This is a genomic window from Williamsia herbipolensis (genome assembly GCF_000964005.1).
Lineage (GTDB): Bacteria > Actinomycetota > Actinomycetes > Mycobacteriales > Mycobacteriaceae > Williamsia_A > Williamsia_A herbipolensis.
Map to the genome: position 1 here is coordinate 1 of NZ_JXYP01000022.1, position 55,807 is coordinate 55,807.

At 69.0% G+C, this 55,807-nt stretch carries 57 protein-coding genes (1 of these 57 cut by a window edge); 25 read left to right on the top strand and 32 right to left on the bottom strand.

All coding sequences use genetic code 11. The annotated features are described in order from the left end of the window. Window positions 1-232 precede the first annotated feature (232 nt). Window positions 233-1,735 (bottom strand): Asp-tRNA(Asn)/Glu-tRNA(Gln) amidotransferase subunit GatB, encoded by a 1,503-nt coding sequence (gene gatB, locus TU34_RS13240; RefSeq protein ID WP_045823377.1) that lies wholly within the window; start codon window positions 1,733-1,735, stop codon window positions 233-235. A gap of 148 nt (window positions 1,736-1,883) precedes the next feature. Here gatB and TU34_RS13245 point away from each other — a divergent pair, with 148 nt between their 5' ends. From TU34_RS13245 to TU34_RS13260, 4 genes are all read left to right on the top strand, one after another. Then, the gene (locus tag TU34_RS13245; RefSeq protein ID WP_150116524.1) at window positions 1,884-2,564 is read left to right on the top strand and encodes a protease pro-enzyme activation domain-containing protein; all 681 of its coding nucleotides are present in this window, start codon (window positions 1,884-1,886) and stop codon (window positions 2,562-2,564) included. Beyond that, entirely contained in the window at window positions 2,561-3,166 is a 606-nt protein-coding gene (locus TU34_RS13250) for a S8/S53 family peptidase (RefSeq protein ID WP_045823379.1), read from the top strand. The genes TU34_RS13245 and TU34_RS13250 overlap by 4 nt, the downstream gene beginning before the upstream one ends. Window positions 3,167-3,175: 9 nt before the next feature. Continuing rightward, window positions 3,176-4,078 carry a S8 family serine peptidase gene (locus TU34_RS13255; protein ID WP_045823380.1) on the top strand — a complete coding sequence of 301 codons (903 nt, stop codon included), beginning with the start codon at window positions 3,176-3,178 and terminating at the stop codon, window positions 4,076-4,078. Window positions 4,079-4,205: 127 nt separating this feature from the next. Continuing rightward, entirely contained in the window at window positions 4,206-4,415 is a 210-nt protein-coding gene (locus TU34_RS13260) for a PspC domain-containing protein (protein WP_045823381.1), read from the top strand. Here the strand turns inward: TU34_RS13260 and TU34_RS13265 are convergent. Both TU34_RS13265 and TU34_RS13270 read right to left on the bottom strand, forming a co-directional pair. After that, window positions 4,399-5,031, bottom strand: coding sequence for a maleylpyruvate isomerase family mycothiol-dependent enzyme (locus tag TU34_RS13265; protein WP_045823382.1), 633 nt, complete (start codon window positions 5,029-5,031; stop codon window positions 4,399-4,401). The genes TU34_RS13260 and TU34_RS13265 overlap by 17 nt on opposite strands. A 45-nt stretch (window positions 5,032-5,076) precedes the next feature. Continuing rightward, window positions 5,077-6,105, bottom strand: a complete 1,029-nt coding sequence (locus TU34_RS13270) for a 6-phosphofructokinase (RefSeq protein WP_045823383.1) — start codon at window positions 6,103-6,105, stop codon at window positions 5,077-5,079. A gap of 179 nt (window positions 6,106-6,284) precedes the next feature. Here TU34_RS13270 and TU34_RS22375 point away from each other — a divergent pair, with 179 nt between their 5' ends. Beyond that, on the top strand, window positions 6,285-7,160 hold the full coding sequence (locus TU34_RS22375; RefSeq protein WP_052688919.1) for a hypothetical protein: 876 nt from the start codon (window positions 6,285-6,287) through the stop codon (window positions 7,158-7,160). On the opposite strand, the gene TU34_RS13280 is transcribed toward TU34_RS22375, so the two are convergent. Then, on the bottom strand, window positions 7,121-7,783 hold the full coding sequence (locus TU34_RS13280; protein WP_045823384.1) for a response regulator: 663 nt from the start codon (window positions 7,781-7,783) through the stop codon (window positions 7,121-7,123). The two genes, TU34_RS22375 and TU34_RS13280, sit on opposite strands and share 40 nt — an antisense overlap. A 4-nt stretch (window positions 7,784-7,787) precedes the next feature. After that, window positions 7,788-9,008, bottom strand: coding sequence for a sensor histidine kinase (locus tag TU34_RS13285; protein ID WP_045823385.1), 1,221 nt, complete (start codon window positions 9,006-9,008; stop codon window positions 7,788-7,790). 181 nt (window positions 9,009-9,189) lie between these two features. Between TU34_RS13285 and TU34_RS13290 the strand changes: the two genes are divergently transcribed. The 5 genes from TU34_RS13290 (at window position 9,190) to TU34_RS13305 (ending at window position 12,957) form a co-directional block, all read left to right on the top strand. Continuing rightward, entirely contained in the window at window positions 9,190-9,786 is a 597-nt protein-coding gene (locus tag TU34_RS13290; protein WP_052688921.1) for a hypothetical protein, read from the top strand. Further along, window positions 9,783-9,962, top strand: coding sequence for a hypothetical protein (locus tag TU34_RS22380; protein ID WP_052688922.1), 180 nt, complete (start codon window positions 9,783-9,785; stop codon window positions 9,960-9,962). Before TU34_RS13290 ends, TU34_RS22380 begins: the two co-directional genes overlap by 4 nt. A gap of 23 nt (window positions 9,963-9,985) precedes the next feature. After that, window positions 9,986-11,014 carry an alpha/beta-hydrolase family protein gene (locus TU34_RS13295; RefSeq protein WP_052688923.1) on the top strand — a complete coding sequence of 343 codons (1,029 nt, stop codon included), beginning with the start codon at window positions 9,986-9,988 and terminating at the stop codon, window positions 11,012-11,014. A gap of 68 nt (window positions 11,015-11,082) precedes the next feature. Continuing rightward, a complete protein-coding gene (locus TU34_RS13300) occupies window positions 11,083-12,210 on the top strand; it encodes an NAD(P)H-dependent amine dehydrogenase family protein (protein ID WP_045823438.1) in 1,128 nt (375 codons plus the stop codon). Between the two features lie 12 nt (window positions 12,211-12,222). Then, entirely contained in the window at window positions 12,223-12,957 is a 735-nt protein-coding gene (locus TU34_RS13305) for a glucose 1-dehydrogenase (protein ID WP_045823386.1), read from the top strand. 24 nt (window positions 12,958-12,981) lie between these two features. On the opposite strand, the gene gatA is transcribed toward TU34_RS13305, so the two are convergent. The 3 genes from gatA to TU34_RS13320 form a co-directional block, all read right to left on the bottom strand. After that, the gene (gatA, locus tag TU34_RS13310; RefSeq protein ID WP_045823387.1) at window positions 12,982-14,472 is read right to left on the bottom strand and encodes an Asp-tRNA(Asn)/Glu-tRNA(Gln) amidotransferase subunit GatA; all 1,491 of its coding nucleotides are present in this window, start codon (window positions 14,470-14,472) and stop codon (window positions 12,982-12,984) included. Beyond that, the gene (gene gatC, locus TU34_RS13315) at window positions 14,469-14,768 is read right to left on the bottom strand and encodes an Asp-tRNA(Asn)/Glu-tRNA(Gln) amidotransferase subunit GatC (RefSeq protein ID WP_045823388.1); all 300 of its coding nucleotides are present in this window, start codon (window positions 14,766-14,768) and stop codon (window positions 14,469-14,471) included. Before gatC ends, gatA begins: the two co-directional genes overlap by 4 nt. A 70-nt stretch (window positions 14,769-14,838) precedes the next feature. Then, entirely contained in the window at window positions 14,839-15,435 is a 597-nt protein-coding gene (locus TU34_RS13320) for an antibiotic biosynthesis monooxygenase (protein WP_045823389.1), read from the bottom strand. A 38-nt stretch (window positions 15,436-15,473) separates the two neighbouring features. Between TU34_RS13320 and TU34_RS13325 the strand changes: the two genes are divergently transcribed. Continuing rightward, window positions 15,474-15,827: a YbjQ family protein gene (locus tag TU34_RS13325; RefSeq protein ID WP_045823390.1), complete on the top strand. Its 354-nt coding sequence runs from the start codon at window positions 15,474-15,476 to the stop codon at window positions 15,825-15,827. Window positions 15,828-15,869: 42 nt separating this feature from the next. After that, a complete protein-coding gene (locus TU34_RS13330) occupies window positions 15,870-16,553 on the top strand; it encodes an ACT domain-containing protein (protein WP_045823391.1) in 684 nt (227 codons plus the stop codon). Here TU34_RS13330 and ligA read toward each other — a convergent pair. After that, the gene (gene ligA / locus TU34_RS13335) at window positions 16,550-18,631 is read right to left on the bottom strand and encodes an NAD-dependent DNA ligase LigA (RefSeq protein WP_420835184.1); all 2,082 of its coding nucleotides are present in this window, start codon (window positions 18,629-18,631) and stop codon (window positions 16,550-16,552) included. The genes TU34_RS13330 and ligA overlap by 4 nt on opposite strands. A 146-nt stretch (window positions 18,632-18,777) precedes the next feature. Between ligA and TU34_RS13340 the strand changes: the two genes are divergently transcribed. Further along, window positions 18,778-19,182, top strand: a complete 405-nt coding sequence (locus tag TU34_RS13340; protein ID WP_045823392.1) for an MmcQ/YjbR family DNA-binding protein — start codon at window positions 18,778-18,780, stop codon at window positions 19,180-19,182. Between the two features lie 36 nt (window positions 19,183-19,218). Continuing rightward, window positions 19,219-19,830, top strand: coding sequence for a L,D-transpeptidase (locus TU34_RS13345; RefSeq protein ID WP_045823393.1), 612 nt, complete (start codon window positions 19,219-19,221; stop codon window positions 19,828-19,830). Window positions 19,831-19,845: 15 nt separating this feature from the next. Here the strand turns inward: TU34_RS13345 and TU34_RS13350 are convergent, their stop codons facing one another. The 7 genes from TU34_RS13350 to TU34_RS13380 all read right to left on the bottom strand — a co-directional run bounded on the left by TU34_RS13350 (window position 19,846) and on the right by TU34_RS13380 (window position 26,969). After that, on the bottom strand, window positions 19,846-20,877 hold the full coding sequence (locus TU34_RS13350; RefSeq protein WP_238981300.1) for a uroporphyrinogen decarboxylase/cobalamine-independent methonine synthase family protein: 1,032 nt from the start codon (window positions 20,875-20,877) through the stop codon (window positions 19,846-19,848). Then, window positions 20,874-21,956, bottom strand: a complete 1,083-nt coding sequence (mnmA, locus tag TU34_RS13355; protein WP_045823394.1) for a tRNA 2-thiouridine(34) synthase MnmA — start codon at window positions 21,954-21,956, stop codon at window positions 20,874-20,876. The genes TU34_RS13350 and mnmA overlap by 4 nt, the downstream gene beginning before the upstream one ends. Beyond that, window positions 21,956-23,161: a cysteine desulfurase family protein gene (locus TU34_RS13360; protein WP_045823395.1), complete on the bottom strand. Its 1,206-nt coding sequence runs from the start codon at window positions 23,159-23,161 to the stop codon at window positions 21,956-21,958. Before TU34_RS13360 ends, mnmA begins: the two co-directional genes overlap by 1 nt. Before the next feature lie 102 nt (window positions 23,162-23,263). Next, a complete protein-coding gene (locus TU34_RS13365) occupies window positions 23,264-24,181 on the bottom strand; it encodes a lysophospholipid acyltransferase family protein (RefSeq protein ID WP_065973599.1) in 918 nt (305 codons plus the stop codon). A 14-nt stretch (window positions 24,182-24,195) separates the two neighbouring features. Next, a complete protein-coding gene (locus TU34_RS13370; RefSeq protein WP_052688930.1) occupies window positions 24,196-25,026 on the bottom strand; it encodes a GNAT family N-acetyltransferase in 831 nt (276 codons plus the stop codon). A gap of 164 nt (window positions 25,027-25,190) precedes the next feature. Further along, on the bottom strand, window positions 25,191-26,147 hold the full coding sequence (locus TU34_RS13375; RefSeq protein ID WP_045823396.1) for an electron transfer flavoprotein subunit alpha/FixB family protein: 957 nt from the start codon (window positions 26,145-26,147) through the stop codon (window positions 25,191-25,193). A 36-nt stretch (window positions 26,148-26,183) separates the two neighbouring features. Continuing rightward, window positions 26,184-26,969, bottom strand: a complete 786-nt coding sequence (locus tag TU34_RS13380) for an electron transfer flavoprotein subunit beta/FixA family protein (protein ID WP_045823397.1) — start codon at window positions 26,967-26,969, stop codon at window positions 26,184-26,186. A gap of 228 nt (window positions 26,970-27,197) precedes the next feature. On the opposite strand from TU34_RS13380, the gene TU34_RS13385 reads away from it, so the two are divergent. Genes TU34_RS13385 through TU34_RS13400 form a run of 4 tightly spaced genes read left to right on the top strand, consistent with a single transcriptional unit; the run spans window position 27,198 to window position 31,920 of the window. Further along, window positions 27,198-28,016, top strand: coding sequence for a class I SAM-dependent methyltransferase (locus tag TU34_RS13385; RefSeq protein WP_045823398.1), 819 nt, complete (start codon window positions 27,198-27,200; stop codon window positions 28,014-28,016). After that, window positions 28,013-29,539, top strand: coding sequence for a 1,4-alpha-glucan branching protein domain-containing protein (locus TU34_RS13390; RefSeq protein ID WP_045823399.1), 1,527 nt, complete (start codon window positions 28,013-28,015; stop codon window positions 29,537-29,539). Before TU34_RS13385 ends, TU34_RS13390 begins: the two co-directional genes overlap by 4 nt. A gap of 28 nt (window positions 29,540-29,567) precedes the next feature. Beyond that, the gene (locus TU34_RS13395; RefSeq protein ID WP_045823400.1) at window positions 29,568-30,824 is read left to right on the top strand and encodes a glycosyltransferase family 4 protein; all 1,257 of its coding nucleotides are present in this window, start codon (window positions 29,568-29,570) and stop codon (window positions 30,822-30,824) included. 34 nt (window positions 30,825-30,858) lie between these two features. Beyond that, window positions 30,859-31,920: an NAD-dependent epimerase/dehydratase family protein gene (locus TU34_RS13400; RefSeq protein WP_045823401.1), complete on the top strand. Its 1,062-nt coding sequence runs from the start codon at window positions 30,859-30,861 to the stop codon at window positions 31,918-31,920. Window positions 31,921-31,948: 28 nt separating this feature from the next. On the opposite strand, the gene TU34_RS13405 is transcribed toward TU34_RS13400, so the two are convergent. After that, a complete protein-coding gene (locus tag TU34_RS13405) occupies window positions 31,949-32,695 on the bottom strand; it encodes an acyltransferase (protein WP_045823402.1) in 747 nt (248 codons plus the stop codon). Between the two features lie 94 nt (window positions 32,696-32,789). Here TU34_RS13405 and TU34_RS13410 point away from each other — a divergent pair, with 94 nt between their 5' ends. Beyond that, window positions 32,790-34,115: an outer membrane protein assembly factor BamB family protein gene (locus tag TU34_RS13410; protein WP_045823403.1), complete on the top strand. Its 1,326-nt coding sequence runs from the start codon at window positions 32,790-32,792 to the stop codon at window positions 34,113-34,115. A gap of 6 nt (window positions 34,116-34,121) precedes the next feature. On the opposite strand, the gene TU34_RS13415 is transcribed toward TU34_RS13410, so the two are convergent. The 3 genes from TU34_RS13415 to TU34_RS13425 form a co-directional block, all read right to left on the bottom strand. After that, entirely contained in the window at window positions 34,122-35,636 is a 1,515-nt protein-coding gene (locus TU34_RS13415) for an HNH endonuclease signature motif containing protein (RefSeq protein ID WP_160298530.1), read from the bottom strand. A gap of 347 nt (window positions 35,637-35,983) precedes the next feature. Next, window positions 35,984-36,949, bottom strand: a complete 966-nt coding sequence (locus TU34_RS13420) for a class I SAM-dependent methyltransferase (RefSeq protein ID WP_045823404.1) — start codon at window positions 36,947-36,949, stop codon at window positions 35,984-35,986. 7 nt (window positions 36,950-36,956) lie between these two features. Beyond that, window positions 36,957-37,745, bottom strand: coding sequence for an enoyl-CoA hydratase/isomerase family protein (locus TU34_RS13425; protein ID WP_045823405.1), 789 nt, complete (start codon window positions 37,743-37,745; stop codon window positions 36,957-36,959). A 119-nt stretch (window positions 37,746-37,864) separates the two neighbouring features. On the opposite strand from TU34_RS13425, the gene TU34_RS13430 reads away from it, so the two are divergent. The 3 genes from TU34_RS13430 (at window position 37,865) to TU34_RS13440 (ending at window position 41,933) form a co-directional block, all read left to right on the top strand. Then, window positions 37,865-38,767: an alpha/beta hydrolase gene (locus TU34_RS13430; protein ID WP_045823444.1), complete on the top strand. Its 903-nt coding sequence runs from the start codon at window positions 37,865-37,867 to the stop codon at window positions 38,765-38,767. 65 nt (window positions 38,768-38,832) lie between these two features. Continuing rightward, window positions 38,833-39,858, top strand: a complete 1,026-nt coding sequence (gene ligD / locus TU34_RS13435) for a non-homologous end-joining DNA ligase (RefSeq protein ID WP_082080272.1) — start codon at window positions 38,833-38,835, stop codon at window positions 39,856-39,858. Beyond that, window positions 39,858-41,933: a M13 family metallopeptidase gene (locus tag TU34_RS13440; protein WP_052688931.1), complete on the top strand. Its 2,076-nt coding sequence runs from the start codon at window positions 39,858-39,860 to the stop codon at window positions 41,931-41,933. The genes ligD and TU34_RS13440 overlap by 1 nt, the downstream gene beginning before the upstream one ends. Before the next feature lie 13 nt (window positions 41,934-41,946). Here the strand turns inward: TU34_RS13440 and TU34_RS13445 are convergent, their stop codons facing one another. The 6 genes from TU34_RS13445 to ctaD form a co-directional block, all read right to left on the bottom strand. Continuing rightward, window positions 41,947-42,774, bottom strand: a complete 828-nt coding sequence (locus TU34_RS13445) for an NUDIX hydrolase (RefSeq protein WP_045823406.1) — start codon at window positions 42,772-42,774, stop codon at window positions 41,947-41,949. Continuing rightward, window positions 42,771-43,640 (bottom strand): ABC transporter ATP-binding protein, encoded by an 870-nt coding sequence (locus tag TU34_RS13450; protein ID WP_045823407.1) that lies wholly within the window; start codon window positions 43,638-43,640, stop codon window positions 42,771-42,773. Before TU34_RS13450 ends, TU34_RS13445 begins: the two co-directional genes overlap by 4 nt. 75 nt (window positions 43,641-43,715) lie before the next feature. Further along, on the bottom strand, window positions 43,716-44,171 hold the full coding sequence (locus TU34_RS13455) for a cupin domain-containing protein (RefSeq protein WP_045823408.1): 456 nt from the start codon (window positions 44,169-44,171) through the stop codon (window positions 43,716-43,718). Window positions 44,172-44,184: 13 nt separating this feature from the next. Further along, on the bottom strand, window positions 44,185-45,000 hold the full coding sequence (locus TU34_RS13460) for an aminoacyl-tRNA hydrolase (protein ID WP_045823409.1): 816 nt from the start codon (window positions 44,998-45,000) through the stop codon (window positions 44,185-44,187). Between the two features lie 18 nt (window positions 45,001-45,018). Continuing rightward, entirely contained in the window at window positions 45,019-46,242 is a 1,224-nt protein-coding gene (gene serB, locus TU34_RS13465) for a phosphoserine phosphatase SerB (protein WP_150116526.1), read from the bottom strand. A gap of 43 nt (window positions 46,243-46,285) precedes the next feature. Then, window positions 46,286-48,052: an aa3-type cytochrome oxidase subunit I gene (gene ctaD, locus TU34_RS13470; protein WP_045823411.1), complete on the bottom strand. Its 1,767-nt coding sequence runs from the start codon at window positions 48,050-48,052 to the stop codon at window positions 46,286-46,288. Window positions 48,053-48,270: 218 nt separating this feature from the next. Between ctaD and TU34_RS13475 the strand changes: the two genes are divergently transcribed. Together TU34_RS13475 and TU34_RS13480 are read left to right on the top strand one after the other, a co-directional pair. Beyond that, window positions 48,271-49,251 carry an ABC transporter substrate-binding protein gene (locus TU34_RS13475; RefSeq protein ID WP_238981301.1) on the top strand — a complete coding sequence of 327 codons (981 nt, stop codon included), beginning with the start codon at window positions 48,271-48,273 and terminating at the stop codon, window positions 49,249-49,251. A gap of 63 nt (window positions 49,252-49,314) precedes the next feature. Beyond that, window positions 49,315-49,806: a beta-class carbonic anhydrase gene (locus TU34_RS13480; RefSeq protein WP_045823447.1), complete on the top strand. Its 492-nt coding sequence runs from the start codon at window positions 49,315-49,317 to the stop codon at window positions 49,804-49,806. Window positions 49,807-49,896: 90 nt separating this feature from the next. On the opposite strand, the gene TU34_RS13485 is transcribed toward TU34_RS13480, so the two are convergent. Then, window positions 49,897-50,337: a MarR family winged helix-turn-helix transcriptional regulator gene (locus tag TU34_RS13485; protein ID WP_045823413.1), complete on the bottom strand. Its 441-nt coding sequence runs from the start codon at window positions 50,335-50,337 to the stop codon at window positions 49,897-49,899. Between the two features lie 60 nt (window positions 50,338-50,397). Here TU34_RS13485 and TU34_RS13490 point away from each other — a divergent pair, with 60 nt between their 5' ends. Then, the gene (locus tag TU34_RS13490; protein WP_045823448.1) at window positions 50,398-51,138 is read left to right on the top strand and encodes an SDR family oxidoreductase; all 741 of its coding nucleotides are present in this window, start codon (window positions 50,398-50,400) and stop codon (window positions 51,136-51,138) included. A gap of 87 nt (window positions 51,139-51,225) precedes the next feature. Here the strand turns inward: TU34_RS13490 and nrdF are convergent, their stop codons facing one another. From nrdF to TU34_RS13515, 5 genes are all read right to left on the bottom strand, one after another. Continuing rightward, window positions 51,226-52,230: a class 1b ribonucleoside-diphosphate reductase subunit beta gene (nrdF, locus tag TU34_RS13495; RefSeq protein ID WP_045823414.1), complete on the bottom strand. Its 1,005-nt coding sequence runs from the start codon at window positions 52,228-52,230 to the stop codon at window positions 51,226-51,228. 52 nt (window positions 52,231-52,282) lie between these two features. Beyond that, on the bottom strand, window positions 52,283-54,484 hold the full coding sequence (nrdE, locus tag TU34_RS13500) for a class 1b ribonucleoside-diphosphate reductase subunit alpha (RefSeq protein ID WP_045823415.1): 2,202 nt from the start codon (window positions 54,482-54,484) through the stop codon (window positions 52,283-52,285). Between the two features lie 123 nt (window positions 54,485-54,607). After that, window positions 54,608-55,111, bottom strand: a complete 504-nt coding sequence (gene nrdI / locus TU34_RS13505; protein WP_238981302.1) for a class Ib ribonucleoside-diphosphate reductase assembly flavoprotein NrdI — start codon at window positions 55,109-55,111, stop codon at window positions 54,608-54,610. A gap of 44 nt (window positions 55,112-55,155) precedes the next feature. Further along, a complete protein-coding gene (locus TU34_RS13510; protein ID WP_045823416.1) occupies window positions 55,156-55,389 on the bottom strand; it encodes a redoxin NrdH in 234 nt (77 codons plus the stop codon). 370 nt (window positions 55,390-55,759) lie between these two features. Next, window positions 55,760-55,807, bottom strand: partial view of an NAD(P)H-dependent oxidoreductase gene (locus TU34_RS13515; RefSeq protein WP_045823450.1) — the final stretch only. 510 nt of this gene lie beyond the right edge of the window; only the last 48 of its 558 coding nucleotides appear in the window; the start codon falls outside the window, past its right edge; its stop codon occupies window positions 55,760-55,762.

Genomic DNA, 55,807 nt, shown 5'->3' on the forward strand with positions numbered 1-55,807 from the left:
TCAGGCCCATTCGATCAGCGATCGATCGGATCAGCACGGTTCCCGCATGCCCAATCACGCCACGCCCACCAGATGTGACCGACAAGCCCGATGACCACGATGTACTCTTCACCTACGGAGTGCCTTCCAGTTCGGAAAAATGTTGACTTCAGCAATCACCATTATCCCTGCTGGACAGGCACTTCCGTCATTTCACACGCCGAACGACCTCAACTCTCGTGAACAATCCGGGCTAGGAGCAGGCGGCGATGACCAGTTCCTTCACCCGGGCCGGGTCGGCCTGTCCCCGTGTCGCTTTCATGACGTCGCCGACGATCTTGCCGGCCGCCTGGACCTTCCCGGAGCGGATCTTGTCGGCGATGTCGGGGTTGGCGGCGAGTGCGGCGTCGACGGCGGACTGCAGGGCGGTGTCGTCACGGACGACCTCGAGCCCGCGGTCGGCGACGATCTGCTCGGGCTCGCCCTCGCCGTCGAGCACGGCGACCGCCACCTGCTGACCGAGTTTGGTGGTCAGCGTGCCCGCCTCGACGAGGCCGATGATGGTGGCGACCTGCGCGGGCGTGATCGCGAGATCGGCCAACTCCGCCCCGCGCGAGTTCGCCTGTTGTGCGAGGAAACTGACCCACCAGCTGCGTGCGGTCTCGGCCGGTGCACCCGCGTCGGCGGTGGCGATGATGAGGTCGATGGCACCGACGTTGACGAGGTCGCGCATCACCTCGTCGGACACCCCCCACTCGGTCTGGATGCGCGCGCGGCGCAGCCACGGCAACTCGGGCAGCGTGGTCGACAGGTGCTCGACCCAGGAACGGTCGGGCGCGACCGGCGCGAGATCGGGTTCGGGGAAGTATCGGTAGTCGTCGGCGGTCTCCTTGCGGCGACCGCCTGACGTGGTTCCGTCGACCTCCTGGAAATGCCTTGTCTCCTGGATGATCTCGCCGCCGTCGTTGAGGATCGCGGCCTGTCGGCGCATCTCGTAGCGGACGGCGACCTCGACGCTCTTGAGCGAGTTCACGTTCTTGGTCTCGGTGCGCGTCCCGAACTCGGTGGCGTCCTTGGCCATCAGTGACACGTTGGCGTCACAGCGCAGCGACCCCTGGTCCATCCGGACGTCGGAGACCCCGAGGGCCTTGAGGAGGTCGCGCAGTGCACCCACGTAGGCCCGCGCGACCTCGGGGGCGCGTTCGCCGGCGCCGGTGACGGGTCGGGTCACGATCTCCACGAGCGGCACGCCCGCCCGGTTGTAGTCGAGCAGCGAATGGCTCGCACCGTGGATCCGTCCGGCGCCGCCGATGTGCAGCGACTTGCCGGTGTCCTCCTCCATGTGGGCACGTTCGATCTCGACCCGCCAGGTGGTGCCGTCGCCGAGCACCACGTCGAGGTGTCCGTCGTACGCGATGGGCTCGTCGAACTGCGAGATCTGGTAGTTCTTCGGCTGGTCGGGATAGAAGTAGTTCTTGCGCGCGAACTGGCTGGACTCACGGATCGAGCAGTTCAACGCGAGGCCGATACGGATCGCGGACTCGATCGCGGCGGCGTTGGCGACCGGGAGAGCCCCGGGCAGACCGATGCAGACCGGGCAGACCTGGGTGTTCGGCTCGGCCCCGAACGCCGTGGGGCATCCGCAGAACATCTTGGTCTCGGTGCCAAGTTCGACGTGGACCTCGAGGCCCAGGACGGGATCGAAATCACGGATCACGTCGTCGTAGTCGACGAGGTCGACGGTCGCAGCAGTCATGGCACCAGTTTAGGCCGACGCGATCTGGTCGGGCGAACACGACAAGTCGGTCTTTAGTTACGCAAGGCACTGGTCCTCGTGGTGAGATTCCCGGACACCGTCCTTCCGAGACGGTCGAGGTCCACCGGCTTGGGGGTTCGTGGTGTCGATGTCTCTTCGTGGTGTCGCGATCGCAACGACGACGTGGTGTGTCGCCGCGCTCGCGGTGACCGGCGTGGTCGCCGGTGGTGCGAACGCGAGCACCCGACTCCCCGACAGTCGCCCGTCGTGGGCGACGCCGACGGCCCTGCGGGCGCCCGTTCCCGACTCCGACATCGTCCACGCCCGGGTCTATCTCCCGTGGCGCGACACCGCGGGCCTGGCCGCGCTGACCCGCGCGGTGAGCACGCCGGGCACCGCGTCCTTCGGCCGATACCTGACCCCGGAACAGTTCCGAGACCGGTTCTCCCCCACGACACACGACGTCGCCGCCGTCACCGACTGGCTGCGCGGAGCGGGCCTGCGGGTCGTCGACGTGCCGTCGGACCGCCAGTACGTGGCCGTCGAGGGCAAAGCCGGCGACGCGACGGCGGCCTTCGACACCACACTGTCGACGTACGACGCCTTCGGTCGGATCATGCGGGCACCCACCCGCGCGCCGGCGGTTCCCGCCGCGCTGGCCGGGAAGGTCAGCGCGGTCGTCGGTCTCGACGACGGCGCCGAGGCGGTCCCCGCGGTCCGTCCCCCGAACGAGAGTCCGAACGGCACCACCCCGGCCAAGGTCGCGACCCCGGCGTCGGATTCCGTTCGGGCACACCGTGTTCGACCTCCTGGGGCGAGAAGACCGTGACGCTGCCCACCGCCGTCGATGGCAGCACGACCAAACCGCTGGCCCCCTGCGGCTACACACCGGCTCAGGTGCGTGGTCTGTACGGACTCGGCTCCGGCGACACCGGCGCCGGTCAGACCGTCGCCTTCGTGGGAGCCAACGCCAGTCCGACGATCGTGTCCGACGTGACCCAGTACTCGCGGTTGCACAACCTGCCCGATCCGCAGATCAGCCAGATCGTGCCGCCGGGCATCTACCAGCGCCCGACGACGCCGAAGAACAATCCGGGCGCCTTCTTCGGTGAGCAGACCCTCGACGCCGAGGCCATCCACACCACCGCACCGGCGGCGAAGATCCTCTACGTCGCGTCGTCGAACGCCAACCAGGACTTCGATCGCAGCGTGAAGGCGATCATCGACAAGCACCTCGCGCCGATCATCTCGATCTCGTACGGCTTCGGCGGGGAGTCGGTCCCCCAGGGCTTCGTCAACAGCCTCAACGGGATCTTCGCGCAGGCGGTTGCGACCGGTATCGGCATCTTCGTCTCCACCGGCGACAACGGTGACGAGCAGACGACACTGGGCACGACGTCGGTCGACTTCTACGCCACACCCCGAACGTGACCGCGGTCGGTGGCCATCGTCGCCGGTGCGGGTGGCTCGGTGTTCGGCTCCGGCGCGAAGCCCGCGGCGGCGGCGCCGACGTCGTCGACCGCAGGCGGCGGGATCTACGGCATCGACGACCCGGCGAACCCGGTCAACCAACCGGGGTGGACACGCGCATTCGAGGTCGGCTGGGAGACCGGTTTCACCACGGCGACAGGCACTCTCGCGCCGTTGCCGAGCGGCACCGCACCTCCGACGTCGACCCGCTACGCGTTCACCGGTTCACTGGATCCCGCCGGGCCGTCGTTCTCCGGTGGTGGCGGTGGCGGGATCAGCAAGGTGTTCCCGCAGCCGAGCTATCAGAAGGGCATCACCGACGGTGCCCGTGACGGCAGCACCGGCGCCACCGGGACCACGGGCCGTTCGCTCCCCGACATCAGTGCGCTCGCCGATCCGAACACCGGATTCCTGGTCGGTCAGACCCAGAAGTTCACCGACGGCAGCTATTACGACGAATACCGCATCGGCGGCACGTCGCTGGCGGCGCCGCTGATCGCGGGTATGGCGGCGGTGGCCAACCAGAAGGCGGGACGTGACCTCGGGTTCCTCAACCCGCGGATCTACGCGGCGTACCAGCAGAAGACGGCGAGCCTGTACGACGTCGACGAGGCGGACCTGAACAGCACGGCGGAGTTCGGGACCACGCCGTCGGTGTTCCGGGTCAACTTCACCGACACCGAGTCCGCGGCCGGCGGTCGCCAGTTCAGCCTCCGGACACTGGAACTGCCCACCCAGAGCCTGCAGTCGACACGCGGATACGACACCGCCACCGGTGTCGGCTCCCCGAGGGACTCCTCGTTCCTCACGGTCCTCGGTTCGGTGACACCTCTGCCGTACACCCCGGACCGGAAATCCCCGAAGGTGCCCTGAGGACCTCGGGGCGGCGATCCCCGGGTCGAAGCCGGGGTGAACCCCGATGCCGCGCGGCCGGTACATCCCTACCGTCGAGGGTCCGGGGTCGGCGAACTCGCCGACCCCCTGCATCCGAGGGAGAGCCATGAGCTACCACGCACCCGTACCGTCCGCCCCACGCCGTCTCCGGCGGTCGAGAACCGACTCGTGGTTCGGCGGCGTGTGCGGCGGCATCGCCGAACGTTTCGGCATGAGTGCGGGACTCGTGCGACTGCTGTTCGTGCTCTCGATCGTGCTGCCGGGTCCGCAGGTGCTGGTCTACCTCGCGTTGTGGATCGTCATCCCGCGGAGCTGAGGCGGGCGACACCGTCGCCGGAGAGGTCGGCGAGCGCGACACGACGTCCCGCGCGCGTCAGCAACACAGCCTCCGCCAGGCCCCGGACCTCGGGCGCGCCGGGACGACCCGAACGCCAGTCGAGATCGGTGGCGACCCAGGTCACGTCGGCCCGGCTCGCCCCGAACGCGAAGGCGCCCCGGGTCGAGAGGAAGTCGAGCGCCACCCGTAGTCGCGTGGGATCGAACGCGCGGTCGAGCCCGAGGGGCCTGCGGATGTCCTGGCCATGGACGAGCAGGTCGGTCAGCGGCGCCTGCGGTCCGCCGAACGGTGGCGTGAACCGGCTCTGCGCCTGCTCGCGCAGCAGCGACGGCAGCTCGTCGCGATGATCGCCGGCGACCTGCCGCGACGAGATCACGTTGGCCCGGGCCAGGTTCCCGCGGGCGCGCACCACCGCGCGCACGATCGTCGCCGGACCGGTGATCAGTGGCATCACCAGATGCCCGGCGACCTCTCGTACCGTCCACTCCGAGCACAGCGACTGCGTCGCCCACCGGGCATCGTCGAGACCGTCGAGCACGTCGGCGAGTTCCCGTCGCTCGGCGGCGATCGCGGCGAACATGTCGTCGCGGTTCATCGGGTGCTCCTCCCGGGATCACGCGCCCGCGTCGGCGCGGTCGGCTCAGCCGAAGATGACGCGGATCTCCTGGTACTGGTCCTGCGGCACGGTCTTGTGATTGGCCAGCGCCTCGCCGAAGTCGACCCGCACGATGCGCGTCCCGCGCAGCGCCACCATGTGGCCCCAGTTCTTGTCGGCGATGAGGTCGGTCACCGCCATCCCCAGGCGCGTGGCCAACACGCGGTCGAACCCGGTCGGTGACCCGCCGCGCTGGATGTGACCGAGCACGGTCGCGCGGGTCTCGATGCCGGTGCGGTCCTCGATCAACGGCGCCAACACCTCGGCGATGCCACCGAGGCGGGGCCGGTTGAACCCGTCGAGTCCCTTGGTGGAGTGGGCCGCGTCCATGTCCGGGAGACGGAAACCCTCGGCGACCACCACCATCGGCGAGCGTCCGCGGTTCTTCACGCTGGTCACCCAGGCGCAGATCTGATCGAGGCTCTCGGGCTGCTCGGGGATGAGAATGGCGTGCGCTCCGCCGGCGATACCGGAGTAGAGCGCGATCCACCCGGCGTGGCGACCCATCACCTCGAGCACCATGCAGCGCTTGTGGGAGTTGCCGGTGGTGCGCAGGCGGTCGATCGCCTCGGTGGCGATCTCGACGGCCGTGTCGAAGCCGAAGGTGTAGTCGGTGGCGTCGAGGTCGTTGTCGATGGTCTTCGGGACGCCGACGATGTTGACCCCGTCCTCGTACAGGCGCTTGGAGGCCGACGCCGTGCCCTCGCCGCCGATCGCGATCACCCCGTCGATGCCGAGGTCGGCCAGGACTCCCTTGACGACGTCGGCGCCGCCGTGGTCGGCGTACGGGCCGACGCGGCTCGTCCCCAGGATGGTCCCGCCCTCCCGCGACAGACCGCGGACCGAACTGCGATCGAGCGGCATCGTGTCGCCCTCAATCAATCCTCGCCACCCGTCACGGAAACCGACGAACTCCTGCCCGTACACTGTCTCGCCCTTGAGGACGGCCCCGCGGATGACCGCGTTGAGGCCGGGGCAGTCACCGCCGGAGGTGAGGATGCCGAACTTGCTCACGTGTGGGTGTCCCTTCAGCGCGCATCGGGGCGGCGGACCGTGTGGTCCGCTCCGGCACCTGCGTGCACTGACAATCTAGGGAATCGACGGCGGCGGCGCGCGACGGCCGACGCGCGGTCGACGGTCATCTGGCGGTTTCGATACCGGTGGGTTTCGATACCACCGGTAGAGTCTGTCCGATGACCACCGGCCGACTCGACACCCTACGGGCGTGGTTCGGCCGTCTGCTGGTGTCGGCGGTGATCATCGCGGCCGGGGTGGTCATCGCATCGCTGTCGACGACGTCGTCGGCGCCCATGATGACCACGGCGCTGACGGCACCGACCACCCTCTCGGCCCCCGACGTCGATTCCGCGCGCCTCGGCGCGAACACCCCGACCGGCGCCGCGGTGGCCGCCCTGACCGGTCCCCGTCCGGCCGACGCGATCGCCCTGATCCCGTCGGGCTTCGCCGACGAGATGGGATACCGACCGGTGCTGATCGACGGCGTACCGGCCAACCCCGACGGCGGTTGCTCGTCACCCATCGCGATGCCGATGTCGTTCGACGCACCGTGCAAGACCCATGACCTCGGCTACGACCTGCTGCGTTACGGCGCGCTCACCGGCAGCCCGCTGGGACCCTGGGCCCGGGAGTCCCTCGACAGGCAGCTGTCGACCCGCATGCACGCGAGCTGTGTCGACGACGGCTGCCAGACCGCGGCCGACCTCGCCGACGCAGGTGTCGGCGCCAACTCCCGCCGCCAGGGCGACGGCGTGCCGGTGACCGAGACCGACTCGCAGATCGTCACCTCGACGCTGCGGATGATCTGGGAACCGGTGTCACATGCCGCCGGTGTTCTCGGCACCGCGCCGGGCCGCGCGACGGTCGCCGCACTCATCGCCATGGTGGCCATCCACCTTCGGCGCCGGTCCCGTCCGCTCGCGCCCGGACCCTGGTCGTCCTGGTCGTCGGTGTGGCCCTGGCCGTCGGTGTGGTCGGTGATCACCCGTCGGCGCGTGCCCGCCCGTGACGGTCAGCGCACGCCGTTCTCGAAGGCGAAGACCACCGCCTGAGCCCGGTCGCGGAGCGACAGTTTGGCCAGCAGGTTGCTCACGTGTGTCTTCACGGTCTGCTCGGCGACGAACAGGTCGGCCGCGATCTCGGCGTTGGACTTCCCCTCGGCGAGACACTCGAGCACCTCGCGCTCCCGACCGGTCAGCGACCGCAGCGCCACCGATGGCCCCGACGTGGTCGACGGTGTGCGCCGCCGACCGGTGACCTCGGCGATGAGACGGCGCGTGATCGACGGTGCGAGCAACGCGTCTCCGGCGGCCACCACGCGCACCGCACGGATCAGTTCCTCGGCCGGCGCGTCTTTGAGCATGAACCCGGAGGCACCGATGCGCAGTGCCTCGTAGACATAGTCGTCGATGTCGAAGGTGGTCAGCATCAACACCTTCGGGCCGTCGCCGCCGGCGTCGGCCAGCACAGTGCGTGCCGCGGCGAGACCGTCCATCTCCGGCATCCGGACGTCCATCAGGACGACGTCGGGACGCGTGCGTCGGATGCCCGCCACGGCGGCGACCCCGTCGGCGGCATCGCCGAGCACCGAGATGTCGGGCTGCGCCGACAGCAGGGCCCCGAACCCCTGCCGCACCATCGCCTGGTCGTCGGCGATGAAGACGGTGATCGGCATGCGATCAGCCCGCCGTGATCGCGGCGAGCGGCGGTCGCGACGGCAACACGGCCGCCACACGGAACCCGCCGTTGCCGTCGGGCGCGGCGTCGACCGATCCGCCGACCGCATGGGCCCGCTCGACCATGCCGGGGATGCCGTGGCCACCGGCCGGATGGGTGTCGGAGGGGGCCGGATCGCCGGGCCCGTTGCGCACGGTCACGCTGACCACCGTCGCCGACACGTCGACGGCCACCGACACCGGGGCCGACGGGGCGTGTCGGGCGGCGTTGGCGAGACCCTCCTGCACGATCCGGTAGGCGACGACGCCGACGGTGTCGGGAACGGTGGCATCGCGGCCGGTCAGCGTGTAGTCGACGGCCATCCCCGCCCCGCGCGTGGCGGCGACGAGACGGTCGATGTCGGCGACGCCCGGCGTCGGGGCCTGCGGTGCCGCGTCGTCGTCGACACGGAGCACCCCGAGCATCTGGCGCACCTCGTCGAGCGCCTCACGGGCCATCCCCGCGATCGACTGGAACTCGGCGTCGACGGTGTCGCTCACCCCGTCGACGCGGTACCGGGCGGTCTGCGCGGCGACGACGACCACCGACATCCGATGCGCGACGACGTCGTGCAGATCCCGAGCGATGCGGGCGCGTTCGGCCAGCACGGCGCTACGTGAGGCGGCGACGTCCTTCAGTTCGGTCTCCTGCGCCAGCTGGCGGCGGGAGCGGACGAGCACGCGCACCAGGACGCAGATGACGAACAACACGGTGACCCCGGCGATCCACCCCGCACGGGCGCCGGCGGGCGCGCCGAGGAGCGTGATCAGACACGTGGCGGCCCACGCGATCGGCGTGAACCGGATCGGTCCACGCAGGAACGTCGCGGTGGTGAGCACCAGGATCTCGATGACGTGGACGACCTGGATGTGCCAGGCCCACCCGTTCACCGGTTCGAACGCCAGACCGATCACCACCGCCGAGATCACCGAGACACCCCATGCCGGTGCGGGTCTCGCCCACGCCAGCATGATCGGCAGCGATGCGAAGGCCGCGACGACGGGCAGTAGGACGGTCAGCACATGGTGCGTGACCGACAGCGTCGGCCAGGCGACGGCGAACATGACCAGTGCGGTGACGGTGAGCACCACGTTGATCGGACGGGCGAGAAACGCGACCACCGCGGGATCCGATGCCAGGGGTACCCGTCGCAGCGCGGCCGCCACAGACTGTCGTCGTGTCATCTGGACTCCTTCATCGGTGACCAGGCTAGGTCCCGACCACGGTCGTCGTCCTCATACCGGCGAGGGACTTCTCCGGTGCCCCGCAGGTATGACACGGCGGCCGGACACCCACCGGAGCACCGGCGACGAATGGCGCCACAGGGTGATGTGGTGGGGCACGCCGCGTTCTACGGTGACGCCCATGACCAACGCGAGACGTCGAATCCTCCTGCCCCTGATCACTTTCGGACTCCTGCTGTGCCTGCTGATGGTGGCCGCGCAGGCCGGACTGTGGGGGTCGCGTGACGCGGCGACGCGATGGACTCCGCCACCGGCCGATCTCCTGACCCCGGCCGGGGCCGCGGTGTCGGCCCTCACCGGACCCGACCCGATGGGTGCCCTCACCGCGTTGGGTCCCGATCCGCGTGCGGCCCTGGGGTACACGCCGGTGATCATCGACGGTTCGCCGGCGGCGGGCGGCGGTGGGTGTTCGTCGCCGATCCCACTCCCCCGACGCTTCGAACCACTGTGCAGGATCCACGATCTCGGCTACGACCTCCTGCGGTGGGGTGCGCGCACCGGTCACCCGCTGGGGCCATGGGCACGACATCGCATCGACCACGACCTCATCGAGGGGATGCATCGGGTGTGCGACGACCCGATCTGCACGGCCGCAGCCGATCTCGTCGACATCGGGGTCTCGGGTAACACCTGGCGCCAGGGCGGGCGGGATCCCGTGGGCGGCGAGGACCTCGGCGACATCGGGGTCTCGATCGCGGTCGCGGTGGCGCGGCCATGACACCCGGCGTCCGCAGGCCCCGACGCGCCGGGGTCCTCGGTGCCGCGATCGGCGCGGTGGTGGCCGCCGCACCGGGATCCCTCCCCCGGGATCCGCTCGTCCACGCCGCGACCCTCGGGGTCACCAGACCGTCGGATTCCTTGCAGGCTCCGCGATCGGCCGTCTCGCCCACCTGATCGGTGGGGGGCGAGGCGCACGGGTGGGACGTCTGTCGGCCGCCGCGGCGGCGGTCGCCGTGGCGGCATCGATGTCGATCTCCGTGTGGTGGCAGAACGTTCTCCGTGGCGCGATGGGGATGCCGGAGATCGGGACGGGTTGGGCCGCAGCGTCGGTGGCGGTCGTCGCGGTCGGCGTCGCGGCGCTCGTCGCGCCGAGACCCACGACGCTGCTGGCCTCGGCGGTCGTCCTCACGGGAACCGGTGTCGCACAGGCCGCGGCCGTACCGACCGCACCGACCACGTCGTCGATCGAGGAGGCGACGACGACGACCGCGGATCGACTGGTGATCAGCGCACCGTTCGACGCCCGGCCGGTCGCCGAACGAGCCCGAGACCTCGTGGCGCGGTGGCGCGCCGCGGGCGGCGCCCGACGCGGCGCGGTCGTCGTGGCCGTACCCACCGGTTCCGGGTGGGTCGACACCGACGCCGTCGTCGGGTTCGAGACCCGCCTACACGGGGACGTCACGACGATCGCCCTCCCCTACGACGACGCACCGAGTTGGCAGGCCTTCGTCGGCGGGGCGGCCGCCGTGGCGCGCAGCTCGGCCGTCGCGACGCTGAACGCCCTCGACAGCGACCTCGACGACCATCCGACACACGCGCGTCCGCAGATCTACCTGTACGGCCAGAGCCTCGGTGCGATCGGCGCCGACGCGGCGCGCATCTGGGCGCGACACCGCGGCGTCGCGGTCTGTGCCACCCTGCTCGCCGGTCCTCCCGCACACACCGTCGCGTCCCGGGCCGCTCATCGGGAGGTCGTGGTCAACGCCAGCGATCCGGTGGGCCGGTGGTCGCCGTCGCTGCTGTGGCGACCCGCACCGCGGTGGCCCGGCCACGACGACCTGCCGCGACCGGTGTGGCTACCGGTCGCCTCGTTCCTCCAGACGAGCGTCGACCTCCTCGGCGCGTTGTCGTTCCCGGCCGGCCACGGCCACCAGTACGGGCCGGAACAGTCCGCGGACGCACCGATCTGCGCCCCGAAACGGTCCGCCCACGCCGACAGGGCTTGACCAATCAGCTGTCTGGACTAGTGTCTGATCTGTTGTTCACCCCCTCTGCGCTCGAACAGGAGAAGCCGATGACCATCCGCGTCGCCCTCGTCGGGACGGGCAATGTCGGTCGGCTCGCACTGCGGCAACTCATCACCGACGAACGGTTCGACCTCGTCGCGGTGGGTGTGGTTACGCCCGAGAAGATCGGGCGCGACGCCGGTGACCTCGCCGGACTCGACGTCACGACCGGCATCACGGCGACACAGGGTCTCGACGGCATCATCGCCGCCGGGCCCGACTGCGTCGTCCACTGCGCCATGGGCGACACCCGGATGGGCGAGGCGACGAAGGACTGCCTACGCCTGCTGTCGGCGGGCGTCGACGTGGTGGGGTCGTCGCCGGTGTCGTTCCAGTACCCGTGGAAGACGATGCCGGACAAGCTGATCGACCGGATCGAGGAGACCGCCGTCGCGCAGGGTGTCAGCATGTTCGTCACCGGTGTCGACCCCGGGTTCGCGACCGATCTGCTGCCCATCGCGCTGGCCGGCACCTGCCAGGAGATCCGCCAGATCCGCTGCATGGAGATCGCCGACTACGCCACCTACGACGGCGCCGAGGTGATCTACGACGTGATGGGGTTCGGCTCCCCCGTCGACGACCCGCCACTGTTCCTGCAACCCGGCGTGCTGAGTCTCGCGTGGGGATCGGCGATCCGGCAGTTGGCCGACGCGCTCGGCATCACGCTCGACGAGATCGTCGACCACAACGAGCGCGAACCGGCACCGGAGGACTTCACCATCGCCGCCGGACCGATCGCGCAGGGCACCACCGCGGCCATCCGGTTCGAGATCCGCGGGATGGTCGGTGACCACCCGGCGATCGTGGTCGAACACGTCACGCGCCTGCGGCCCGATCTACGACCCGACTGGGCGCAGTCGGCGCAACCCGGTGGTTCCTATCGGGTGGAGATCACCGGCGAGCCGTCCTACGTGGTCGACATCTGCCCGACCAGCGTGCACGGCGACCACAACCACGCCGCCATCGTCGCCGCGGCCGGGCGCATCGTGAACGCGATCCCCGCGGTCGTCGACGCGCCGCCGGGACTGCGCACCACGCTCGACCTCCCGCTGGTGAACAGTCGTGGCGTGTACCGCCCCGACCCCCGGGATCTCTCGACCACGACCGAACATCACATCAGCCACACCGGACAGTGAGGAACACACACCATGGGACGTGTTGACGGCAAGGTCGTCGTGATCAGCGGTGGCGCACGGGGAATGGGCGCGGCCGATGCCGCCGCGCTGGTCGCCGAGGGCGCATCGGTCGTGATCGGCGACATCCTCGACGACGAGGGTCGCGCGATCGCCGCCGATCTCGGTGACGCGGCCACCTATGTCCATCTCGACGTCACCAGTCCCACCGACTGGGCCGCCGCCGTCGAGACCGCGGTCGGTACCTACGGCTCGGTGACCGGACTGGTGAACAACGCCGGAATCGCCAACGGCTCGACCCTGCAGGGCTTCCGCCTCGACAAGTGGCAGCAGATCGTCGACGTCAACCTCACCGGCACGTTCCTGGGGATGCAGGCCGCGGCCGACGCGCTGATCGCCTCGCAGAACGGGTCCATCGTCAACATCTCGTCGATCGAGGGGATGCGTGGCACCCCGTGGGCCCACGGTTACGTCGCCACCAAGTGGGCTGTTCGCGGTCTGACGAAATCCGTTGCCGCCGAACTGGCCCCGCACGTACGGGTCAACTCGATCCATCCCGGACTGATCCGCACGCCGATGACCGAGGGCATCCCCGACGACATGCTGACGATCCCACTCGGGCGTCCGGCCCGTCCCGAGGAGATCGCGTCGTTCGTCCTGTTCCTGATCTCCGACGAGTCGTCCTACGCCACCGGTTCGGAGTTCGTCGTCGACGGCGGCGTGATCAACAACATCCCGCACAAGTTCTGACCGGACGCCCCGGCGCCGTCGGGTTCAGGCGATGTCGCCGCGCGCCGCCTCGTAGGCGGCGCCCACGCGGTACAGGCGGTCGTCGGCCTGCGACGGCGCCATGATCTGCAGTCCGACCGGCAGCCCGTCGTCGGCCGACAGCCCCGACGGCACGCTCATCGCGCAGTTGCCGGCCAGGTTCACCGGCAGCGTGCACAGGTCGAACAGGTACATCGCTAGCGGGTCGTCGACCTTCTCGCCGATGTTGAATGCGGTCTGCGGCGTGGTCGGCGAGATGAGTACGTCGACGGATGCGAAGGCGGTCGCGAAGTCGCGGGCGATGAGCGTGCGCACCTTCAACGCCTGCCCGTAGTACTGGTCGTAGTACCCGGCCGACAGAGCGTAGGTGCCGATCATGATGCGGCGCTTGACCTCCGGGCCGAAACCCTGCGCACGCGTCAACGCCATCACCTCGTCGGCGGAGTGGGTGCCGTCGTCACCGACCCGCAGGCCGTACCGCATGGCGTCGAAACGCGCGAGATTCGAGCTGACCTCCGACGGCAGGATCAGGTAGTACGCGCCGAGCGCATAGCCGAAGTGCGGGCACGAGACCTCGACGATCTCGGCGCCGCGCTCACGCAACGCGTCGACGGCGGCAGTGAAGGAGGCGAGCACGCCGGGTTGGTACCCGTCGCCCTGCAGTTCCGTGACGATGCCGACGCGGACCCCGGCGAGGTCGCCCTGCGCACCGGCCCGTGCCGCGCCCACGACGTCGGGGACGGGGGCGTCGATCGAGGTCGAGTCACGCGGGTCGTGTCCGGCGATCACCTCGTGGAGCAGTGCGGTGTCGAGAACCGTTCGCGCGCAGGGCCCGCCCTGATCGAGGGACGACGCGCAGGCGATCAGCCCGTAGCGCGACACCGACCCGTAGGTGGGCTTCACACCGACCGTCGCGGTCACCGCGGCGGGCTGTCGGACCGAACCGCCGGTGTCGGTGCCGATGGCCAGCGGCGCCTGGAACGATGCGAGCGCCGCCGCGCTGCCACCGCCCGAGCCGCCGGGGATCTTCGAGGTGTCCCACGGGTTGCGGGTCAGCTGGTAGGCCGAGTTCTCGGTGGAACTGCCCATCGCGAACTCGTCCATGTTGGTCTTGCCGAGGATCGGGATGCCGGCCTCGCGGAGCCTGCGGGTGACGGTCGCGTCGTACGGCGGGATCCAGCCCTCGAGGATCTTCGACCCGGCGGTGGTCGGCGCATCGGTGGTGGTGAACACGTCCTTCAAGGCCAGCGGGACGCCGGCCAGCGACGACGCCGGGGCCTCACCCGCGGCGATCGACGCGTCGACGGCCTCCGCCGCGGCGAGTGCGACGTCGGACGTCACGTGCAGGAAGGCGCCGAGGTCACCGTCGATCTCGGCGATCTGGTCGAGGTGGGCACGGGTGACCTCCACCGACGACAGTTCGCGGGAGTGGATCTTGTCGGCGAGCTCGGCCGCGGTGAGCCCGGTGATGGGTCCGGCGGGACGGATCGCGGTCACTGGTCCTCACCCAGGATCTGCGGGACGGCGAAGCGGTCCTGTTCGACCGACGGGGCGCCGGACAGCGCCTCCTCGGGCGAGAGACCGGGCACCACGACGTCGGGACGGAGCACGTTCACCAGGCCCGCGGGGTGTGCGGTGGTCTCGACACCGGAGACGTCGACCTCGGAGATCTGCGCGACGTGACTCAGGATCGAATCGATCTGGCCCGCATACTGATCGAGTTCGGAGTCGGGCAGGGTCAGGCGCGACAGCCGCGCCAGGTGGGCGACCTCGTCCCGAGAGATGGCAGACACCGATGGATCCCTTCCACGTGCAACGAAACGCCGCGACCCACGGTCGCAGCCCGCTCAAGACTAGTGGCCTCTACAACCAGCGCCGGAGACGGGCGGTGATCCACGGCAACACCAGGTAGACCATGAGCGGGGTGTTGATGACGGTCGCGATGAGGGTCTTGGCGGCCAGCGGGACCCCGTCGAGGTGGGCGATGACCCCGAAGTTGATCGCGAGACTCAGCGGGAAGAACCCGAGCCAGATGGTGATCGCCTGCTTCCAGCGTGGCGGCGGTCCGCCGACCACCCGTACCGCGTGGGTCAGCGTCGACTGCGGTTCGAACCACCCCTCGACCCCCGAGAGTCGATGGACCACCTGCTCGACCGCGACACCCTCGCCACGCGAGAGCCAGGCACGCCGGATCGGGGACGCCATCCAGTCCTCGAGGTCGCTCTCGCTCGCGAACCGGAACAGCACGTAGTACTCGCACGGATCCGACGGCGACCGCAGCCACCCTCCCCCGAGGAATCCGGGGAAGGTCCGCACCAGGGCGATACCCGCATCGGTCCAGGCGAGGAAATCGTGTTCGCGTCCCGGTTCGATCCGCCGCGCCACCGACGTCGTGACGTGCGTGGTCCCGACACCCGTGGTTCCCGGGTCGGGCGCGGACTCCTCGTGCACCGATGACATGGCCCCATCGTCGCACCGAAACGACCTACCATCTCTCCATGATCATCGTCACCAGCAACGAGATCCCGGGCTACCGCATCGGCTTCACCTTCGGTGAGGTGTTCGGACTCACCGTGCGGTCACGCAACATCGGCTCGAACATCGGTGCCGGTTTCAAGGCGATGGCGGGCGGTGAACTGAAGGGCGTCACCCAGCTCCTGCACGACTGCCGCCAGGAGGCGTTGTCGCGCCTGGCCGCCGAGGCACAGCAGAAGGGCGCCAACGCCGTCGTCGCGTTCCGCTTCGAGACCACCGAGTTCGGCGGGACCGGTATCGAGGTCTGCGCCTACGGCACCGCCGTGGGCATCGAACCCCTCGATCCGGCGCAACCCGGCCGCGTCCCGACCGCCTGAGCGGCCCCGCGCGTACAGCGGGGCCGCGACCGCGGTGTGACAATGTCGGACGTGTCGTATCTGTTGCGGGTCTACCTGGCCGACCGACCGGGAAGCCTCGGCCTGCTCGCGGTGTCGCTGGGATCGGTCGGCGCCGACATCCTCTCCCTCGACGTCGTCGAACGCGGTGAGGGCTACGCGGTCGACGACATCGTCGTCGAGGTCGCCCGCGGCTCGCTGCCCGACACCCTGATCACCGCCGCCGAGAACGTCGACGGGGTCCGCGTGGACTCCATCCGTCCCTACACCGGTGTCCTCGAGACCCACCGAGAGCTCGAACTCGTCGACGAGATCGCCTCGGCCGACGGACCGCGCCGCCTGCAGGTCCTCGTGGACAACGCCCCGCGCGTACTGCGGGTGTCGTGGAGCACGATCATCACCGCCGGCGGGGACGGTGTCATCCAGCTGTTCGCCAGTTCGAGCGCGCCGGAGACCCGGCTGACCCGGGTCGACTTCCTCCCGATCGGCGCGGCCACCCAGCTCGACCCCGACGCCGCGTGGGTGCCCCAGTCGTGGCGCGACTCCGACACCCGCATGGCCGCCGCACCGGTCGGTGTGGCCGCCGACGGGGTGGCGACCAAGGCACTGCTGCTCGGGCGGTCGGGCGGACCCGATTTCCGTCCTTCGGAGATCGCGCGGATCGGCTACCTGTCCAGAATCGTCACGACCGTGCTGGCCCTGTCCTAGTCGTCGGCCGCGTCCGTCTCCGCCTCGGAATCCGGTTCGGGTTCGGGCGCCGGGGGTGGTCCGTCACGCAGCAGCGCTGTGAAACCGTCCTCGTCGAGGATCGGTACGCCGAGTTGTTCGGCCTTCTCGGCCTTCGTGCCCGGCGATTCACCGACGACCACATAGCTGGTCTTCTTCGACACCGAACCCGAGGCCTTGCCGCCGCGCACGAGGATGGCCTCCTTCGCTCCGTCGCGGGAGTAGTTCTCGAGAGAACCGGTGACCACGATGCTCAGCCCGGTCAGGGTGCGCGGAGTGGAGTCGTCGCGTTCGTCGGCCATCCGGACGCCCGCATCGCGCCACTTAGAGACGACCTCACGGTGCCAGTCGACGGCGAACCAGTCGACGATGCTCTGGGCCAACGTCTTCGCCAGGCCGCCGGTCTGCGCGAGCTGGTCGACGTCCGCGTCCGCGATCGCCTCGAGGGTGCCGAACTCGGTGGCCAGTGCGCGTGCAGCCGACGGTCCGATGTGCCGGATGGACAAGGCGACCAACACGCGCCACAGTGGCGCCTTCTTGGCCTTCTCGAGATTGGACAGCAGGGCTCTGCCGTTGGCGGACAACTCGCCGTCGTTGGTGACGTACAGACCAACCTTCGCGAGGTCGTCAGCGGTGAGCGAGAACAGATCACCTTCGTTCGCCATGACCGGCGAGGAAGAAAGTGCGGTGGCTCCTTCGTAGCCGAGCGCCTCGATGTCGAACGCACCGCGGCCGGCAACATGGAACAACCGCTCTCGGAGCTGCGCCGGACAGAACTGCGAGTTGGGACAGCGGATGTCGGCGTCGCCCTCCTTCTCGTGTCGCAGTTCGGTGCCGCATTCGGGACACCGGGTTGGCATCTCGAATTCCCGCTCGCTCCCGTCACGCAGATCGACCACCGGGCCGAGCACCTCGGGGATCACGTCGCCGGCCTTGCGGATGGTGACGGTGTCACCGATCAGCACACCCTTGCGTTTGACCTCTGAAGCGTTGTGCAGGGTCGCGCGCGAGACGGTGGAACCCGCTACCAACACGGGTTCCATGAACGCGAACGGCGTGACCCTGCCCGTGCGCCCTACGTTGACCTTCACGTCCAGAAGCTTCGTGGTCGCCTCCTGCGGCGGGTACTTGTAGGCGATGGCCCAGCGGGGAGCGCGCGAGGTGGAGCCCAGCCGACGCTGCAGTGCGGTGGTGTCGACCTTGACGACGATGCCGTCGATCTCGTGCTCGACGTCGTGGCGGTGTTCGCCCCAGTAGGCGATCGTGGACAGGATCTCCGTCGCGCCGGTGAGTTTCCGGGTGTGGGCCGAGACCGGCAGACCCCACGCCCCCAGCGCGAGGTAGGCCTCGTGCAGCGACTCGGGTGCGTACCCCTGCAGCTTGCCGATGCCGTGGCAGATCATCCCGAGGCGACGCCGCGCGGTGATCTGGGGGTTCTTCTGGCGTAGCGATCCCGCGGCCGAGTTGCGGGGGTTGGCGAACGGGGGTTTGCCCTCGGCGACCAGCGAGGCGTTGAGCGCCTCGAAGTCCTCGACCCGGAAGAAGACCTCGCCGCGCACCTCGAGGATCTCCGGCATCGGATGGTCGTCGCTGGGAGTGAGCCGGTGCGGGATGTCGTCGATCGTCTTGGCGTTGAGGGTGACGTCCTCTCCGGTGCGACCGTCGCCGCGGGTGGTGCCGCGCACCAGGACGCCGTTCTCGTAGACCAGCGCCAACGCGACGCCGTCGATCTTCAGCTCGCAGAGGTATTCGAGCCCGGTACCCGCGTCGGCCTCCACGCGGTCGATCCAGGTGCGCATCTCGTCGGCGTCGAAGACGTTGTCCAGCGACAGCATCCGTTCGAGATGGTCGACGGCGGCGAACTCGGTGGCGAAGCCACCGCCGACGAGTGCGGTGGGCGAGTCGGGCGTCGCGAGTTCGGGGTGGTCGGCCTCGAGTTGCTGCAACCGGCCCAGCAACGCGTCGAACTCCCCGTCGGTGATGACCGGGGAATCCTTGACGTAGTAGCGGAACTGGTGCTCGCGGACCTCCTCGGCCAACTCCGACCACTGCGTGCGCACGCCCGCATCGGCCGAGCCCCCGTCGGTCGGACCTGCGGTGCCCTGGGTGCTGTCGTCCACCTGCGTGAGATTAGTCGACGGCACCGACACCCCGAGTCCGCTCGACCGGGCGCGCAGCGCCGTGCGCATGTGCGATTCTCGACCGCGTGCCGCACCCGATCATGTTCGACGACGACGATCCGGTGCTGGGTCGCGTGCGCGACATCGCGAGGGCGTTCCCCGAGTCGACCGAGGTGATCGCCCACGGCCGGCCGACGTTCCGCTGCGGTCGGGTGTTCTGCCACTACGGCGGATCGATCCGCGGCGGCGAGCGCAGGGAGCAGTCGATCCTGTTCCACCCCGATCCGGCCGAGGCCGACGCGTTGCGGGCCGATCCGCGGGTGTTCGTCCCCGCCTACCTCGGTCCGGCCGGGTGGCTGGGCCTCGATCTGTCGGGAGGTCCGGATCCGTCGGGGAACGCGCCGGATTGGGACGAGGTGGGCGAGCTGATCGACGCGAGTTACCGCCGGATCGCCCCCGCGCGACTCGTGCGGCAGCTCGACCAGCGCTGACATCGCCGGGCCGCCCCTTGTGCCATCCTGGTGGCCATGCCCCTTCGCCTGCGAAACGACCTCACGGGGTGGTCGCGCGACTACTGGTGGGCGTTGATCGTGGTGCCGCTGGCACTGATCGTGTCGGGTGTCCTGGTCGCGGGATCCTTCTCCACCACGACACCGTCGTCGCGGGCGGTGACCGCCGCCGTCACCTCCGCGGCACCGACGACCGCGGCCCCGAGAACCTCCTCGATCGACGCGGCCGACAACGCCGCATGCCGCGACGGCGTCGGCGGCAAGTCGATCGTCGTGAGCATCTCCGAGCAGCGGATGCGGATGTGCGACACGTCATCGCTGGTCGAGGCGTCCTACATCACCACCGGGATCGACAATCGCACCGACCGCACCCCGACCGGGACGTGGAAGATCGTCGCCGAGGAGACCGACCGGTACCTCGTCGGGTCCGACTACCGGGTGTTCGTCCACTACTGGATGCCGTTCTTCGGCGATTTCGGGTTCCACGACTCGCCGTGGCAGAACTTCGACTACGGCAGTCCGCGCTACCGCACGAACGGCTCGCGCGGATGCGTGCACGTCCCCGGCGCGACGATGGCGTCGCTCTACAAGTGGGCCGGCGTGGGGACCACGGTCACCATCCGCGCCTGAACCGCGACGGGGGCGCTACTGCTGGGGCAGGGCCTCGGCGACGGCCGTGGCCAACGTCAGCGCCGCGCGTGCCCAATCGGTGTCGGCGCCCGCGAGCCCGCAGGTCGGGGTGATGATCATCTGCTCGGTGAACACGTCGTGGGAGATGCCGATGGTGTCGACGAGTGCGGTCACCGCGTCGACCACATGCTCGACGTGACGTTCGGGTGTGGGCCGGGTGCTGGGCACGGCGCCCAGCGCCACCACGGTGCCCCGGTCGATCAGCTCGCCGAAGCCGTCGAGGTCGGCGGTGGATCCGCGGCGGACGCCGATCGAGTCGATGTCGAGCGAGACACCCCAGAGCCGGGTCTGGGCGGCGACCTGCCACGGGAACCGGCGCCCGCAGTGGTGCAGGATCACCGGTCCCCCGACGACGTCGACGAGGGTGTCGAGATGCTCGACGACCGTCGCCGCCGGTACAGGGTCGATGACGTCGAGGCGCGACAGCGGAGTGATGCTGCCCTCGATGACGCGGTCGATGAGCGGTTCGTCGATCTGGACGATCACGTCCGCCCCGAGCCGGCGGCGCAGTTCCGCAGCGTGGTTCGCCGCGCCCTCGGCGATGGAGCCGACGAGATCGGTCCACGCGCCGCGGTCGTGTAAGGCCTTGTGTCCGTTGGCCATCTCCACCGACGCGGCGAGGGTGAACGGGCCGCAGACCTGCACCTTCACCCACGGTCGGTCGCCCTTGAGACCGCGGGTCTCCCAGATCTCCTCGAACGCGTCGAGGTCGGCGGCGAGCATGTCGCGGGCGCGGCGGGCCATCATCGACGTACCGGTCGCGAGGCGGTATCCCGACGCGCTGGTGTCCATCGGGATCCCGACGAGCAGGGCGGCGCAGCGACCGATGATGTCCGAACCGATCCCGCGGTCGGGCAACTCGGGCAGCGCCACGAGTTCGACCTCGCCGGCCACCACCTCGGCCGCGGTTCGGGGATCGCGCCCGGGCATCGAACCGACGCCGGTGGCCACCCCGGTGGGGGGACCGGTCCGGTCGGTGTCGCTCACGCGCGCACGATGCGACCGCAGCCGATGACCTCGTCGCCCCGCGTGGCGTCGGGACGATAGAGCACCGCGGCCTGGCCGCGTGCGACACCGGTCAGCGGTTCACCGAGCTCGACGGTGAACGCCGTGCCGTCGGCGGACGCGCGCGCCCGGGCGGGGGCCAGTCCACCGTGCGCGCGCACCTGCACCACGCAGTCGATGTCCTCGTCGGGGACGGGGCCGCGGGTCCACACCGCGCGCTCGGCGTCGATGGACCACACGTCGAGACGGTCGCGGGGACCGACGGTGACCGTGGCGGTCGCGGAATCGATGGCCGTGACGTAGCGCGGGGAGCCGTCGGCCGCGGGGGCGTCGATCCCGAGGCCCTTGCGCTGGCCGATGGTGAACCCGTGCACACCGTCGTGATCGGCCAGCGATTCTCCGGTGACGGCGTCGACGACCTTGCCGGTCCGGATCCCGATCCGCGCCCCGAGGAACGCGCGGGTGTCGCCCGAGGGGATGAAGCAGATGTCGTGGGAGTCGGGCTTGTCGGCGACGGCGAGGCCGCGGCGCGCCGCCTCGGCCCGGATCTCGCTCTTGGGGGTGTCGCCGATCGGGAACATCGCGTGCGCGAGCTGTCGCGCGGTCAGCACCGCGAGCACGTACGACTGGTCCTTGTCCTCGTCGACCGCGCGACGCAGCTCGCCGTCGACGAGGCGCGCGTAGTGCCCGGTCGCGACGGCATCGAAACCGAGTGCCTGGGCGCGTTCGGACAGCGCCGAGAACTTGATCTTCTCGTTGCACGTCAGGCACGGGTTGGGGGTGTCGCCCGCGGCGTAGGCGCCCACGAACTCGTCGATCACGTCTTCTTTGAACCGGTCGGCGAATTCCCAGACGTAGAACGGGATGCCGAGGATGTCGGCGACGCGGCGGGCATCGCCGGCGTCCTCCTTCGAGCAGCAGCCGCGGCTGCCCGTGCGCAGTGTGCCCGGTGCGGTCGACAGCGCCAGGTGTACCCCGACGACGTCGTGGCCGGCCTCGACCGCGCGTGCGGCAGCCACGGCCGAGTCGACACCGCCGCTCATGGCGGCCAGGACGCGCATCAGTACTCCCCGGCCGAGACGCTGGCCATGCCGGCGGTGCGGGCGCGGTCGACGACCTCGTCGATCACCGCGGCGACACGGTCGACGTCGGCGGTGGTCGTCGACGGCGACAGGGAGAATCTCAGGCTGCTGCGGGCATCGGGGGTCGACATGCCCATCGCCAGCAGGACGTGGCTGGCGCGCGCGACGCCCGCGGTGCACGCCGAGCCGGTCGAGCACTCGATGCCGTGGGCGTCGAGCAACATCAGCAGGGAGTCGCCCTCGCAGCCGCGGAAGGCGACATGGGCGTTGCCGGGCAACCTGCGGTCACCGAGCGGCCCGTTGACGATGCAGCCCTCGGTACCCGACAGCGCGTCGAGCAGGCGGTCGCGGAGTGCCGCGACCCGCACCATCGAGGAGTCGAGCCCGGCGACGGACACCGCCAGGGCGGTGGCCATGCCGACCGCCGCGGCGGCGTCGGGGGTTCCCGAGCGGATGTCGCGCTCGTGCCCGCCACCGTGGAGCAGGGGTTCGCATTCGACGTCGCGTCGCAGCACGAGGGCGCCGGCGCCGTGCGGGCCCCCGAACTTGTGCGCCGCGATGCTCATGGCGGCCAGGCCCGCGGCGGTGAAGTCGACCGGGATGTGACCGACGGCCTGAATGGCGTCGGAGTGCATGGGGACGCCGAACTCGGCGGCGACCGCGGCGAGGTCGGCGACGGGTTCGATGGTGCCCACCTCGTTGTTCGCCCACATCACCGACACCAGCGCGCTGTCGTGGGGATGGGCGGCCAGTTCCGCGCGCAGGGCGGCCGGTGACACGGTCCCGTCGGCATCGACGGGCAGGAGCACCAGGTCGGCGTCGCCGCGGTCGGCGAGCCACTGTGCGGGGTCGATCACCGCATGGTGTTCGACCGCGGAGATCACGATGCGGCGGCGACGGGCGTCGGCGCGACGACGGGCCCAGAAGATGCCCTTGATGCCCAGGTTGTCGCTCTCGGTGCCGCCGGCGGTGAAGATGACCTCCGACGGTCGCGCCCCGACGGACGCGGCGACGGATTCGCGCGCCTCTTCCAGGTGGCGCCGGGCGCGGCGACCCGATCCGTGCAGCGACGAGGCATTACCGGGGTCGGCCATGATTCGCGTCATCGCCTCGACGGCCTCGCGCAGCATGGCTGTCGAGGCGGCGTTGTCGAGGTAGACGGGGGCGTCACCGGATGTGGGCATGGTCGTCCAAGGATAACGGTGCGCAGGCCCCGAACATTTCGGCCGTCGGTGTGCCGCGGGCCACGGGCGGCCCGCGGCGCTCACCGGGTCATCCCAAAGGGGTCATCCGGCGAGGGTCAGCGCGTGCACCCGATCGAGGTCGGCGGCGGCGGGCGGCAACGACACCGGTCCGAACACGAGGCGTTCGCAGCGCCCCGCCAGCTCGCGGCGGTCGGTGCCGGGGAACTGCAGTTCGTGCAGGCGCACGCAGACGGTGAGATCGCGGGTCGCGAGGATGCGCCGCACCGTGTCGAGGAGATCGTCGTCACCGATGAACGCCGGGATCGTCGAGATGTCGCGGCCACCGGCGCGGAAACCGACGTGCATCGGGAGGACCGACGCGCCGGTGTCCACGGCCGACTGGAACAGCGCGGGACGGAAACGCCCGCCCGACCGACCGCACCACGTGGTGCCCTCGGGGAAGACGCCCACGGCGTCGTCGGCGTGGAGCCCGGCGACCATCTGATCGAGCACGGTGGGCAACTGCCGCAACGACTCCCGGTGGATGCCGATCACGCCGAGCCGTCGCGCCAACCCGCCGATCACCGGCCATCCCTGCAGTTCGGACTTCGCGACGAAGCGGGCCGGGACGACCGTCGCGATGGCGACGATGTCGAGGAACGAGGTGTGGTTGGCGACGACGAGGCCCGCTCCGCGGCCGGCGAACGGCCGCCGATCGTCGATCTCGACACCGATGCCCAGTGCCCCCAGCAGCGACCGTGCGGCGACCCGGATGAACCGCCGTCGCAGCGGACGCGGGAGCAGCTGCACCATCGCACCGACGGGCACGAGCCAGCCGACGGTAGCCGCCACCGCGACGGTGCGCAGTGCAATCGCGCCCCGACCGCGCGTAGTGGGTGCGGCGGTGATGCAGCCCGCGCCGCAGGGGCTCGAGGGGAACCAGGCGTGCCGGGCCGGGGCGGCCGCCTCGATCGGGGTGACCTCGTCGGGGGTGATCCGGTGGTGGGTGACGTCTGTCATGACTGCCTCTCTGCTCACGCCTGCGCGGCGTCGGCGGCCGACCGCAGTCGGTCGAGATATCGGATGTTCGCCCGCGTGGTGTCGAGCACGGTGACGAAATCGGCGACCCCGAAGTCGGGGTCGTGGGCCGGTTCGCCGCAGATCTGCGCCCCGATGCGCAGATACCCCGACAGCAGCGGTGGTGTGGGGGTGCCGACCGCGGGGGCGATGTCGTCGAGCGCGCGACCGTCGATCACGACCGGCCGCAGCGGGTGGACCTCCCACGGTGCGCGGTGGCGGGCGTTGACGAGGTCACGGACCGCGCCGACGACCGCGCCCGGCGCGGTGCCGTCGCCGGGGTCGACCGGTACCGAGGTGCACCCGACGACGAAGCGGTAGCCGGCGAGATCGAGGTAGCGGAGGATGCCCGACCACATGAGCGACATCACCGCGCCCGAGCGGTGGGCCGGCGCCACACACGCCCGACCCATCTCGACGGTCTCGGCGGCGATCGGCTCGAGCGCGCGTAGGTCGAACTCGGTGGCGGTGTAGAGACCACCCGCCGCGATGGCGCCGGGCGGCGGCAGCATCCGGTAGCACCCGACGACCTCGTCACCGGGCAGGTGTCGGACGACGACGTGGTCGCAGTGCTCGTCGAAGCGGTCGACGTCGCGTCCGTCGACCGCGTGGTCCATGGAGCCGTCGAAGCCCGGCTCGGTCGAGAACACGGCGTGGCGCAGGCGCTGGGCGGCCTCGACATCGGTCGGTGCCGACGAGACCGACAGCGCATAACGCAACCCGGCGAGCAGGGGCTGCGCTGTCCCGCGGACCGGTCGCCGCAGCGTGGAGATCGGTGAATTGCCCATGGCCACAGGTCTAGTTGCCGAACCGGACACGGCAGCACCGGTCGAGTGTCGTGTCGATGGAGACCCGATGAACTCCCCCGGCCGAGGTGAATGAGGCCTGACATACGTGTGACCCCCGGCCGGGGGCCGGGGGTCACACGGTGGAGACGGTGATGATCAGGTCATCACTTGCGCTTGTTGACCGCCTCGGTCAGCTGCGGCGCGACGTCGAACAGGTCGCCCACGATGCCGTAGTCGGCGATCTCGAAGATGGGTGCCTCTTCGTCCTTGTTGACCGCGACGATGGTCTTCGAGGTCTGCATACCGGCGCGGTGCTGGATGGCACCGGAGATGCCGAGCGCCACGTAGAGCTGCGGCGACACGGTCTTGCCGGTCTGACCGACCTGGAACTGACCCGGGTAGTAGCCGGAGTCGACGGCGGCGCGCGAGGCACCGACGGCGGCACCGAGCGAGTCGGCCAGATCCTCGACGACCGAGAACTTCTCGGCGCTGCCGACGCCACGGCCACCGGAGACGACGATCGACGCCTCGGTCAGCTCGGGACGGTCGCCACCGACGATGGGCTCGACCTTGGTGATCTTGACGGCGTTCGCGGCCGGGGCGGGAACCTCGACGTCGACGCGCTCGCCGGCGCCGGCCTGCGGTGCGGCCTCGACGCCACCGGGGCGGATCGAGTAGATCGGGATGTCGCCCTTGGGCTGCGCCTCGACGGTGAACGCGCCACCGAAGATGGAGTGGACGCCGGTCTTGTCGTCCTTGATCTCGACGACGTCGTAGAGGATGCCCGAGCCGAGGCGCACCGCGAGACGGCCCGAGATCTCCTTGCCGTCGGCGTTGGCCGCGACGATGATGCCGGCCGGCGAGGCCTGCTCGGCGACGGCGGCGAGGATGTCGACCTTGGGGCTGATCAGGTAGCCCTCGACGTCGTCGGACTCGGCGACGTAGACCTTCTCCGCGCCGGCCTCCTTGAGGCCGTCGATGACGGCGTCGGCGGTCCCGGGCTTGCCCGCGACGACGACCGACGGGCTAACCAGCGAACGCGCCGCGGTGATGAGCTCGGAGGTGACCTTCTTCAGTGCACCCTCGGCGTCCAGCTCGGCGAGTACCAGTACTTCTGCCATGTTCTTACGCTCCTGTGTGTGTCGGGTGTCGGGGGGTCAGATGATCTTCTGGCCGACGAGGTACTCGGCGACCTTGGTGCCACCGTCGCCTTCATCGGTGACCCGCTCACCCGCGGTCTTCGGCGGCTTGGGGACCGACGAGGTGACCGTCGAACCCGCGTTGTCGAGGCCCACGTCGGTGGACTCGACGCCGATCTCGGCCAGGCTCACGACCTGGACTTCCTTCTTCTTCGCGGCCATGATCCCCTTGAACGAGGGGAAGCGCGGCTCGTTGATCTTCTCGTTCACGCTGACGATCGCGGGCAGCGACGACTCGACGTGGGTGATGCCCTCGTCGGTCTCGCGCTCACCGGTGAGGGTGTCGCCCTCGACGGTCAGCTTGCGCAGGTGCGTCAGGTGCGGGAGCTCGAGGTACTCGGCGATCATCGACGGCACCGCGCCACCGCGGCCGTCGGTCGCCTCGTTGCCGGCGATGACCAGCTCGACACCCTCGACGGTGCCCAGGGCACGCGCGAGGACGTAGGCCGTCTGGACGGCGTCGGAGCCGTGCATCTGGTCGTCCTTGATGTGGATGGCCTTGTCGGCACCCATCGACAACGCCTTGCGGATGGCGTCGGTGGTCCGCTCGGGACCGGCGGACAGGATGGTGACCTCGCCACCGCTGGACTCCTTGATCTGGAGCGCCTCCTCGACGGCGCGCTCGTTGATCTCGTCGAGCACCGCGTCGGCGGCCTCGCGGTCCAGCGTGTAGTCGCCATCGGACAACTTGCGCTCGGACCAGGTGTCCGGAACCTGCTTGATCAAAACGACGATGTTCGTCATGGTCCTCATCGACCTCCAGCTCGGAAATTCGTGAACTCACCGTAAACTTACTGCCCGGTAAGGTAAAGCGCTCCCTTCCACTGTATCCCCATATCCGGCCCTGTAGGACACCGCGTAGTAGCAGGTCGGGCGGTGGTCGGAGACTTCGCTCACACCGGCGGCGACCGGGACACTCGCAACGCCTCCGGGGTGGATGCCACTAGGCTCCCCCGAATGACGAACGCCCCGATGACGAACACCACCGAGGACGTCGGCCCTGCTGCCCGGACCTCGGCTGCGCAGGCATCCGCGGCGGCGGACCCCGCCGCGCAGACCATGGTGCTGACCGGTGAACGCACCGCGCCCGGCATCGCCGAGGAGAACTACTGGTTCCGTCGCCACGAGATCGCCTACACCCATGTCCTCGACGCATGTGCCGGCGCGACGGTGCTCGAGGCGGGCTCGGGCGAGGGCTACGGCGCGGACATGCTCGCCGACGTCGCCGCCGAGGTCATCTGCGTCGACTACGACGCCACCGCCGTCGATCACGCCCGCGCCCGCTACCCGCGCCTCGTCGTGCACCGCGGCAACCTCGTGGACCTGCCGCTTCCCGACGACTCCGTCGACACCGTCGTCAACTTCCAGGTGATCGAGCACCTCTGGGATCAGCCGTTGTTCGTCCGCGAGTGCGCTCGCGTGTTGCGCCCGGGCGGCACCCTGTTCATGAGCACCCCGAACCGCATCACCTTCTCCCCCGGGCGCGACACCCCGCTCAACCCGTTCCACACCCGCGAGCTCGACCCCGCCGAGTTGCGCGATCTGCTCACCGACAACGGTTTCGAGATCACCTCGATGCTCGGCGTCCACCACGGACCGGCCCTGCGCGCGCTCGACAAACGGTGGAACGGTTCGTTCATCGACGCCCAGATCGACCGCGCGCTCGCCGGCGAACCGTGGCCGGTCGCCTTGACCGCCGACGTCGGCAGCATCCGCACCAGCGACTTCGAGATCCACCCGGACGACATCGAGGCCAGTCTGGATCTCCTCGCGGTCGCCGTCCTGCGGTGACGCCGCGTTCCGGCGCCGACGAGGTCCCCGGGCAGTTCACCCTCGTCGCGCATTCGCATCTGCCGTGGTTGGCCCACCACGGCCGATGGCCGGTGGGCGAGGAATGGCTCTACCAGTCGTGGGCCGGGTCGTATCAGCCCCTGTTCGCGGTGCTGCGCCGATTGGCCGCCGACGGGTTCACCGGTCAGATGAGCCTCGGTGTCACCCCCGTGCTGGCCGCCGCGCTCGACGACCCCCACTGCCTGTCGGCGATGCACGAGTGGCTGGCGTCGTGGCAGTTGCGTGCCGCCGAGGCCGCGACCGCGGGCCCGGCGTCGGCGGAACTGGGCCGTCGTGAGTTCCGGGACGCCGACGCCGCCCTGGCCGACTTCGAGACCCACTGGCGCCACGGCGGATCCGGTGGTCTGCGCGCACTTGTCGACGCCGACACCGTCGAGGTGCTGGGCGGTCCACTGGCGCACTCGTTCTCACCGCTCCTCGATCCCCGCCTGCGTCGGTTCACCCTCGCCGAGGGTCTCGCCGACACAGCCGCCCGGATCGGCTCGACGGCGCGGGGGATATGGGCTCCCGAGTGCGCCTTCGCGCCCGGTATGGAGACCGAATACGACGCCGCGGGCGTCTGCCACTTCATGGTCGACGGACCGGCCCTGCACGGCGACACCGCACTGGGTCGCCCCGTCGGCGGCTCCGACGTCGTCGCGTTCGGGCGGGATCTCGACATCAGCTACCGCGTGTGGTCGCCGCGATCGGGATATCCCGGCCACGCCGCCTACCGCGACTTCCACACCTACGACCACGATTTCGGGCTCAAACCCGCCCGTGTCACCGGTCGGGGTGTCGCCGGGCCCGACAAGGCTCCCTACGACCCCGAGCGCGCGCAGGCCGCGATCGCCACCCACGTCGAGGATTTCGCACAGCGGGTCCGGGAGCGGCTGATCGACGAGTCGGCACGCATCGGACGGCCGGCCCTCGTCGTCGCGGCCTTCGACACCGAACTGTTCGGTCACTGGTGGCACGAGGGCCCGCAGTGGCTGGAGGCGGTGCTGCGCCGGCTGCCCGAGATCGGTGTCCGCGTCGGCACTCTCGCCGACGCCCGGACCCGGGGATTCGTCGGCACCCCGGTCGATCTCGGACCGTCGTCGTGGGGGTCGGGCAAGGACTGGCGCGTGTGGGACGGACCTGCGGTCACCGATCTCGTCGAGCTCAACCGCGACGTGGTCCGCACCGCGCTCGACACCGTCGACAAGCGGCTCGACGCCTCCCGCGGGACCCGTGACCGGGTGTCCGACCAGATCCTGCGCGAGGCCCTGATGACAGTGGCGTCGGACTGGGCGTTCATGGTGTCGAAGGACTCCGCCGCGGGCTACGCACGCGACCGCGCCCACAAGCACGCCCATGCCACCCGGGAGATCGCCCGCGCGGCGGCCACCGGGCGCGAGCGGCTCGCCGCGCGTCTGGCGCAGGACTGGCACCGCGCCGACACGCTTTTCGGCGGTCTCGACGCCCGGCGGTTGCCCCGATGACCGTGCACGCGGCGAGCACGAGGTCGCGATGAGGATCCTGGTCGTCTCGTGGGAGTACCCGCCGGTGGTGGTGGGCGGACTGGGTCGCCACGTCCACCAACTCAGCGTCGCGTTGGCCGCGGCCGGCCACGACGTCGTCGTGCTGACGCGTCGGCCGACCGGATCCGACGCGGTCAGCCACCCCTCCACCGACGTCGTGGCCGAGGGGGTCCGCGTCATCGCCGCCGCCGAGGACCCACCCGCCTTCGACTTCAGCGACGACATGATGGCGTGGACACTGGCCATGGGGCACAGCATGATCCGTGCCGGGTTGCGGATCCGGTCCCGCGACGGGGAGGCGTGGCGGCCCGACGTCGTGCACGCCCACGACTGGCTCGTCGCCCATCCCGCGATCGCCCTCGCCGAGTTCTTCGACGTCCCGCTCGTCGCGACCGTCCACGCCACCGAGGCGGGGCGGCACAGCGGGTGGGTCAGCGGGACCATCAACCGTCAGGTGCACTCGGTCGAGTGGTGGCTCGCGCGCGAATCCGACGCTCTGATCACCTGTTCGGCGTCGATGCACGACGAGGTGACCCGACTGTTCGGGCCCGAGCTCGCCGAGATCCACACCATCCACAACGGGATCGACATCACCACGTGGCCGTACGCGCCGCGCCGTGTCGGCGGTGGACCCCCGACGCTGCTCTACGCCGGTCGTCTCGAGTACGAGAAGGGCATCCAGGACCTCATCGCGGCCCTTCCCCGGATCCGTCGCACCCACCCGGGGACGACGCTCACCATCGCCGGCGACGGCACCCAGGAGGCGTGGCTGCGCGAGCTGACCCGTCGCCATCGGGTGTCGCGTGCCGTCGCGTTCGCGGGACCGGTGGGCCACGACGGGTTGATCACGTTGATGCAGGCGTGCGAGGCCATCGTGCTGCCCAGCCGCTACGAGCCGTTCGGGATCGTGGCCCTGGAGGCCGCGGCGACCGGCGCCCCCCTCGTGACGTCGACCGCCGGAGGTCTCGGCGAGGCGGTCACCGACGGGCTGACCGGGTCGAGCTTCCGACCGGGCGACATCGCCGGGTTGGCGACCGCGGTCCGCGCGGTGCTCGACGACCCGGCCGCGGCGCAGCGCCGCGCCCGCAACGCACGTGATCGGCTCACCGAGGAGTTCTCGTGGCCGCTGATCGCCGAACGCACCGCGGAGGTGCTGACCGGGGCCAAGCGCAGGATCCGTCACAACCTGGGTCGGCCGTCGATTGTGGAACGTCCCCTACCCGATCGGGATGTCGAGCAGCCGTAGTCGCGCGGCCACCACAGGCGGATAGCCTGCACGCATGGACTTCGACATCGACACCACCTCGCCTGTTCTGGTCACCGGGGCCACCGGTTACGTCGCCGGGTGGCTGATCTCCGATCTGCTCGACGCCGGGGTGACCGTGCACGCCGCGGTCCGCGACCCCGGCAACGAGCGCAAGACCGCGCATCTGCGTCGACTCGCCGACAACGCCCCCGGCGAGATCCGTTTCTTCGCATCCGATCTGCTCCGCGACGGCTCCTACGACGAGGCCATGGCCGGGTGTTCGATCGTTTTCCACACCGCCTCTCCGTTCACCACGGCGGTGAAGGATCCGCAGAAGGAACTCGTCGACCCCGCGGTGGAGGGCACGCGCACGGTGCTCGAGTCGGCCAACCGCACCGAGTCGGTCCGCCGCGTCGTGCTGACCAGCTCGGTGGCCGCGATCTACACCGATGCCGTCGACTGCGAGCGCGCCGGCGGCACCCTCACCGAGGACGACTGGAACACCTCGGCGACCCTCGACTACGAGCCCTACAACCTGTCGAAGACCCTGGCCGAGAAGAAGGCCTGGGAGATCGCCGAGGCGCAGTCGCGGTGGGATCTGGTGGTGATCAACCCGTCGTTGGTGATCGGGCCCGCGATCGGACCGAACCCCACCTCGGAGAGTTTCGCGATCGTCAGCCAGCTCGGCAACGGGATGATGGCGTTCGGTGCGCCGCGCATCAAGATCGGCGTCGTCGACGTCCGTGAGGTCGCCGCCGCGCACGTCCGCGCCGCGTTCGCGCCCGACGCGAAGGGCCGTCACATCCTGTCCGCGGCCGACACCGATCTGCTCGAGATGGGCAAGGCGCTCCTGCCCCGTTTCGGCCGTCGACGTCCGCTCCCGCGCTTCCCGTTGCCGATCCCGGTGCTGGTGGCCGTCGCCCCGTTCGTGGGTCGCGACCGACGTTTCGTGAAGCGCTGCTCGGGACGGCCGCTGCGCCTCGACAGCTCGAAGAGTCGTTCCGCGCTGGGGATCTCGTACCGTCCCATGCAGGAGTCGCTGGAGGAGATGTTCGCCTCGATGCTCGACGCGGGTCAGATCAAGCTGCTCCGCTGAGCGGTCGACGCGGCCGGAAGGAGCCGCTCTAGGAGGTGCGGGCCGCGGCCTTCTTGCGTTCGATGTCGGCCAGCGCGCGTTCGAGTTCGGCGCGTTGCGCCGCCCCCTGCTCCCACGCCTCGGCGCGGTTGCGCACCACCTTCGCCGGCGCACCGACGGCGATGGAGAAGTCGGGGACCACGCCGCGCACCACGGCGTGCGAGCCGAGCACGCAGCCGCGTCCGACGATGGTGTTGCGCAGCACCGACACCTTCGCCGCGATCCAGGTGTCGGGGCCGATACGGACCGGGCCCTTCACGATGCCCTGGTCCTTGATGGGGACGGTGATGTCGTCCATGCGGTGGTCGAAGTCGCAGATGTAGCACCAGTCGGCCACCAGCGTGGAGGCACCGATCTCGACGTCGAGGTAGGCGTTGACGACGTTGTTCGCCCCGAACACCGCCTTGTCGCCGATCCTCAGCGATCCCTCGTGGCATCGGATGGAGTTGCCGTCGCCGATGTGGACCCACCGACCGATCTCCATACGGGAGAGTTCGGGTGTCGCGTGGATCTCGACGTTGCGGCCGAGGAACACCATGCCGCGCAACACGATGTGCGGGTTGGCCATCCGGAAACGCCACAGGCGCACGTATCGCACCAGGTACCAGGGCGTCCACGCGCGGTGGCTGATCACCCAGCGCAGCGAGTCGAGGGTGAGAAATCGCGTCTGAGCAGGGTCGCGACGCCGTCCGGCGCGTCGTCGCGAACGCAGCGAGGCGTTCCACATGCTCGTCATGGGCTCACACCCTAACTCCAGGCGTGTCACCGCCTGAGCCGGGGCCGACGCGCCTCGCGATAGGCTCACCGTCGATCGATCAGACAGGAGCACCATGCGACACCCCCGAACGCGACGGTCCGTCCGGGCCGCGGCAGCGGCCCGTGTCGCAGCGGTGCTCGCCGTCGCCGCGGTCGCCATCAGCTCGTGTTCCGACGGCACCGACGACGTGCGGTCGATCCCGAGCGCGGGGTGGTCGAGTTACGGCGGCAACGCCTCGAACTCGAACTTCGCGTACCCGACGTCGCCGAACGATCTCACGTTGTCGTGGACCAGGCCGACCGGCGGGCCGATCTCGGCGCCGTTGACCATCTCGGGTCGCCAGAATGTCGGTGTCACGTCGCGAACCGACAACGGCTGCAATGTCTTCGTGCTCGATTCGCGCGCCGGTCGGAAGAACTTCTGCAAGCGGATGACCGCGGGGGTCGAGCTGAACTCGATGCTCGTCGACCAGTACGACAACGTGTACCTCGGTGAGGCCGGATTGTTCCTGGCCTACACCGGTAGCGGCGGCATCCGGTGGCGCTTCCCCACCGTCGGTGTGCCCGTGTCGGCGAAGTTCGCCGGGCCCGGCACGGTGCTGGTCACCACGACCCAGGGTCAGGTGCTGCTGTTGGATTCGCAGACCGGTCAGGCGGTGGCGCCGGGGGTGTCGTTGCGTCCTGACGCCGACGCGTCGCAGCCGTCGTTCGGTCTCGGCGACTGTGTCTCGGCCGGTCCGAACTGCGCGATCGGGACGAGTCCCGCCGTCGACGAACAGGCACAGCGGTTCTATCTCAATTTCTGGCCGCAGGGCGCGATCGCCTCGGAGGTGCGGGCGTTGAGCTACAGCGAGGTCAACGGCGACCGCGCGCTGCGCGACAGCTGGACGACGCAGATCCCCAGCGGCGTGATCGGGACACCCACGCTGTCTGCCGACCGGAAGACGCTCTACGTGTTCGACCGGCTGGGCAGCATCTACGCCCTCGATGCCGCGACCGGGAAGCGCAAGTGGGACTTCTTCATCGGCGGGTACGGCTTCGGCACGATGACGGTCTCACCGGACGGCACCATCGTGCCGACCGGGGTGATCGGGGCGCCGTTGCGGGCCATCCGCGATCGCGGCGACAAGGCCGAGGCGGCCTGGCAGCGCACCGATCTGCAGACCGTGAGCCTCTCGGCGCTGACGTCGGCGAAGACGCTGTGGACGGTGGTCCGGGCGGGCGACGACAAGGCCCTGAAACTCCTCGAGGTGTCGGCGACCGACGGCACCACGAAGCGGACCCTCGATCTCCCGCAGGCGGTCGGGTTCACGACCGGTGTGGCGGTGTCGTCGTCGGGTCGTGTCGCCACGGCCACCAACCTCGGCGAGGTCTACTTCTTCGACGCACCCAAGAGCTGACGGCCTTCACGCCGCCCAGGTGATCGGCCACCGAGGCCAGACGATGTCGATGCGCGGGGCACGCGGGCGCCGCTCGGCCGCTAGGTGGGCGAGCTGGTGTTCGATGTCGCTGACCGTCGGTGGTGGTTCGAGGATGTCGGGCGAATCTTGGTGCAGTAGTTCGTCGATCCGGTGTAGATGGTTGGCGCGGAGCTTTTCGGGTGGGTCGGTGTTGCGTCTCCAGCCATACCGTCCGCGGTCAGGGCCCTCGGTGATCTTCTCGGTCGACCACTGATGCGGTTCGGATCCGACGGCCCGGTTGTGGCGTCCACAAGCCGGGGCCAGATGTGGCGCGTCCGTGAGTCCGCCGTCGGACCAATCGGCTTCGGCGTGATGCATCTCGGTGTGCGCGAACGGAACACCGCAGTCGTCTTTACTGCAACCCTTGTACTGCGCGAAGGCCATCAACCGCTGCGCCTGCGACGCCAATCGCTGGGACCGGCCGAAGAACAGCGGCTCGTTCGTGACATCGCTGAACACAGCGAGATGCGGCTGGGCGTCGGCGGCGAGCTTCACGACATCGCTGATCGGGAGGTCAGAACCGGCGGCGGTGCGCGCTACACCGGCATGCTCGCGCAGTTGAGCGTCGGTGATGGACACGATGATCTGCGGCGGCAAACCACGATGCGACCCACCGAGCAGGCCACCGTTCACCGCAGCCTCCAAAAGCGCCTTGAACGCGTCATGGTTCCGCTGACTCTGGCTGCGGTAGTCGCGGTCGGCTGCCTCTTTCAGCAGCTCTGGATCGGCGTCGCCGTGATCACCCTTCGGTGACTGGTCGTCGTCGGGGTTGTTCATCCCGGGCGCGGCCCACTTCGCCACAACGACGTCGAACAGCGCTCGCGTGATCGGATCCAGCGTCGCGGTCAGCTTCGACATCAACTGCGAGTCCTGGCAACCGAGGTTCAGCTTCCGATTCCGTGCCCGGTCGCGGTCGTCGGTCAGTTGCCCGTCGGGGTCGAGATGCGCCAACAACCGCACACCGGCGGCGCCGATCTCTCTCGGTGTCAACGTGGTCGCGAACTCAGCGAGGGTTTGCTCTGCACGCGCACGCTGCTCGGCATCGACCGCTGCGGGAATCTTGGCCAACACGTCCAACACAGCGTGGACGTGGTCGGGACCGATGGTGCCGGCGGCCAACTCGCGAGCCGTGTTCGGGCACACCGGTGGCAGTTTCTCGCCGGTCATCGCGTGCATGGGCTCCAGCGCCTGCACTGCCTGCAGGCGTTTCTTGGGGTGGGTGATGCGCAGTTTCGTCTGCAGGAACTCGGTGACGGTCACGCATCCCACGGCGCGGTGGGCGTCGCGGTCGGAGACCTCGAGGATCCGCTGGTTACCGATGGACTCGAATTGGCGGACAACGGTGTGGTGGTCGATCGCCAGTTGTGCGACGGTCTCGTCGTCGTGGGCGTCTGCGGTCTCCGCAGCGATCTCTGCCACGAGAGATTGCAGGGCAGCGTATTTCGTCACGAGATCGTTCACGGACCGCCCCCTCCCCAGGTGTGACTGTACGTCTATTCTAGCACGTGTGTTCGAGGTGTGGAGGATTGACTTTGGTGAATAGTGTTAAACGTGAGTGTATTTCGAGTGGGTGGTTGGGTTCTACTGCCGCTGACGGTGCGGAAGCCGGACGCCGAGTGTGCGTTGTTTCGTTGTCGGCGTGCGGTGTGTTGTCAGCACACTCGGCGTCCGTTTCCACACAGTCAGCATCTCTGGCTCACATCGCGCAGTGATTGCATTTCCGCCGCCGATTCCACACAGTCAGCATCTCTGGCTCACGTCGCGCAGTGATTGCGTTTCCGCCGCCGATTCCACACAGTCAGCGCAAACTACGCGGGCTTCCGGCCGGTGATGACGATGTTGTAGAAGAACTTCGGGGGGACGACCTTGCGGAGGACGTTCTCGTCGAGCCAGGTGAGGCGCTTCCAGCCGCCGAACGCGAAACGCGCCCAGCCCCAGCCGAGCTTCTCCGGCGGCACCGCGGCCTCGAAGGTGCGCACCGGCCACCCGAGCATCGCCGCGGCGAACTCCTCGGTGGTGGTCGACACCTCGACCGCACCTGCACTGCGTGAGATCGACTCCAGGCCCGCGGGATCGAAGGTGTGGATGTCGACGACGGCCTCGAGCGCGGCGGCGCGGGAGGACTCGTCGAGTTCGGCCTGCGGTCGCCGCCACGACTGCAGTGGCCCCAGCTTGGTCACGGTGGTCGTCGCCGCCCAGGTGGCACGACTGAGCCAGCGCGCGTAGAAATCGCCGATGGTCGACGGCTCACCCGCGAAGATGAAACGCCCACCCGGCTTGAGCACGCGGAGCACCTCGCGCAACGCCTGCTCGACGTCGGGGATGTGGTGCAGGACAGCGTGTCCCACCACGAGGTCGAAGGTGTCGTCCTCGTAGGGGATGGTCTCGGCGTCGGCGACGCGACCGTCGACATCGAGGCCGAGGTTCTTCCCGTTGCGCAGCGCGACCTTGACCATGCCCGGCGACAGATCGGTCACCGAGCCGCGCTCGGCGACACCTGACTGCATGAGGTTGAGAAGGAAGAAGCCGGTGCCGCAACCGAGTTCGAGGGCACGCCCGTAGGGCAGCGACTCGGTGGCGCCGGCGGCGTCGAAACGCCCACGGGCGTAGTCGATGCAGCGCTCGTCGTAGGAGATCGACCACTTCTCGTCGTAGGTCTCGGCCTCCCAGTCGTGGTAGAGCACCTGGGCGAGTTTGGTGTCGGCGAGTGCGGCCTGGACCTGCTCGGCCGAGGCGTGGGGATTGGGCGCGGGATCGTGCGGGGAGGCGGTCATCTGCGGCTCACTTACCGGTGAAGGAGGCCTTGCCCGGCCCGTTGTCGACGAACGATTTCATGCCGATGGCGCGATCCTCGGTGGCGAACAGCGAGGCGAACAGGTGCGCCTCGATCTTGAGTCCGGTGTCGAGGTCGGTGTCGAGGCCCTCGTCGATGGCGGCCTTCGCCGCGGCGAGCGCGACGCTCGCTGCTCCTGCGAACTTGGATGCCCACGCGAGTGCGGCGTTGTAGACCTCGTCGGGTGCGACGACCTCGTCGACCAGACCGATCTGTAGCGCCTCCTCGGCGCCGACGAAACGACCGGTGAACACCATGTCCTTGGCGCGGGGCGCGCCGATGAGACGCGCGAGCCGCTGCGTACCGCCGCCGCCGGGGATCACACCCAGCAGGATCTCGGGCACGCCGAGCTTGGCGTTGTCGCCGGCGATGCGGCGATCGGCGCCGAGGGCGACCTCGAGTCCACCGCCGAGGGCGTATCCGGTGATGGCCGCGACGGTCGGCTTGGGGATCGAGGCGATCGCGCCGAGGCCCGACTGCAGCCGTCCGGCGACCTTGCTCATCTCGGCGAACGTCATGTCGTTCATCTCTTTGATGTCGGCGCCGGCGGCGAGCACCTTCGGCCCGCCGTAGACGACGACGGCCTTGATCGCGTCGTCCTCGGTCGCGGCGAGCGCGGCGTCGGCGAGCTCCTGCTGGACCTGCCGGTTGAGGGCGTTCATCGGCGGCCGGTTCAGCAGGATCGTCCCGACTCCGGGGTGATCGGCGCTGGTCTCGAGGGTGACGAATTCAGGCATGGACGCAGGCTACCGGTAGTGCGGCTGGTTCGACATCGTCGGGTGGCGTGCCCGTCCACCCCGCGACGACACCCGCCGAACACGCCCCGGGACAACCCCCGAGCGGCGATGATGGCCCGATGTCGACACCGACCGACCCCACCGCTGTGCACCCCGATCTGCCGCGGTGGACACGCGCGTTGCCCGCCAACCCGATCGGGCCGACGTCGAGCCGTCTCATCCGTGCCGCCACGGGCGTGGTGTCGCTCATCCCCGACCGCCGCGTGGAGACCGTGGCGGTGTCGGAGACCGCGTCGATACGCCTGTTCGGCCCGCGCACACCCGGGACGACGACGCCCGCCCTGGTGTGGATGCACGGCGGCGGCTACGTGATCGGTACGGCGCGCCAGGACGACGCCATCTGCCGCACCTACGCCGAGAGACTCGGGCTGCTCGTGGCGTCGGTGGAGTACCGGTTGGCGCCCGATCACCCCTATCCGGCAGGTCTCGAGGACTGTTACGCCGCCCTGACGTGGCTGGCCCGGCAACCGACCGTGGATCCTGCACGCATCGTCGTCGCGGGGGCGAGTGCCGGCGGCGGGCTGGCGGCCGCACTCGTCAACCTCGCGCACGACCGCGGTGAGGTGACCCCGGCGTTCCAACTCCTCGTCTACCCCATGCTCGACGACCGCACCGTCGCCACTCCGCCCGAGCAGGCGGGCTCGCACCATCTGTGGAGCGCGCGCAGCAACGTCTACGGCTGGTCGGCCTACCTCGGCGACGCCGACCGGGCCACGGCGGTACCGGCCCGCCGCACCGACCTCACCGGCCTGCCGCCGACCTGGATCGGGGTCGGTACCCACGACCTGTTCCACGACGAGGACCTCGCCTACGCCCGCCGCCTCGCCGACGCGGGCGTCCCGGTCGAGACCGAGGTCGTGCCCGGCGCCTTCCATGCCTTCGACGTCTTCGCGGCGCGCACGGCGGTGGCGCGCTCGTTCGTCGACTCGCAGATCGCGGCCGTACGCCGGGTGCTCGGGTAGTTCGGGACGGTCACGATCTCACGCGTCGGCCCTCGACGCCGGTCGCCGTCGCCTAGGGTCGATCCATGGCAGCCCAATCCGCCGGCCCTCCCGTCGAGCTGACCGTGGGTGACCGGACGGTGCGTGTCTCGAGCCCCGACCGTGTCTACTTCCCCACCCGCGGCGAGACCAAGCTCGACCTCGTCGAGTACTACCTGTCGGTGGGCGACGGGATCGTCCGCGCCCTGCGGGACCGCCCCTGCATGCTGCACCGCTACCCGAAGGGGGTGTCCGGACAGAAGGTGCATCAGAAACGCATCCCGGCCGGCGCCCCGGACTGGCTCGAGACCGTCGAGATCTACTTCCCGCGCTACGGGCGCACCGCCGACGAGGTGTGCGTCACCGAACTGGCGTCGGTCGCGTGGGCCGTGCAGATGTCGACCGTGGAGTTCCACCCGTGGAACTCACGCAGATTCGACACCGAGAAGCCCGACGAGTGGCGGATCGATCTCGACCCGATGCCCGACTGCGACTTCGACAAGGTCCGTCGCACCGCCCACGTCGCCCACGAGGTGCTCGACGAGCTCGGCATCCGGGGGTTCCCCAAGACCTCGGGCGGGTCGGGCCTGCACGTCTACGTCCGCATCGAACCGGAATGGTCGTTCACCGATGTCCGCCGCGCCGCCCTCGCCTTCGCCCGAGAAGTGGAGCGCCGCAACCCCGCCGACGTCACCACCACCTGGTGGCGCAAGGACCGCGACCCGACCGCGGTGTTCGTCGACTACAACCAGAACACCCGCGACCACACCATCGCCGCCGCCTACTCGGTGCGCGGCAACCCCGACGCGACCGTCTCGACACCGATCGAGTGGTCGGAGATCGACGACGTCGACCCGCGGGATTTCACCATCGCCACCGTGCCCGAGCGGTTCTCACGGATCGGAGACCTGCACGCCGAGATCGACGACGTCGCACACCGTCTGGACACGCTGCTCGAGTGGGCCGACCGTGACGGCGTGACCGCCGAGTCGGACGATCCCCCGGAACCCGGGGCCCACCCGGACACGTCCGACAGCACGTCCACACCAGCGAACGGAGAACACCACTCGTGATGCACCCCCGCGCCGACCTGTCCGCCGCACCCGTACGGGACCCCCTCGTGCTGGGACGCCGTGCGTTTCTCGCCTCGGTGGGCGGTGCGGTGGCCGCCGGGTTCCTGGCCGCCTGCGGGGACGATTCGGCTCCGCGTCGCACCATCACCCCCGACCTGTCCGGCGCCGACAACGCCGTGCGGGTGCAGAACGATCTGTACCGCCACGTCAACGGCAGCTGGCTGACGACCTACCAGATCCCCGCCGACAAGGCGGGTTTCGCGACGTTCACCGAGCTCGACGACACCGCGCGGGAACAGTTGCGCGCCATCATCGAGAAGATCCCCGCCTCGGCCACCGGCGAGGACGCGAAGGTGCGCGACCTCTACGCCAGCTACATGGACACCGCGGCGATCGCCGCGGCCGGGGTCACCCCCGTGACCCCGCTGCTCGACGCCATCTCCGCGGCACAGACCAAAACCCAACTGACACAGGGCCTCGCCTCCCTCTCGACGGCGGGTGGTTCCGGGATCATCGACTTCTACGTGGCGCCCGACCAGGAGAACGCCACCCGATACGTCGCCAACATCGTCCAGTCCGGCATCGGACTACCCGACGAGTCCTACTACCGCGAGGACAGCTACGCCCAGACACGTACCCAGTACGTCGCATTCCTCACCACCCTCGCCCGCGAGGCCGGCCTCGCCGATCCCGCCGGTGTCGCCACCCGCGCCATGTCGGTCGAGACCGCGGTCGCGAAGGGACACCTCACCACCGTCGAGAGTCGCGACGCGAAGGCGACCTACAACCCGAAGACGTGGGCACAGTTCACCGCCGAGGCGCCCGGTATGGACTGGGAGGCATGGCGTTCGGGTCTCGGCGCGACCCAGCAGCAGTTCTCGCGGGTCGTGCTGACCGGGAACAAGGTGAGCGCGACCGTCGGCACGGTGTGGCGCGACACCCCCATCGAGACCCTGCGCGACTACATCCGCATGGTCGTGCTGCGCAGCTACGCCCGCTATCTCTCCCCGCCGTTCGCCGACGCCTACTTCGACTTCTTCAGCAAGACCCTCAACGGCGTCGAGCAGCAACCCGAACGCTGGAAGCGCGGTGTGTCCGTGGTCGACACCCTGCTCGGGGAGGCCCTGGGCAAGAAGTACGTGAAGCAGCACTTCTCGTCGACCGCGAAATCCGACGCCAAGGAACTGGTCGGGAACCTGCTCGAGGCGTACAAGCGCAGCTTCGAGAAGATCGACTGGTTCAGCGACGCGACGCGCAAGGAGGCGCTGACGAAGCTGGGCAAGATCAACGTCAAGATCGGCTACCCCGACAAGTGGCGCGACTACTCCGACGTCACCATCAGCCGGACCGACATCATCGCCAACTACCGCCAGGGCTACGCGTTCGAGTCCAAGCGTCAGGTCGACAAGCTCGGGACGACGGTCAACAAGGACGACTGGCAGATGACGCCGCAGACCGTCAACGCCTACTACGACCCGACGTTCAACGAGATCGTGTTCCCCGCGGCGATCCTGCAGTCCCCCTTCTTCAGTCCCGACGCCGAGATCGCGGTCAACTACGGCGGGATCGGCGCGGTCATCGGTCACGAGATCGGCCACGGTTTCGACGATCAGGGCTCGCAGTACGACGGCGACGGCAACCTGCGTGACTGGTGGACCGCGGCCGATCGAGCGGCGTTCACCAAGAAATCCGACGCCCTCATCGCCCAGTACAACGTGCTGGTGCCCCAGGGACTCAAACCCGATCAGCACGTCGACGGCGCGCTCACCGTCGGCGAGAACCTCGCCGACCTCGGCGGGTTGTCGATCGCGTTGTCGGCGGCGTCGATCGCTGCGGAGAAAGACGGTCAGAAGGACTTCGACCGGACCGACGTGTTCCTGTCGTGGGCGCGCATCTGGCGGAGCAAGGACCGGCCCGCCGCCCTGGCCGAGCAGCTCGCCACCGACCCGCACTCACCCGGCGAGTTCCGATGCAATCAGGTGGTGCGCAACCTCCCCGACTTCTACTCCACCTTCGGCGTGACCCCGAGTGACGCGCTGTATCTGCCCGAGGCGCAACGGGTTCGGATCTGGTGAGGAGTCTCCTGCGTCACAGGTCGCCGTAGCGGTCCGATCCGTCGAACTCGATGCGCACCGCGCTGCCGTCGGAGATCAGTGTCGGCGTGATGGTCTCGATCGTGCGGGGCGCGGCCATGAGATCGGCGACGGTGTCGAAGCGCGCGAGGTGATCGAGTTGGGCCCATGTCGGCGGTAGCAGGAACGCCTCGCGAGCCCGCCAGCGCGCCATGACGGTGTCGATGCGGTGCCAGCTGGCCGAGGCGGCCTCGGTGGTGCGGTCGTCGGCAACCTGTCCCGGCGGCAGCACGGCGAGGAAGAAGCGGGTGTCGTAGCGGCGCCGCTCCCCCAGCGGGGTGATCCAGTGCGCCAACGGCGCCAGGAGATCGGCCCGCAGCACGAGGTCGTTGTCGCGCAGGAACCCGGCCAGCGAGATCGTCTTGTCGACGAGGTCGCCGCGGGCCGGATCGTGGACCGAGGTGTCCGACAGCACGTCGTGCGCACCCGAGCCGGCGAGCAGTACGCCGCACTCCTCGAAGGTCTCGCGCACGGCCGCACACACCAGGGACTGGGCCAACGGCTCGCTGTCGCCGGAGCCGAATTGTGCAGCCCACCAGTCGGGTTGGGGTCCGGACCACGCGATGTCGGCCTCGGCGTCGCGCGGATCGACGCCTCCACCGGGGAACACCGTCATGCCACCGGCGAACGCCATCTGTGCCACCCGTCGGATCAGGAACACCTCGATGCCCGCACCGTGGGTGTCGTCGGCGGGAGCATCGCGCACGAGGACCACGGTCGCGGCGTCGCGCACCGGCACCGACTCGGGGTCGTCGACGGGCCGGAAGTCGCCCGGGCCGCTCATTCGCGGGCCCGCCGATGGCCTCCCGCACGGCGGGCACGACGTGCGAACCACCGACCGTCGATGCGGTCCAGGGCGATCGTCTGACTGAAGGCGGCGGTCAGGTTCTCGGCCGTGAGCACGTCGTCGAGGAGTCCCTGCGCCACCACCGCGCCCTGCGAGAGCAGCATGGCGTGGGTGAAACCCTCGGGGATCTCCTCGACGTGGTGGGTGATGAGAACGGTCGCGGGCGCGTCGGGATCGGCGGCCAGGACACCGAGTCGGGCGACGAGTTCCTCGCGCCCGCCGAGGTCGAGTCCCGCGGCCGGTTCGTCGAGCAGGAGCAGCTCCGGATCGGTCATCAGTGCCCGGGCGATGAGGACCCGTTTGCGCTCCCCCTCCGACAGGGTGCCGAAGCGCCGGTCGGCGAGGTGCTCGGCACCCATCGACTCCAGCGTCTCGACCGCCTGGGAGCGGTCGACATCCTCGTACTCCTCGTGCCACCGACCCAGCACCGAGTAACCGGCGGAGATGACCAGGTCGGTCACCACCTCGTCGTCGGGGATGCGTTCGGCCAGCATCGACGACGTGACGCCGATCCGGGTCGAGAGGTCACGGATGTCGGTGTGGCCGAGGCGTTCACCGAGCAGGTTCGCGGTACCCGAGGTCGGGTGCGTCTCGGCCGCGGCCATCCGCATCAGCGAGGTCTTGCCGGCACCGTTGGGTCCCAGGACGACCCATCGTTCGTCGAGTTCCACCTGCCAGGTGATGGGCCCGACGAGCGTCGTCCCACCCCGGACCAGCGTGACGTCGGTGAAGTCGACGAGCAGATCGGGATCGGGCGTGGGCGGCGGAGTGACATCGGTGTGGGGCGCAGCGGGGTCGGGCACGTCCCCATCGTGCCGCACCGCGGCGCGTGTGTCGGGTTCCGACTCGGGTGGGCGGTGGTTTTCGCCGGTGGGTCGTCAGGCGAGGGCGAAGTCGGCGAAGTCGAACCCGGGCACCACGATGCAGCTCACCAGGGAGGCCTCGTCGTCACCCGAGCGCGCCCGTTGCCAGACGCCCGGGGGCACCACGTGCTGCGGGGTCTGGCCGCCGGCGATGTCGGGGCCGAGGAGCACCGTCGTCTCGTCCGCAGGGGCCTGCCCCGCCTCGCCGAGCACCAATTCCACCGGTGCGCCCCGGTGGTGCAGCCAGATCTCGGCGCCACGCACGGTGTGCCACGCCGATTCCTCGCCCGCGGGCAACAGGAACAGGATCGCGGTACCGGCGGCGCGGTCGCCGACGTATCCCCCGGGGGTGGCCGCGGCCAGGACCGATTCGGGCAGCACGAGGTCGCTGCGCCACGTCTCGCGGAACCAGCCGCCCTCCGGGTGTGGCTGCAGATCCAGGTGATGCGCCCAGTCGGGCAGTTCGCTCATGCCCCGAACCCTCTCATCCTCGAGGCGAGGATGTGTGGCCGCGGTCTGCGATGGGCATGAAGGCGCCACGCGCGGCGACGACGGTGACCGATCCGGGCTCCACCTCGGTGAACCCTGCGTCGCGCACCGCGATGGTGTCCCGGCCGTCGGCGTCGAGGGCACGCGCGAAGACCTCGGGTGTCGGGACGGCGACCGTGAGCGGACACCCTGCACGCCACCAGGTCTCGCAGTCGTCGACCGGGTACAACGCGGCCGCGAGCATCGCGCCGTGACCCACCTGGGCGGCGAGCTTGCCGACGGTCATGTCGAGACCGGGGTTGACCCACAGGACGAGGTCCTCGATGTCGGCGGTGACGGAGTCGAGGTCTCCCTCGACGTCGGTGCCGCCGATCTGCAGTCGGGCGATGCGGCGGTCGAGATCACCGACGGGTCCCGGCACGATCGCGCGGGCCTGCGCGGCACCGGAGGTGACGGTGAGCCCATCGACCTCCTGCGCCGCGATCCAGTGCGCGCCGCGGGCCCGGCGGCTGATCTTGCGGATTCTCGCCTCACACCAATCGGCGACGGGATCGTGCCACGGCCCCGGTCGAGGTGCGGCGTCGGCGTCGGCGTCGGCAGGGTCCGGAGCCGTCACGGGGTCGACGCGGTCGTCGAGGCAGAGCAGCACGCTCGCCCGGGCGGCCGCGGTGAGCAGGTCGCGGCGGGGCGGCGGATCACCCTTCTCGATACGCAGCACGATCGGCATCGCGAGCACGCGGCTCGGGTCGACGGGGTCGGGTGCGCCCCCGTGCCGCCGGGACACCAGTCGATACCGATCGGCGAAGGTCATGGGTCTGAGAGGGCCGTGTCAGGTGAGCGGGACGCGGCGCAGCATGCCATCGAGGGCGTCGGCCGCCTCGATCTCGTCGCGGGTGACGCCGAGGATGAACAGGACGGCGTCGAGGAAGGGGTGCGACAGGGCGGCGTCGGCGACCTCCTGCAGCGCGGGTTTGGCGTTGAAGGCGATCCCGAGGCCGGCCACGGTCAACATGTCGATGTCGTTGGCGCCGTCGCCGACGGCGACGGTCTGCTCCATCGGCACGCCCACCTGATCGGCGAAAGCACGCAACGCGATCGCTTTGCCGGGGCGGTCGATGATCTCGCCGATCACGCGTCCGGTGAGCTTGCCGTCGACGATCTCGAGGGTGTTCGCGCGCACGAAATCGAGTTCGAGGTCGTGGGCCAGCGGGTCGATCACCTGGCGGAAACCGCCCGAGACCACACCGCAGTGGTATCCGAGGCGGTGCAGCGTACGGATGGTGGTCCGCGCGCCCGGCGTGAGTTCCAGCGACGCCGCGACCTCGTCGATCACCGCGGCATCGAGCCCGGCGAGGGCCGCCACCCGCTGGTGGAGGGACTCCGCGAAGTCGAGTTCGCCGCGCATGGCGGCCTCGGTGACCGCGGCGACCTCGGCCTCACGACCGGCCTTCGCGGCGAGCATCTCGATGACCTCGCCCTGGATGAGCGTCGAGTCGACATCGAACACGATGAGCCGCTTGGAGCGTCGCGCCAGCCCGGCGCGCTCCACGGCGACGTCGATGCCATGACGCGTGGCGATCTTGGCCAACCCCTTGCGCAGGGCAGCGTCGGCGGCCACGTCGTCGCGGCTGACGCTGATGAGCAGTTCGAGACCGGTCAGCGGGTAATCGGCGATCCCGCGGATGGAGTCGATGTTGCCGCCCTGGGCGGCGAGATCGGTCGCGACGGCGCTGAACGCCCTGGCTGTGACCGGGTTGCCCAGCATCACCACCGCGTGCGACGACACCGTCCGTACACCGGGATCGGCACCGACATCGACGCTGACGTCCATGTCGATGGAACTCATCGCCTGCTCGACGGTGTCCTGCAGGCTCTCCGGGTCGCCGGAGCACAGCACCAGCACACCGAGGGTGAGGCGTCCGCGGATGACGACCTGCTCGACGTCGAGGAGGTCGACACCGTGCCGCGACAGCGCCCCGAGCAGCACCGAGGTGACGCCCCGACGATCCGGACCGGTCACAGTGATGAGCACGGCCGTACCCGGCGAGGTCATCGGAGTGTCTCCATCGGTGCCCGACGCGAGGTCGGGTGACATGTCAGCTCGGGTCGGAGTCCGCTGACGACTCGTGCGAGCCCACGGTGACCGGATCGCGCTTGGCCTCTTCCATGTGCTTGCTCGCCTGGCCGACGTGCGCCTCGGCGTGCATCCGCTCGATCATGTGCGGGTAGTGCAGCTCGAAGGCCGGACGCTCCGAACGGATCCGGGGCAGCTCGGTGAAGTTGTGACGCGGCGGCGGGCAGCTGGTGGCCCATTCGAGCGAGTTGCCGAAGCCCCACGGATCGTCGACGGTCACGACCTCGCCGTAGCGGTAGCTGCGGAACACGTTCCACAGGAAGGGCAGCGTGGACAGACCCAGGATGAAGGCACCGACCGTGGACACGACGTTGAGCGTCGTGAACCCGTCCGACGGCAGGTAGTCGGCGTAGCGACGCGGCATGCCCTCGTTGCCCAACCAGTGCTGCACCAGGAAGGTCGTGTGGAAGCCGATGAAGGTGAGCCAGAAGTGGATCTTGCCCAGCTTTTCGTCCATCATGCGGCCGGTCATCTTCGGGAACCAGAAGTAGATGCCCGCGTAGGTGGCGAACACGATGGTGCCGAAGAGGACGTAGTGGAAGTGCGCCACCACGAAGTAGCTGTCGGACAGGTGGAAGTCCAGCGGCGGGCTGGCGAGCAGCACGCCGGTGAGGCCACCGAAGAGGAACGTGACGAGGAAGCCGACGGAGAAGAGCATCGGCGTCTCGAACGTCAGATGCCCCTTCCACATCGTGCCTATCCAGTTGAAGAACTTGACCCCGGTGGGCACCGCGATCACGAACGTCATGAAGGCGAAGAACGGCAGCAACACCGCGCCCGTGGCGTACATGTGGTGCGCCCACACCGCGACCGACAGCGCCGCGATGGCCAGCGTCGCGTAGATCAGCGTCGAGTACCCGAAGATCGGCTTGCGCGAGAACACCGGGAAGATCTCCGAGACGATGCCGAAGAACGGCAGCGCGATGATGTAGACCTCCGGGTGACCGAAGAACCAGAACAGGTGCTGCCACAGGATCACGCCACCGTTGGCGGGGTCATAGAGATGGGCGCCGAACTGTCGGTCGACCTCCAGGCCCATGAGCGCGGCGGTGAGCAGCGGGAACGCGAGCAGGATCAGGACGCTGGTCACGAGGATGTTCCACGTGAAGATCGGCATGCGGAACATCGTCATGCCGGGTGCACGGAGGCAGACCACGGTGGTGACCATGTTGACCGCGCCGAGGATGGTGCCGAGACCACCGACCGCGAGGCCCATGATCCACAGGTCGGCGCCCGCGCCGGGTGAGTGGATGGCGTCGGTCAGCGGGGTGTAGGCGGTCCAGCCGAAGTCGGCGGCACCACCGGGGGTGATGAAGCCGGCGAGCACGATGAGGCCACCGAAGAGGAACAGCCAGTAGCTGAAGGCGTTGAGGCGGGGGAACGCGACGTCGGGCGCACCGATCTGCAGCGGCAGCACCACGTTGGCGAAGCCGATGACGATCGGGGTCGCGTACAGCAGCAGCATGATCGTGCCGTGCATCGTGAAGAGCTGGTTGTACTGCTCGGTGGAGAGGAACTGCATGCCCGGGTGGGCGAGCTCGCCACGGATCAGCAGGGCCATGAGGCCGCCGATCAGGAAGAACGCGAAACACGTGACGAGGTACATGATGCCGAGCATCTTGTGGTCGGTCGTCGTGATCATCTTGTAGATGAACGACCCCTTGGCACCCGTGCGGTCGGGGTAGGCCCTAACCGGAGCCACCTGGGTGGGCTGGTCTACGGCGGTCACAGATCCTCCTGCCTGCGCGCGGCCCGAGAGCCCGCGACAACAAAGTGCACTGGATTGATCGTAAACCCTCAGACCCCTCTGAGCCGAGCGGGTCCTACGTTCTGTCGTACTACGGAGGCGGCCCGCGCGGCGGAGCCACGGGGCGATCCGGACACGGTGCTAGCGTGAGCGTCGACATGAGGGTGGTCGACCCTCGGGCCCGGAGCGGAAGACTGCAGGTGAACGGTATTTCCAAGCGTCGATCGACGATCGTGGCGGCACTCGCGGTCGCGACCGCGACGGCCCTGACCGTGACGGCGTGCGGCGACACCGGCACCCCGCCCGGAGAGGGCAACGTCACCACCACGACGACCAAGATCGCCAACGCGTACCTCGTGGCACCCGAACGCAACTTCGACAACGCCTGCGGCGCACCGTCGACACCCGACTCCGGGCAGTCCGATGTCGCCCGTATCGCGGTCACCGATCCCGCCCTGCTCGACGCCGTCTGCGCCCTTGGGATCCAGTCGAAGGTGGTGGCGGTCGCCGCCGAGCGCGGATCCATCGCCCGCAACCTCGGCCCCTCGGTGTTGTCGCTGCCCACGATCGGTACGAACCCGTCGCCCGCCGCCGCGCGCGCCGCCGACGCCGATGTCGTGCTCGGCTACGACGCGTCGCGCGCGACCGCGTTCGGTGGACGGGCGGTCACCATCGACCGCAACCTGGGCTGGCGCGAACAGTTCGCCGCCGTCGCCGACGGCCTGGGCCGCGGCGAGACCGGGCAACGGCGCCTCGACACCTTCGCCGAGCAGGCCCGCCGCGCCGGACTGCGGGTCGACGCCTCGCACTCGCAGGTCGGGCTGGTGCGCTTCGGTGAGAACAGCGAGACCATCGAGGGCACCGGATCGTTCGCGGGCACCATCCTGTCGGCGATGGGGGTCCAGCGCCCGGCGACGCAGCGCGGCGCCGGCGCGATCACGGTGAACGACGACAATTTCACCGACGCCGACGCCGACCTCATCTACGTCAGTTTCCGGACGAAGGCCGCCCAGGAACACGGTTCGTCGGTGATGCGCAGCGACCGCTGGCTCGACATGGGCGCCCCCGGCTACAGCCGTGTCCTCGTCGTCGACGACGACATCTGGTACGGCACCGGTGGACTCGCCGCGGCGGCGGTCGTGCTGGGCGACGCGACCCGTTCGCTGAACTCGTCGAGCTGACCCCTTAGACCCCCGGTGGGTCGAAGGGTGTTCCACGACACATGAGCCGATGAGCATGTGTGCATGACTGTCACCGATGACCTGCTGAGCAACAACGCCGACTACGCCGCCTCCTTCTCCGGACCTCTCCCCCTGCCGCCGAGCAAGCACGTCGCGGTGGTGGCCTGCATGGACGCGCGACTCAACGTCTACGGCATCCTCGGTCTGAACGAGGGTGAGGCGCACGTGATCCGCAACGCCGGTGGCGTCATCACCGACGACGAGATCCGCTCGCTCGCGATCAGCCAGCGACTGCTCGGGACCACCGAGATCATCCTGATCCATCACACCGACTGCGGGATGCTCACGTTCACCGATGACGAGTTCAAGCGCGGCATCCAGGACGAGATCGGTCAGAAGCCGAACTGGTCGGCCGAGGCGTTCCCCGACCTCGACGAGGACGTCAAGCAGTCCCTCACCCGTATCGAGAACAGCCCGTTCGTCACCAAGACCACCTCGCTGCGCGGTTTCGTCTTCGACGTCGCGACCGGCAAGCTCAATGAGGTCGTCCGCTAGCAGCACGTTTCGGAGTCACAGACGCTCCGCTTACACAAAGACGCTCTGCTTGTCAGCGGAGCATCTCCTCAGAAGTGGAGCGTGTGTCGTTCAGTCGGCGAGAAGCGACTCGAGAACCGACGCCAGTGCCGCTCGCTGATCCGCCGTCAGCTTCTCGGTGAGGTGTGCGCGGATCGATGTCGCGTGCGCAGGCCGGGCCGGACGCAGTGCACGCTCGCCGGTGTCGGTGATACCGACCGTGACCACCGACGAGCCCTCGGCCGTGCGGGTCACCAGACCTCGCTTCTCCATGCGGGTGATCTGATGCGACAGCCGGCTCTTGTTCCAGCGCATCGACGTGGCCAACTCCCCCTGGCGCAGTGTGCCGTCGCCGAGATCGACCAGACGGGTCAGCACCCCGAACTCCGGTCCGGTGAGGTCGGATGCCGCGAGGATGTCGCGCTCCACCGCGGCGTTCACCTTCTCCCCCACCAGCTTGAACTGGTGCCACAGGGCGAGTTCCGTCGAGGTGAGGCGCGCGCTGGAGGTCATGGGGCCACCGTATCGACCGGCCGGTTGTCGTGACAACCGTACCGGTCTACCGTGGTTGTCATGACAACCAACGACTGTCCCGCGGCCATCGTCACCGGAGGGTCCCGCTCGATCGGCCGCGACATCGCAGAACGACTCGCCCGGGACGGACACCCGGTGCTGGTGAACTACGCCCACGGGGCGGCCGCTGCCGACGCCACCGTGCAATCCATCGTCGAGGCGGGTGGCAGGGCGATCGCCGCGCGGGGTGACGTGGCGTCGCCCGAGGACGTCGAGCAGCTGTTCGTTGCGGCGCGAGCGGAATTCGGCGAGGTCGGGATCCTGGTCAACAACGCCGGCGTCAGCGTCCTGGGTGAACTGTCCGAACTCGACGACGACGCCTACGACCGGGTCTTCGACGTCAGCGCGCGGGGCACCTATAACGGGCTGCGGGCGGCGGCCCACCATCTCGCCGACGGTGGGCGCATTGTGAACCTCTCGAGCACCGCGATCGCGGTGACCACCCCGCGGATGGGCGTCTACCTCGCCGCGAAGTCGGCGGTGGAGACATTCACCCGAGTCGCGGCGAAGGAACTCGCGCCACGCGGGATCACCGTCAACGCGGTGGCGCCGGGCCTGATCCGGTCGGAGATGTTCTCCGACGGCAAGTCCGCCGAGCAGCTCGCCGCGATCGAGAAGGCCTCCCCCGCCGGCCGTCTCGGCGAGGTGGGTGAGATCGCCGACGCCGTCGCCCTGCTCGCGTCACCCGGGGCCAGCTGGATCAGCGGGCAGATCATCCGCGTGAACGGCGGTGTCGCCTGAGTCCCTTCGCAGACGCTCCGGATACGAAGAGACGCTCCGCCTACAAGCGGAGCGTCTCGTCGAAAGTGGAGCGTGTGTTGCTGGGGCCTAGAAATCCCAGTCGTCGTCTTCGGTGTTGACGGCCTTGCCGATGACGTACGAGCTCCCCGACCCCGAGAAGAAGTCGTGGTTCTCGTCGGCGTTGGGTGAGAGCGCCGAGAGGATCGCCGGGTTCACGTCGGTCTCGTCACGCGGGAACATCGCCTCGTAGCCCAGGTTCATCAGGGCCTTGTTGGCGTTGTAGCGCAGGAACTTCTTGACGTCCTCGGTGAGCCCGACCTCGTCGTAGAGGGTCTCGGTGTAGTCGGTCTCGTTGTCGTACAGCTCGAACAGCAGCTCGAAGGTGTAGTCCTTGAGCTCCTGGCGACGCTCGGGGGTGCACACCTCCAGCGCACGCTGGTACTTGTAGCCGATGTAGTACCCGTGCACGGCCTCGTCGCGGATGATCAGACGGATGAGATCGGCTGTGTTGGTGAGCTTTGCGCGGCTCGACCAGTACATCGGCAGATAAAAGCCCGAGTAGAACAGGAACGATTCGAGCAGCGTCGAGGCGACCTTGCGCTTGAGCGGGTCGTCGCCACGGTAGTAGTCCATGACGATGTTGGCCTTGCGCTGGACATTGACGTTCTCCTCCGACCAGCGGAACGCCTCGTCGATGTCCTTGGTGGAGCACAACGTCGAGAAGATCGAGCTGTAGCTCTTGGCGTGCACCGACTCCATGAACGCGATGTTGGTGAGCACCGCCTCCTCGTGCGGGGTGGCCGCATCGGGGATCAGCGACACCGCGCCGACGGTGCCCTGGATGGTGTCGAGCAGCGTGAGGCCGGTGAACACCCGCATCGTGAGCTGCTTCTCGACCTCGGTGAGCGTGCCCCACGACGGGATGTCATTGGACACCGGCACCTTCTCGGGCAACCAGAAATTACCGGTCAGGCGCTCCCAGACCTCGGCGTCCTTCTCGTCGGGAACGCGGTTCCAGTTGATCGCCGAGACCCGGCTGACCAGCTTGATCGGCGCGCCATCGGCAGGCGAATGGCTCTGGGTGGACGTCATCGTGCGCTCCTGCTGATCGAGTCGGTGGTGAGAGTGGTTGCAGAACAAGCGGTCACAACATGCACGAGACGCAACCCTCCACCTCGGTGCCTTCCAGCGCGAGCTGGCGCAGGCGGATGTAGTACAGCGTCTTGATGCCCTTGCGCCATGCGTAGATCTGCGCCTTGTTGACGTCACGCGTGGTGGCGGTGTCCTTGAAGAACAGGGTGAGGCTCAGGCCCTGGTCGACGTGCTGCGTCGCCGCGGCGTAGGTGTCGATGATCTTCTCGTAGCCGATCTCGTACGCGTCCTGGTAGTAGTCCAGGTTGTCGTTGGTCATGTACGGCGCCGGGTAGTACACGCGGCCGATCTTGCCTTCCTTGCGGATCTCGACCTTCGCGGCCACCGGGTGGATCGAGCTGGTGGAGTGGTTGATGTAGCTGATCGATCCGGTCGGCGGCACGGCCTGCAGGTTCTGGTTGTAGATGCCGTGCTCGCGCACCGACGCCCGCAGCTGACGCCAGTCGTCCTGGGTCGGGATGTGCACGCCGGCTTCGGAGAACAGCTCGGCGACGCGGGCGGTGGCCGGCTCCCAGGCGCGGTCGGTGTACTTGTCGAAGAACTCGCCGCTGGCGTACTTCGACTTCTCGAAGCCGCCGAACGCGTGTCCGCGCTCCTTGGCGATCAGGTTCGAGGCACGGATCGCGTGGAACAGCACCGTGTAGAAGTAGATGTTCGTGAAGTCGATGCCCTCCTCGCTGCCGTAGTGGACCCGCTCACGGGCGAGGTAGCCGTGCAGGTTCATCTGGCCGAGGCCGATCGCGTGAGAGCTGTTGTTGCCCTCCTGGATCGACGGGACCGAGGTGATCGCGGTCTGATCGCTCACCGCGGTGAGGCCGCGGATGGAGGTCTCGATGGTCTGCCCGAAGTCCGGCGAGTCCATCGTCTTCGCGATGTTCAGCGACCCGAGGTTGCACGAGATGTCCTTGCCCACAGTCGAGTACGACAGGTCGTCGTTGAACGTCGACGCGGTCGAGACCTGCAGGATCTCCGAGCACAGGTTCGAGTGGGTGATCTTGCCGTCGATCGGGTTGGCACGGTTCACCGTGTCCTCGAACATGATGTACGGGTAGCCCGACTCGAACTGCAGCTCGGCCAGCGTCTGGAAGAACTCGCGCGCCTTGATCTTGGTCTTGCGGATCCGGCGGTCCTCGACCATCTCGTGGTACTTGTCGCTGACGTTGATATCGGCGAACGGCACGCCGTAGACGCGCTCGACGTCGTACGGGCTGAAGAGGTACATGTCGTCGTTGCGCTTGGCGAGCTCGAAGGTGATGTCGGGGATCACGACACCCAGCGACAGCGTCTTGATGCGGATCTTCTCGTCGGCGTTCTCGCGCTTGGTGTCGAGGAAGCGGTAGATGTCGGGGTGGTGCGCGTGCAGGTACACCGCGCCGGCACCCTGACGGGCACCGAGCTGGTTGGCGTAGCTGAACGAGTCCTCGAGCAGCTTCATGATCGGGATGACGCCCGAGGACTGGTTCTCGATCTTCTTGATCGGCGCGCCGTGCTCACGGATGTTGCTGAGCAGCAACGCGACTCCGCCGCCGCGCTTGGACAGCTGCAGCGCGGAGTTGATCGACCGACCGATCGACTCCATGTTGTCCTCGATGCGCAGCAGGAAGCACGAGACCGGCTCGCCGCGCTGCTTCTTGCCCGAGTTGAGGAAGGTCGGGGTGGCCGGCTGGAAGCGGCCGGAGATGATCTCGTCGACGAGGTTGCGCGCGAGGTCGGTGTCGCCGTCGGCCAGGGTCATCGCGACCATGCAGACGCGGTCCTCGAACCGCTCGAGGTAGCGCTTCCCGTCGAACGTCTTCAGCGTGTACGAGGTGTAGTACTTGAACGCCCCCAGGAACGTGGGGAACCGGAACTTCTTCTTGTAGGCGTAGCCGAAGAGGTCCTTCACGAACTCGCGGTCGTAGCGCTCGAGGACCTCGGGCTCGTAGTAGTTCTCCTCCACCAGGTAGTCGAGCTTCTCGTCCAGATCGTGGAAGAAGACGGTGTTCTGGTTGACGTGCTGCAGGAAGTACTGGTTGGCCGCCTCGCGATCCTTCTCGAACTGGATCTTCCCGTCCGCGTCGTACAGGTTCAGCATCGCGTTGAGCGAGTGGTAGTCCATCTCGGCCGGCTCGTGTCCGGCCGGACCGGGATGCACACCCGAACTGCTCGCCGAGGCGTCGGTCGCGTCTTTGACGGGGGTAACGGTTGGCGACACTGGAGAACTCCTGTTTTCGGGGATGGCGTACGAGGTCGGGGCATCACGCGGGGGGACGTGACGGGAAGCTGTGTGTGCGAGGCGATCTGATCGACGGCGGCCCCGAGGGGGCGGCGTCGGCGGTCAGCAGGCGGGCACCGGTTGCCGGTCGGCGGCGAGGCGCGCCAGACCGGCTCGGACGCGCTCGACGTCCTCGACGGTGCCCATCAGTTCGAAGCGATAGAGATACGGGACCCGGCACTTGGCCGAGATGACATCTCCGGCGTGGCAGAACTCCTCGCCGAAGTTCGTGTTCCCCGCGGCGATCACACCGCGGATCAACGAACGGTTGTGCTCGTCGTTCAGGAATCTGATGACCTGCTTGGGCACGAAGCCCCCGGTCGCACGGATCGGTCCGTTACCGGCGTCCGACGGCTTGCCACCGCCGTAGGTCGGACAGATCAGCACGTACGGCTCGTCGACGGCGATGACGTCGGCGGTGACCGGGATCCGCATCGAGCGCATCCCCAGCTTCTCCACGAACCGATGCGTGTTCTCCGAGACGCTCGAGAAGTACACGATCAGCGGGTCGGGCGTGATCGCCGACGACTCGGTGATCACCGGGAGGTCGCGGGTCGTGACAGGCACGATGGACCTCCTCGAGCGGGTGGGGCGACGGACGTGGGGAGCGATCAGGCAGCGACGGTGGCGAGCGCCTTGATGCGATCGGGACGGAAGCCCGACCAGTGATCGTCGCCGACCACCACGACGGGCGCCTGCAGGTAACCCAGCGCCATCACGTAGTCGCGGGCCTCGTCGTCGACGCTGATGTCGACGATCTCGTACTCCAGGCCCTGCTTGTCCAACGCCTTGTAGGTGGCGTTGCACTGAACACATGCCGGCTTGGTGTAGACGGTGATGCCCATGGATTTCTCCTCGAGATAGTGACGCTGCGGTGGTCGCGACGGTGATGACAACGGCCCGGGGGTCTAGCGGTGATGACAGTTATGTGATTCGGGCGAGAGGGGGTCGTCGTGACGCGTGGCTGACGTGCTCTCTCGGTCTGCAAAACACTACACCTAGTGGGTGACATCTGTCAGCAACACAACAGGTTGCGAATGACATTCATGGAAGTCCCAGGTCGCAGCCCTTTCGCCCGACGCGCCTTCGGCGTGTCACGCGTCACAGTAGGCCGGACATACGACAGTGGCGGCACCACATGTCGTGATGCCGCCACAGCGTTCGCGTCGGCGACCCCCACCGAGTGCTGGTCGGGGGCCGCGAGGGGGCCTCGGGTCAGGCCGCGACACCCACCGCGCTGGTGAGGTCGGCGACCGCGCCGCG

Bases quoted from the DNA above. Each gene is read 5' to 3' on its own strand.
- gatB (WP_045823377.1), bottom strand. From the start codon at position 1,735: ATGACTGCTGCGACCGTCGACCTCGTCGACTACGACGACGTGATCCGT.
- TU34_RS13245 (WP_150116524.1), top strand. From the start codon at position 1,884: ATGTCTCTTCGTGGTGTCGCGATCGCAACGACGACGTGGTGTGTCGCC.
- TU34_RS13260 (WP_045823381.1), top strand. From the start codon at position 4,206: ATGAGCTACCACGCACCCGTACCGTCCGCCCCACGCCGTCTCCGGCGG.
- TU34_RS13265 (WP_045823382.1), bottom strand. From the start codon at position 5,031: ATGAACCGCGACGACATGTTCGCCGCGATCGCCGCCGAGCGACGGGAA.
- TU34_RS22375 (WP_052688919.1), top strand. From the start codon at position 6,285: ATGACCACCGGCCGACTCGACACCCTACGGGCGTGGTTCGGCCGTCTG.
- TU34_RS13280 (WP_045823384.1), bottom strand. From the start codon at position 7,783: ATGCCGATCACCGTCTTCATCGCCGACGACCAGGCGATGGTGCGGCAG.
- TU34_RS13285 (WP_045823385.1), bottom strand. From the start codon at position 9,008: ATGACACGACGACAGTCTGTGGCGGCCGCGCTGCGACGGGTACCCCTG.
- TU34_RS13290 (WP_052688921.1), top strand. From the start codon at position 9,190: ATGACCAACGCGAGACGTCGAATCCTCCTGCCCCTGATCACTTTCGGA.
- TU34_RS22380 (WP_052688922.1), top strand. From the start codon at position 9,783: ATGACACCCGGCGTCCGCAGGCCCCGACGCGCCGGGGTCCTCGGTGCC.
- TU34_RS13300 (WP_045823438.1), top strand. From the start codon at position 11,083: ATGACCATCCGCGTCGCCCTCGTCGGGACGGGCAATGTCGGTCGGCTC.
- TU34_RS13305 (WP_045823386.1), top strand. From the start codon at position 12,223: ATGGGACGTGTTGACGGCAAGGTCGTCGTGATCAGCGGTGGCGCACGG.
- TU34_RS13320 (WP_045823389.1), bottom strand. From the start codon at position 15,435: ATGTCATCGGTGCACGAGGAGTCCGCGCCCGACCCGGGAACCACGGGT.
- TU34_RS13325 (WP_045823390.1), top strand. From the start codon at position 15,474: ATGATCATCGTCACCAGCAACGAGATCCCGGGCTACCGCATCGGCTTC.
- TU34_RS13330 (WP_045823391.1), top strand. From the start codon at position 15,870: ATGTCGGACGTGTCGTATCTGTTGCGGGTCTACCTGGCCGACCGACCG.
- TU34_RS13345 (WP_045823393.1), top strand. From the start codon at position 19,219: ATGCCCCTTCGCCTGCGAAACGACCTCACGGGGTGGTCGCGCGACTAC.
- mnmA (WP_045823394.1), bottom strand. From the start codon at position 21,956: ATGCGCGTCCTGGCCGCCATGAGCGGCGGTGTCGACTCGGCCGTGGCT.
- TU34_RS13360 (WP_045823395.1), bottom strand. From the start codon at position 23,161: ATGCCCACATCCGGTGACGCCCCCGTCTACCTCGACAACGCCGCCTCG.
- TU34_RS13365 (WP_065973599.1), bottom strand. From the start codon at position 24,181: ATGACAGACGTCACCCACCACCGGATCACCCCCGACGAGGTCACCCCG.
- TU34_RS13370 (WP_052688930.1), bottom strand. From the start codon at position 25,026: ATGGGCAATTCACCGATCTCCACGCTGCGGCGACCGGTCCGCGGGACA.
- TU34_RS13375 (WP_045823396.1), bottom strand. From the start codon at position 26,147: ATGGCAGAAGTACTGGTACTCGCCGAGCTGGACGCCGAGGGTGCACTG.
- TU34_RS13380 (WP_045823397.1), bottom strand. From the start codon at position 26,969: ATGACGAACATCGTCGTTTTGATCAAGCAGGTTCCGGACACCTGGTCC.
- TU34_RS13385 (WP_045823398.1), top strand. From the start codon at position 27,198: ATGACGAACACCACCGAGGACGTCGGCCCTGCTGCCCGGACCTCGGCT.
- TU34_RS13395 (WP_045823400.1), top strand. From the start codon at position 29,568: ATGAGGATCCTGGTCGTCTCGTGGGAGTACCCGCCGGTGGTGGTGGGC.
- TU34_RS13400 (WP_045823401.1), top strand. From the start codon at position 30,859: ATGGACTTCGACATCGACACCACCTCGCCTGTTCTGGTCACCGGGGCC.
- TU34_RS13405 (WP_045823402.1), bottom strand. From the start codon at position 32,695: ATGACGAGCATGTGGAACGCCTCGCTGCGTTCGCGACGACGCGCCGGA.
- TU34_RS13410 (WP_045823403.1), top strand. From the start codon at position 32,790: ATGCGACACCCCCGAACGCGACGGTCCGTCCGGGCCGCGGCAGCGGCC.
- TU34_RS13420 (WP_045823404.1), bottom strand. From the start codon at position 36,949: ATGACCGCCTCCCCGCACGATCCCGCGCCCAATCCCCACGCCTCGGCC.
- TU34_RS13425 (WP_045823405.1), bottom strand. From the start codon at position 37,745: ATGCCTGAATTCGTCACCCTCGAGACCAGCGCCGATCACCCCGGAGTC.
- TU34_RS13430 (WP_045823444.1), top strand. From the start codon at position 37,865: ATGTCGACACCGACCGACCCCACCGCTGTGCACCCCGATCTGCCGCGG.
- ligD (WP_082080272.1), top strand. From the start codon at position 38,833: ATGGCAGCCCAATCCGCCGGCCCTCCCGTCGAGCTGACCGTGGGTGAC.
- TU34_RS13440 (WP_052688931.1), top strand. From the start codon at position 39,858: ATGCACCCCCGCGCCGACCTGTCCGCCGCACCCGTACGGGACCCCCTC.
- TU34_RS13445 (WP_045823406.1), bottom strand. From the start codon at position 42,774: ATGAGCGGCCCGGGCGACTTCCGGCCCGTCGACGACCCCGAGTCGGTG.
- TU34_RS13455 (WP_045823408.1), bottom strand. From the start codon at position 44,171: ATGAGCGAACTGCCCGACTGGGCGCATCACCTGGATCTGCAGCCACAC.
- TU34_RS13460 (WP_045823409.1), bottom strand. From the start codon at position 45,000: ATGACCTTCGCCGATCGGTATCGACTGGTGTCCCGGCGGCACGGGGGC.
- serB (WP_150116526.1), bottom strand. From the start codon at position 46,242: ATGACCTCGCCGGGTACGGCCGTGCTCATCACTGTGACCGGTCCGGAT.
- TU34_RS13480 (WP_045823447.1), top strand. From the start codon at position 49,315: ATGACTGTCACCGATGACCTGCTGAGCAACAACGCCGACTACGCCGCC.
- TU34_RS13485 (WP_045823413.1), bottom strand. From the start codon at position 50,337: ATGACCTCCAGCGCGCGCCTCACCTCGACGGAACTCGCCCTGTGGCAC.
- TU34_RS13490 (WP_045823448.1), top strand. From the start codon at position 50,398: ATGACAACCAACGACTGTCCCGCGGCCATCGTCACCGGAGGGTCCCGC.
- nrdF (WP_045823414.1), bottom strand. From the start codon at position 52,230: ATGACGTCCACCCAGAGCCATTCGCCTGCCGATGGCGCGCCGATCAAG.
- TU34_RS13510 (WP_045823416.1), bottom strand. From the start codon at position 55,389: ATGGGCATCACCGTCTACACCAAGCCGGCATGTGTTCAGTGCAACGCC.